Here is a 54,487-nt window from a genome sequence, read left to right on the forward strand (position 1 = left end):
ATCCGCCCGGAGCCAGGAATATGCCCTCGCCCTTGTCCGGCAGGTCTTCAACTTCGCCAAGGCGCACGACATTTATTCCGGCCCTTCCCCGGTGCAGAAGGTCAAGGCCCCCAAGGCGGACAACCGCCGCGTGCGCTTCCTGACCCATGAAGAGGCAGACGCCCTACTCGACGCCCTGAAAGCTCGCTCGCTTGATGTTTGGGGAACCGCCCTGCTCTCCCTCAACACCGGACTTCGGGCCGGGGAAGCCCTGGCCCTGACGTGGGCCGACGTGGATTTCGAACACGGCGTCCTGACCATCAAGGACACCAAGAGCGGACGCAACCGGCAAGTGCCCATGACCTCCGAAGTCCGGTCCATGCTGGAGGAGCGGCGAGGGGAAGCCAAGCCGGCCGAGCTCGTTTTCCCTGCGGAACGTGGCGAGCAGGCGGCCGCCATCTCGAAAACCTACGTCCGGACCGTGGCTGACCTGGGGCTCAACGCCGGGATCGAGGACGCCCGGCAAAAGGTGGTCTTCCACACCCTGCGCCACACGTGCGCGAGCTGGCTCGTGCAGAACGGCGTGCCCCTCATCACCGTGGGACGGCTCCTGGGGCACTCCACCATGGCCATGACCGAACGGTACAGCCACCTGGCCCCGGACCACTTCCGCCAGGCCGTGGACACCCTGGAGGCCGTCCGGCGCAAGAAGCCCGGCAAGGTGGTGAGCATCAACGGCGGCCCCGAATGAACCGCCCCCTTGACTATGCACTAAAAATTAGTACAGGTGTTCCATGGCGTGGACGGTGAAACTCTCCGGGAAGGCCGAAAAGGGCATCAAACGCCTGCCCCTCGCCGTCCAGAAAGCCCTTGTGCTCCTCTTGCAGGACATGGAGGACGGCGGCCCCGTGCGCGGGAACTGGCCCAACTATTCTAAGCTGGGCGCGGGGCGTCATCACTGCCACCTGAAGAAGGGACGGCCCACCTATGTGGCCGTCTGGGAGGAGCGCGCCGGGCACGTGCGCCTGATCGAGGTGACTTATGCTGGAACACACGAAAAAGCCCCCTACTGACAACGTGGTCCTGAGCTTCACCGGCCCGGCCGCCATGAAGGAAGAGGCGGTCAAGCGACTCGTGGCCCTTGGCTTCTCCGTGCGGGAGGATGCTGACTCCATCCCCTGGCGGGAGGCCTTCCCCTTCAAGGACCAGGAGTTGCCGGGCGTGTTCCTGTCCGGGGCGCGCTACCGCGAGGGCTTGACCCAGGAGGCCTTGTCCAAGGCAGCGGGCATTCCCCGTAGGCACATCTCCGAGATGGAGAACGGCAAGCGGCCCATTGGGAAGCAGAACGCCCGCAGGCTGGGGGAAGCCCTCAACGTGGACCCGAAACGGTTTTTGACGGCATAGGAGCTTTCCTCGGGGAGGCAACCCGTTGGTATCACAGGCTTGCCCGACAGGATTCAAACCTGTGACCTACCGATTATCAGGCCGGTGCTGACCTCAGCTGCCATCGACCGGAAGCCCAACACCGTGCGGCGCGTGCTAGCGGGCCAGTAGCCACGATTTCCCCGGCTAGAGGCGGCCTCATGAACCGCCCCGAAAAGGGTGGACCTCCCTCCATCCCTGCCGGGGGTTTCAAAAGGGAGAACCGGGAGGGGGCATGTTCAAGCCTAGATGGTTGTCTTCGAATTACGCGACACAGCTATACGACATTAGTATCAATGAGGCCGTTCTGCTGATCTACAAAGGTCTTCCTGTATATGACCTAGATGGTGTGCGGGTAGTCGAACACCCTCGGCTTCTCGACACCTATGAACAAGAACCGGAATATGCCTCAACAGTTCTTGGATCAGGAATGCTAAAGATCCTCGACACGGGCTACCTATCTGACACTTCTTCTCGATATTACAAATTTTGCGACGACAGATTTTACAGTGACCTGCGAAGAGGCTTATACAAATTTAAGACTAAAGAGATGGAATCATTTGCAGGCTTCAACACATCATCAAAAGACGCCACCACAATTCAATCTGAACAACGATCAACCGGCCAATCTTGCGAGGACACCCCTCAACACGAGCACAAGGCAAAGCGAAAACATACACGCGGAGCCGTCACACAAGCACAGGCTGCTGCTCTGTGCCAAGTGAGCGTGCGTCTATTCCAGGAATGGGAAGCGGGGCGGAACGCTCCAGAAGGATTTCCAGGGCGATCCGATGCCATGGTGTTGACCGCGTGGGCAAATACTTATCAAGGAAGACAAAAACTGAAGGAAGCTGCCATCAGCATGAGCCGGGCCACGTCCATGGACCCGAGGCACCTTGAAAACATGTCCGATGAGGATTCCCCCTGGGGATAGGCAACCCGCACGAAACACGCATGCGAAAATTTATTTTCGCCCTGTAATTTAAGAGGCTTGCATGTTTGCAGGCCTCTTTTATTACGCACGGAATACGCACTTTCAGCTTTTGGGCAAGAACTTCATACACGAAGGAGAATGCCCATGAATCCCATCATCGATCGTCTGCGCGCCGAACTCCCACCGACCTTCGCCCGAACTGCCGTTCCCAAGCTGACCGGTGAAATCATCTCTGCCGGGACCCTCGCCAATGAGGACAGCCGGGGTACTGGTCCTGCGGGCGTCTTCTACATGGGCCGCCGGGCCGTGTACGAACGCGAAGCCTTCCTCGCATGGCTCGAAGCCAAGCTGACCCGCGCCAAGGCCAAACCGGTCAACAGGGCCGCGTAGGGGGCCGCCATGCGCAAGCGCACCACGCCCCCTCGCTGTGACCAGGAGGTGAGCCTTCAGGCCCGCGTCTCTGCCGAAGCGCTGATCGTCCACCACCTTAACCCGCTGTTGCATGGCCGTCAGGAGCTTGCCGCTCGCATCGAGGCGTTGCGGACCGAGGGCGAGGCGTCCAACGCCGAAACAATGGCGCTCCTGTGCCTCGAATCCGCATACCGGGACGGCCTCAAGCTGCTTCGCTGGGTTCTGACCCCCTGCAAGGAGCCGATCCAGTGAGCGCCAAAGGAAAGGCCCCCTTCGCCGTGCCGGGCGTCGGGGACCTGAAGAAAAAGGCGCGTTGGCTCCACCTACACGTCCGCGCCTGGCTGGGCAAGCGTCTGCGCCGGTTCTACCTGCGCCAGTTGCACAGGCACTACGCCCGGTGCGTTCACCGCCCATTCGACCGGCAGGCATCGGCCAAGCTGGACGCGGCCCTGTTCCTCCTGGAAGCCGAAGCGTCGGAGGGGGCTGAAGGATGACCGCCCCCCGGATCGACTTCGAGCGCGTCAACGCCGCCGCGCTGTCCTGCCTGCCGGGGCTCTTGTGCCAGTGGCTGCCCGGCGGCCACATCAACGGCCCCGAGTTTGTGGCCGGGAGCCTCCAGGGTGAATCGGGCCGGTCCCTGAGCGTCAACCTGAACACGGGCATTTGGCGCGACTTCGCCGGGGACTTGGGCGGCTCCGATCCTGTTTCGCTCTTCGCGGCCCTGCACGGCCTCAAGATGGGCGAAGCGGCCCGGAGGCTGGCCGGGGAGCTTGGCGTTGATCCTGGAGGCAATGGGGCCTGTCCCCGGCCGCAGGCGCAGGCCAAGCCCAAGCCCGCCGATGACTGGCGGCCCATCCTGCCCGTGCCCGACGATGCCCCCGCGCCGGACTTTAACCACTTCCGCCACGGCCAGCCGGTGGCGCATTGGACCTATCGCGACGATCAAGGCCGGGTGCTGGGCTACGTGTGCCGGTTCGAGCCCGAGCAGGGGCGCAAGGAGGTCGTGCCGTTCACTTTCTGCCAAGGGCCGGAAGGACGGCGCTCCTGGCGCTTCAAGAGCTTTGCGGACCCGCGCCCGCTCTACGCGCTGGATCGGCTAGCCGGGGCCAAGCCTGACGCTCCGGTCCTCCTGGTGGAAGGAGAGAAAACGGCGGACGCCGCCGCGCGACTCCTGCCCGGGGCCGTGTGCATGACCTGGCCGGGAGGCTCCAAGGCCGTGGGCAAGGCGGACTTCACGCCCCTGAAGGGCCGTCGCGTGGCCATCTGGCCCGATGCGGACAAGCCGGGGCTGGACGCTGCGCAGGCGGTTGCCGCCAGGCTAAAGGAGGCCGGGGCCGGGGAGGTGTCGGTCATCACCCCGCCGGACGGCGTTGCCGAAGGCTGGGACTTGGCCGACGCGGAGGCCGAAGGCTGGCCCCCGGAGCGAGCCAAGGAGCACATCCGGGCGGGCAAGGCGCAAGCCCAAGGTCGGGCCTTCCGGTTCCTGCCCCTGGCTGACCTCCTGAGCGCCCCCAGGCCCACGAAGTGGCTCGTGCGCGGTCACCTGGAGGCCGGATGCCTCGCGGCGCTCATCGGTGAGCCTGGGAGCATGAAGAGCTTCCTGGCGATAGACCTAGGGCTTTGCATCGCGTCCGGCACGCCATGGCACGGCCACGCCATCCCGAACCCCGGCCCGGTGTTCTACCTGGCGGGCGAGGGCTTCCACGGCCTGGGCAAGCGGGTCAAGGCGTGGATCACGGCCCACGGGGCGGACCCGGCCGCCGTTCCGTTCTTCGTCTCAAGCGCCCCGGCGCAACTCCTGGACGCGGCCCACGCGCGCGAGGTGGCGGACGCCGTTGCCTCCCTTGCGGAGCAACACGGCCCGCCCCGGTTCGTGGTGGTGGACACGCTCAACCGCAACTTCGGGCCCGGAGACGAGAACAGCAGCGCGGACATGACCGCCTTCGTCGCGGCCCTGGACACGCTGAAGGCCCGCTTCGGCTGCGCGGTGTACGTGGTGCATCACAGCGGCCTCCAGGACAGGGGACGCGGGCGCGGATCGTCCGTGCTCCGGGCGGCCCTGGATTTCGAGTACATCCTGACGGCCAAGGATGGCGTCCGGGTTCTCTCCTGCTCCAAGAGCAAGGACCACGAACCGCCCCAGCCCCTGGCCTTCGAGCCGGAAGAAGTGGGCACGGGCTGGACCGATCCGGAAGACCTCCAGGAGATCACGTCTTGCGTCCTGCGCCTCACGGACATGCCCGAGGAGGACCGCCGGGCCGAGCTGTCCGGGGCCAAGCGGGTTGCCCTGGACGCCCTCCGAGAGGCCTGTGAAGCGGCGGGCGGGCCAGTTTGTTCGGACGACTGGAAGCGGGCGGCCTACGCGAACGAAATTTCCAGTTCCGAGAACGCCAACGCCAGACGCCAGGCATTTTTCAAAGCCCGAAAGACTCTTGAGGCGGCCCGTCTTGTCCAAGAAGTGGATGGGCTTTGGTCACCCGTTGAAAGCGTTACCAGCGTTACCAATCGTTACCAAGTAACGCCGGGTACAAAAGGGAAAGCGTTACCAACCGTTACCCCCCTCTTTAGAGGGGGTAACATGGTAACGCCTCCCCGTACCGTAACGCCTCGTGCCGATGGTCCTGAAGGGAAAGAACTTGAAAACCCCTTCGAGGAGGTCTCCCGTGGTTGACCTCTTCACCCCCTGGAAGACTCCGAAGGGTAATCGGTTCCTCCTGGCCCCGCCCCCCTGGACCCGTGACACGCTCCTCCTGTGGGACGCGGCCCGCGACGTGTGGGACTGGCCCGATGACCTGGCCGTGTTGCCCCCCATGGACGCGCGGGACTTCCTGGAGCGCGCGGAGAACGCTCACTTCCGCCACGGGTTCTACGTCCTGCCCGGATGGCGAGGGTTGCACCTCCCGAAGACATGCCCTGCCGGGGTGGCCCTGGATCTTCAGGCCTGTTTCCTCGCGTCCAGCTACGGGGGGGGCCGATGAACGCCGCGACCCTGTCCCTGGTGGTCGATACCCGCGAACAGGCCCCCTACGGGTTCGAGCGCTTCCCCGGAGTGGAGCTCGTCCGCGCCGGACTCCCCACTGGCGATTACAGCCTTGCCGGGCACGAATCCCGCGCCGCCATCGAGCGCAAGTCCCTGGATGACCTCATCGGCTGTCTGACGACGGGCCGCGAACGCTTCGAGCGCGAGTTGGAGCGCGCCCGCGCCCTGGACTGCTTTGCCGTGGTGGTCGAGGCGTCCATGGAGGACGTGGCCCGGGGGCGTTTCACGTCCCGGATGAATCCCCACGCGGCGCTCCAATCGGTGCTGGCCTTCCAGGTCCGCTACGGCTGCCCCTTCGTGTGGGCGGGCTCCAGGCGCGGCGGGGAGTACGTCACGTTCTGGATGCTCCAGAAGTTCCAGCGCGAGCACGAGGCCCGGCAGGATGAGGCTCAGGCCGTGGCGGAGCTTGAGGAAATCGGGCGATGCAGAGGCGGGAAAAAGCCCAAGCGACAGGAAGCGAAGCATGTCTGAAAAAGCAAAAGAGAAGCAGAGGAAGGCCCCTGCGACGGCGTTCAAGCCGGGCCAGTCGGGGAACCCCAGTGGCAAGCCCAAAGGGTGCCGGGCCAAAGCCACCATGGCCGTGCTGGCGCTTCTGGATGGCGAAGCCGAGGCCCTGACCCGCAAGGCAGTGGAGAAGGCCCTGGAAGGCGACATAACGGCGCTTCGCCTGTGCCTGGAACGCTTGGCCCCGCCCCGAAAGGACTCCCCCGTCACCTTGGCCGGGCTGCCCAAGATCGAGGGCGCGGCGGACCTTCCCAAAGCGACGGCTACGATCCTGGAGGCCGTGGCCCGAGGCGACATCACCCCCAGCGAGGGACAGGCCCTTGCCGGGCTCGTGGAAGGGCACCGCAAGGCCCTGGAGACAGCGGAACTCGAAGCGAGGGTTGCGGCCCTGGAGACGAACCTGAAAGACGGAGGATCACGATGAGCACGAACCTCAAGAACCGCGTCGGCAAGATCGTGGAGCGCATGGGCGACCTCTCCGACCCCGTGGAGGCGTTCAAGGCCAAGGCGCGGGCAATGACTCACGAGGAGCTTCGCGCCGCCCTCCGTGACGCCATGCTCGCCAACGGGTATGACCCGAGCCTTCCCCATGACGAGGCCCTTGCAGCGCACATCGCCAGGCTGGAGGCCGAAGCTGAAACGAAGACGCCCGAGGAACAGGAGGTTGCCAGGCAGCTTGTTGACGTGGTGCGCCGACAGGCGGACAGCATCGCGCGCCTCTTCCCGGAGTCGCCAAGAAGCGATGCGGTCGGGAACGACGCGGCATGAACCCGGCGCGCTGGATCATAAACGGCGAGCCCATGGGCGGCGGCTGCGGCGGCTGCCGTCCGGGTTGTGCTGAGGTCTGCGAGGCCTGCCCCTGTCGGGAGGCCAGAGAATTGCGCCAGGATGCCCCACAGTCAATCCTGGAGGTGAAAGACTCAGTGCGGCGTGCGAACGGCCAGGGCGCGGCCATGACGAAATGAGCGCAAACAATACGCGAATGGAGATGAGGAGGATGGCGAATGTCTGACAAAGCACTGAAACCAGCACGTAAACCGCCCGCCACGGCCTGGAAGCCGGGCCAGTCTGGGAATCCCAAGGGCAGGGCACAGGGGAGCAGGAACAGGGCCACGCTGGCGGCGCAAGCCCTGATCGACGGCCAAGCGGACGCCTTGATGGCGAAAGCCCTTGAGATGGCCCTGGCCGGTGACGCCCCGGTGCTCAAGGCCATGCTGGACCGGTTGTGCCCGCCCCGGAAGGATTCACCCGTCACCCTGGCGGGGCTTCCCAAGATCGAGGGCGCGGCGGACCTGCCCAAGGTCACATCCACGATCCTGGAGGCCGTGGCGCGCGGCGACATCACCCCTAGCGAGGGCCAGGCCCTGACCGGGCTCGTGGAGGGCCACCGCAAGGCCCTGGAGGCGGCGGACTTTGAGAAACGGCTTTCAACTTTGGAAGGTCAAATGGGAGGTACGAGATGAGCACCAAGAACAGATTCGGAGCGCGTATCAAAAAGCTGGAAGAGAACACTGCCAACCGCAAGCCCGTCCTGATCTGGATCGAGCCTGACGAGAACGCGGAGGCGGCCGCGAGGCGGTATTTGAGCGAGCACCCGGAGGACGCGGGCCGGGAAGTGCTGTGCCTCTCCTGGTGTGGATGAACCGGGGCCTTATCGTTTAGTCGCCCAGGTGAACCCGGCAGGGGTAATGGCCTGTCCGGGCCTACGCACCCCGAGCCTTCGCGTACTCGTCTCGGGGTGGGAGCTGGGCGTCCCGATGAACCCAAGAAACGCTTCCAACCGTCACGGCTATGCAACAGGGAGTCCAGCGAACCATGGAGGCGGCTCAGGCTCCTCGCTTGGGATTCGGCAACCTCTCACCAGCGGCGTCCCATTGCGTCAAGCAGCGGCAAGGCGTCCAGCGGGAGGGCTGGCCCGTGCGGGTTCGGTTGGGGCAATGTCATCGTGACCGCATCGAGGGCAGGCTGGGTACATGGCGCGAGGATGGCCGAGGTGTTGGCGTTCGTCAACGGGCGCAAAAAAGCCCAGCCACTCACGTGAGCAGCCGGGCCGGGAAGTCGCTGGGGGTGAGTCTAGTTGGCTTGCTTCATCTTACGCCGCCGCATGAAGGCCGCGCCAGCCGCACCGATGCCCATGAGGAGCATGGTGGATGGTTCTGGGGTGGCGGTAGGATTTGGGTCCTCAACGGGCGTTGCAAGGAAGGCATGCCACTCGCCGTTCATGGTTCTCCCTTGTCCGACAATCTGTCCACGTTCGTTGATGTCAAAGGCCCAGTTGAGTGACATAAATTCGCTTTTGCCAGTAACCAAAGATATTAAGCTGTACATCGTGTTGTCTTCATAGAGGTAAGCTGATGAGTCACCAGGAATAAAGCTTGTACCAACTACTGAATTTTTATTGTTAACCCCAAGTGCTACTCCGAGACCAAGATCTGTATATGACCCGTTGCCATATATGAATCCATGCTGCAGCCTGTCGTCAAATTTTTCACCAAATCTTCCAACTATAACGTTCGCATCATTTACACCAAGCGCACGACTATGACCTGGTAAGGCTAAATACTCTGAGGTCGTCCCGTCATAGACAAAGGCGCGAGTGCGTTGCCACCCATCGACTATTTCTTCTGTTGCGATCATGCCAACGGCAACGTCGTTATTGTTTATAGAGAATGCTTCTCCGCCAAATCCTGAAAGAGTGCTTAACATTTTGAAGCTAGACCCATCGCTGACAAATGGCATCTGGTATACAGGATTATTTTCAAAGTGCATTGCACCTGTGTAGTGTCCGCTGTCATTGACGGAATTAATCCGAGAGTCTGAATAAGTGTTGACACCGTTTAAATTTATATTGGTCAATATTCCTGTTGCTGAGTTGTACAAAAAGTTTCCATACCCAGAGACTGAGTTGTTTTCAATTACTCCATAGTTCCCGGAAACAATCCCGCTATTATTAATAGATGTTGCTTGGCCATAATAATCTCCTGCCCCAACACTTATGATTGAGTACACGCCGCCGCTGTATACAAATGGGAGGGGAGAATTACCTGGGCTTGTATTTAGACTCCCAACCACACGCCCCGAATCGTTAATGCTGACGGCATACCCTCGTCCGAGATCCTGTACGGTGTAGTTGGAGGTTGCAAAGGCGATCGACGGTAATGCGACCAGGATTATTAGGATCACGGCATCTAGGGAACGCCTAGGCATGGGGATCTCCTAAAACGAAATGTTATGTGGAGCGATCATGCAAAATGTGTTCACTCGGTCATAGTGAATGATATCATATGGTTGCGAACACGCGGGGCGCATTGACCGTTCCAGTCGTAAACTTAAGCGACAGCCAAGTGTAAGCCTTCGTTCCAAGGCTTACACGTTATCGTCGGGCGACGGCTTCCGGGAGGGGCCTTGGTTGGGTAAGCTTGATCCGTTCAGGTCAGATTGACGTTGGCAGCGAGGTCGTCATGTCCGTACGAGGGCAGACTGGGAACACGAATCTACTTCCACCATGACATGCGCCGGTTGAGTTTTTGCCAACGGGACTCCTGATCCAGGCACCTGTGCCGTAGTTCATCTTTAAGACCAGCCCGTTCCCAACAATCTTGCGTGGACAAACTGATAAATAGATCACCCCGCTCATGCGCGATTGAATTAAGAAACGAGTTAATCAGCACTAGCACACAGACGGCTGCCAGTATTGGACCGACATAGCGCATACCCGCCTCGCTTACGGCTTGTTGGGTTCTTGGGTTGCCAACTGCACTCCAATTCCATCAGCCACATCCGAAGCCACCTCGCGCCAAACTTCGACGGAATGATTCATGGCCGAGCGCATGGATTTCGCCAGAGGAGGACCACCCAGGGTGGCAGTTTGAAGCGTTGCTAACTTAGCGAAAACTGCACGGGCCTCCTGGGGAGATCTTGCAGCAAGATCTACTAAAACGAGCCGGGTGCGATCCTTTGTGGCGAAAATCCGTGAGAGGAATGGTTCGTCGCTTGGGCCGACGACACCAAAACGTCCATTCCCGTTGGAGAACTTTCCACCACCTAACTGCTTCTTGAGTTTTGCCCAGCTAATGAGAAACGTTCGACTCATGAAGCCGAGCGGCACAGTACCGGCCGTGTTGGCTACATGGGTTAAGGGTGACCATGGGTCATCACCCTTGAGGATGGAGTTTAAGGATCTGCGCCAAACCTTGGCCGGGGTCAGAAGATGACGTAGCTTTAGCCGATTGTGAACAGCCTTCAATCTGGCTGGACGCCGTTGCTGAACAGCATGGGCAAGCATTTTCTCCTCCAGAGTCTATCTCCATGCCAGCCAGATACGCAACGCCCAAGCGGTGGTCAACGGCCTTGGCCCGGTTCCTCAACCTGACGAATTTCGAGGACTTCGCCGCCAGCTACCTGAAAGACGCCAAGGAACAGCTTTGCCGCGTCGGGAAGGCAATCCGCGAGATGCCCGAAGGCCCGGCCCCGGACCAAGACTTCCCAGAGCATCTACGTGTGCAGAAGGCCAGGGCGTGACCGCGCCCAAACTGGCCGATCCAGGCACGGCGTAAAAACGACGCTGACCGAACGCTCGGACGGCCCGTCTCTCACCTGGAGGCGGGCCGTTGCTCGTTTCCCGCCCCGTTGGCGTGGCCGCGAAACGACACCAAGAGGTCACCACTACGCGCGAGGGGCGGCGGTAGGGGAAGGTAGGTCAAAACAAACTCGTGGACAGGAGACCAGGAGGAGGATTGGCGGAAAAAGTTTCACCCGATTTCACCCCGTATAATCTGAGATTGGGGGACAGGTGGGGGACAAAATGCGCCCAACGAAAAAGGGCTCCAAGGCATGAAACCCTGGAACCCTTATCATCTCTGGAGCCAGCGAGGGGACTCGAACCCCTGACCTGCTGATTACGAATCAGCTGCTCTACCAACTGAGCTACGCTGGCGTCGGGCAAAAAGGCATATTAGGCGCAATACGCCTCCAAGTCAACTGGATCGAACGTCTTCAGCGCATGATGGTTTCCAGGCGTTCCTCGAGCTGCTTTTCCAAGGGGAGGGGTGTCGCCTCTTCGCCCCGGCGGTCCACGGCCGAGGACAGGATCGCCGACGCTTCCGCGCGCTCCAGCCGGCCCTCCGGGCGGATCGAAACGTATCGTTCGAGCAGCCCCTGGGCGTTCAGCGGCGCGCCCGACAGCAACTGGCGCTCCGAGACACGCGCCCCCATGAAATAATTCCGGCCCGCAATGTAATGCAGCATGGGTTTGTCGAGCGTCTGCACCGGCCCGGTCAGTGCGGGGAGCGGGAATTCCCGGCCCAGAAGCGCCTCCAGGGAGCAGATCCCCGCCTCCGCCAGCGACGCGCGCACGCCGGGCGACGCCGCCCACAGCGCTCCCGCCGCTGTTACCCCGGGGGCCAGATCCTCCCGTGAAGCCAGGAGAAGCAGGTCGTTCGCCTGGGTCATGAACACCCGAACGCAGGGGAACCGCTCCCGCAGGGTGGAGATCACGGTCCCGAGCACCTGGGCCGAGGCATCGTGGACGTGGACCCACTGCGCGAACACTCCGCCCGGAGCCAGGCACTGGTCGGCCAGGCGGTAGAACTCCCTAGAAAAGAGAGCGTCCACGCCCAGAACCCAGGGATTGCTCGGCTCGGAGACGATCAGGTCCCACTGGTCCGCGGAGCGCGCCAGGATGCGGAAGGCGTCGCCGTGCAGCAGGCGATGCCTGGGCTCCCTATGAACGCCCCCGGTGAACGCTGCGAAAAGCGGAAGCGCCTTGATGACCGAGGAGGAGATTTCCGCCGTTTCGATGGAAGACGCGTCCGCATACCGCGCAAGCTCCCCGGAGGTCACGCCCGTGCCCAGGCCGATCACCAGCGACCGGCCGCGAGAGGGTGCGAGAAGCGCCGGAATGTGCGCCAGCAGGCGCAAAGTGGACATGTCCGCCACCGTGGAGGAGTCGGACTTGCCGTTGACGAACACCGCAAGGGGTTGTTCGGAATGCCAGATTTGCCGAGGAGCGCGCAGCACGGACGCCGTGCCTTCCGGACCGTCCTCCTGGAAGAGACGCTCCACGCCGTCGTGAAATTCATCAAAGAACGTCTTGGGCGAAACACAGGAGGACGCCAGGGGCATTTGCAAACGGAACGTGCCCATCATGAAGCGCTGGGCATCGTACCCCGGCGCGGCGGGGATCAGGGCGAGGGCGGCAAGTGCGGCCAGGCCCGTGGTCAGCCGCGTGCGCGGGCCCAGCTCCCTTGCGGCAAGCCAGGCCCCGGCCAGGGACAGCACGGCGCAAAGCAGATAGATCTGCCCGTTGTTCAACAGCGGATGCAGGAGGATTCCCGCCGCGAGACTCCCCGTGAGGTTGCCCACCGTGTTTGCGCAAAGGATGCGCCCCGAAAGGCTGCCCACCGTGGCCAGATCGCTGCGCAGGCGGTTGAACACCAGGGGCACGGCCGCCCCGATGAGCAGGGCGGGCCCCCCCGCCGCCAGCGAAAGGGCTGCGAATCCGGCGGCCTGGCAGGCCCAGAAACCGGCGAGGTCCGGCGCGAAGAGCAGGCGCAGGCGGTGCGCCCAGTAAGGCCAGGTGTCCAGCGATGGAAACAGCAGGAGCAGCAGGGCCGCGATGGCCATCTGGTTGAGCCAGACAGCGCGCGTCCCCAGCCGGGCGAATCGGCCAGCGAGGAGCGCGCCCGCCGCGATGGCCAGCACGAACATCCCCACCACCATGGTGAAGGCGTAGGCCGAGCCGCCCGACGAAAGGGCCACGAAGCGCACCAGCACGTTTTCCAGCCCCATGGACTGGAAGCCGTTGAGAAACGCCAGCCCCATCAGGGCGAACCCCAGGCCGCGCCCGGGAGAGGACGGCGACGGCGGCCCCGCTCCCGGGCCGCCCTCCTCGTCCAGCGAGCGCCCACCGGAGGAGGCAGAGGCGGCGACGCTCGCGGCGGTCCCGGCCTGAACGGGGTCGCGCGCCAGGGCGAACCACGCGGCGGCCAGCAGATTGAGCGACGCGGCCAAGACCAACGTGCCGGGCAGCCCCAGCTCGGGCACGGCCACATACCCCGCGGCCACCGCACCCAGGAAGGCTCCGGCGGTGTTCACGCCGTAGACCCTGGCATGCACCGCACCGGAGGTCGCCACGTCGCGGCTGAGGGCCTGGGTGAGCAAGGGTGCGGTGGCGCCCATGCACACCGTGGGCGGCCCCACCAGCACCGCCGCCAGGGCGAGCCCTTGCAGGGCCAGGCCCCAGGGAGGCGTGAGCGACAACCCGGCCGAGGCCTGCTCCACGGCGGCGAACAGGGCGGGAAAGGCCAGGCACCACAACCCGATGAAGCCCTCTGCTAGTGCGTAGGCTTTGTAGGGGTTCCGCACGCGCTGAGCCAGGCGGCCGAAGGCCCGGTAACCCAGGGAGAGCCCGCCCAGGAAGGCGGCCAGCACCACGGCCGTTGCCGAGGCGTCGCCGCCCAGGAGGCGGGCCAGGTAACGCTGCCAGACAATCTGGTCCATCATGGCGGCCGCGCCGGTGGCGAACACCAGCGCGCAGACCACGGGGGGCACCGCGACCGGACGCGGCGGAGCGCCAGGGAACGTCCGCCGGGGCCGCGCCACGCTCAGGCCCTGCCGTGGATGGTGGGGGCAAGATCTCCGATGAGGGCCGTCACGCCGTCAACCTCGCCGTGGGACTGCTTGTAGGCGTCGAGCAGCGGCACGAGAGTCGAGTAGTTGCGCTGGATGAAATAGTAGTCGTAGAGGCGCGCGTCCATGTAGGACTTGAGGAAGGAGATGGACAACTCGCCGGGACTGGCGACCTTGCGGCGCTTCCAGGTGCAGTAGTCGTGCAGCCAGCGCCGGGTCTCGTCGTCGATGTTGTCGATGAGGAACCGTTTTGTCGCGTCGTCGGCCATGGGTCCGCTTGCCGTTGGGGTTGAGGCGATGCGCGCTTCCCGCCTCTTGGACAGATAGCGCCCAACGCGCCGGGACGCAAGGAGCGAGGCGCGCGCCATGGGGCACGCCCCTCTCCCGGACAGGCTGGGCGCGCCCTCAACACCCCTTGTTTCGAGAAATTTCGCACGAACTCCGCACGGCGCCGAGCGCCCTGCCGGGAGACGCCCCTGCTTGCGCGCAACACACGTTGACGCCTGCAACATCCTTTGCACGTCCGGTCGCGCCAGAATCCAAGCCGATCCACGCTCCGCCCCTGGGGTCCGCGTCAACTTTCGTTGCTGCCCGGGCCAAACCCTCAGGCAGTTGACGATTTCATCAATACCTTAGAATAACTCAACAAGTTTGCCATCCGCTTCCTGGCACACCCCCTGCTTTATGGGCTTCGTGGATTGGGGACTCCCCCGGGACGCCTGGGGAATACGTCGAACCTAGGTTCAAACCAATTGAAGGAGCCGTTAGGTCATGAAAAAGCTTGTGATTCTTGGAGCCGGCGCCGGCGGTTGCATAATCGCCAACAAGATGCGCCAGAAGCTGGACGAGAAAGAGTGGAAGATCACCATCATCGACCGCAACACGGTCAACCACTACCAGCCCGGCTGGCTGTTCGTGCCCTTCGGCATCTATGACATCAAGGACTGCATCCGTCCCCTGTCCAGCTTCATCCCCAAGGGCGTGGACTTCGTCAACGAGGAGATCACCAACGTCGACCCCGTCGGCAAGGTGATCACCACCACCAACGGCAAGCACGACTACGACTGGATCGTGGTGGCCACCGGCTGCCGCATCATGCCCGACGAGATCGAAGGCATGATGGACGGCTGGAAGAAGAACATCCACGACTTCTACACCCCCAACGGCGCGGTGGACCTGGCCCACAAGCTGGCCCGGTTCGAGAAGGGCAAGATCTGCCTGAACATCGCCGAAATGCCCATCAAGTGCCCGGTGGCCCCCCTGGAGTGGCTGTTCCTGGCCGACTGGTTCTTCTCCTTGGAAGGCACCCGCCACAACATCGAGATCGAGCTGGTCACCCCGCTCACGGGCGCGTTCACCAAGCCCGTGGCCGCCTCCATCCTGGGCAAAATCTGTGAAGAAAAGAACATCAAGATCGTGCCCAACTTCGAAATCGCCGCCGTGGACGCCGAGCGCGGCGTCATGGAATCCATGAAGGGCGACGAGGTGGAGTTCGACCTGCTCGTGGCCATTCCGCCCAACTTCGGCTCCCAGGTGATCATCGACTCCGACATCGGCGACCCCATGGGCTACATGAAGACCGACCACCACACCCTGAAATCGCCCGACTACGAGAACATGTACATCCTGGGCGACGCCACCAACGTGCCGACCTCCAAGGCCGGCTCCGTGACCCACTTCGAGGCCGACGTGCTGGTGGAAAACCTGCACCGCGACATCGAAGGCCTGGCCCCCCGCCCCGAGTTCGACGGCCACTCCAACTGCTTCATCGTCACCGGTTACGAAAAGGCCGCCCTCATCGACTTCAACTACAAGGTCGAGCCGCTGCCGGGCAAGTATCCGTTCCCCGGCATCGGGCCCTTCGGCCTGCTGGAAGAGTCCTACATGAACTACTGGGGCAAGATGATGTTCAAGTGGGTCTACTTCAACCTCATGCTCAAGGGTAAGGACCTGCCCCTCGAACCCCAGATGTTCATGGCCGGCAAGAAGCGCCCCGGCAAGTTCTAGGAGCGGTCATCATGAGCAAAGAGGACCTCATACTCGAAAAACTCGGCAAGATCGAAGCCGAGCTGGCCGTGATGCGCGAGGCCAGGGAGCCCATGGACGACCTGATTCGGGACCTGAACCCGATCATGAAGCAGGCTCTCTATGTGATGGTCAACGAATTCAAGGACGTGGAGGACAGCTTCCAGCTGGAAGACGTGATGCCTCTCGTCAAGAAAGTCCTGGTCAACGTGAAGAACCTGACCTGGGCACTGGAAGCGCTCGAAACCATCATCGACATGTGGCACACCATGGAGCCCATGATGAAGAGCGCCCTGCACAACACCGTGCGCTACCTGGGCACCCTGGAGCAGCGGGGCGTGTTCAGAACCTACGAGGCCATGCTCGAGGTGCGCGCCAAGGTGGCCCAGCACTACGGGCCGGAAGACATCGAGGCCATGGGCGACAGCTTCGTCACCCTGCTGGGCCTGCTCAAGAAGATGTCCAACCCCGAGATGCTGGCGCTGCTCGAGAAGATCACCGACATGCCCGCCAACATCGACCTGGCCAACGCCAAGCCGGTGGGCATGTTCGGCGTCGTGGGCGCCCTGTCCGACTCCGAGGTCAAGAACGGCATCGGCGTGGCCATGGAGATGGTCAAGGCCCTGGGCAAGCTGAAGTAACAACCAAGCGGCGCGGCCGCGAAAACGCGAGGTAGCTATGGCCAAGAAGATACTCATCATTGACGACGACCCCGAGATCATCTCCTATCTCAAGGACGTCTTCGAGGAAGCCGGCTATGACACCGTGGGCGCCAAGAACGGCGTCGAGGGCCTGGAAATGGCCCAGGTGCACAAGCCCGACCTCATCACCCTGGACATGGACATGCCCGCGCGCGGCGGCACGCTCTTCTACGTGAAGCTGCGCCAGGAGCCCATGCTGGCCGAAATCCCGGTGATCGTGATCTCCGGCGTGGGCCCCCGCCCCCCGGTTCTCACCAAGAACGTTCCCGTGCTCACCAAGCCGGTGGACACGGAGAAGACCCTCAAGCTGGTCAAGGAAATGATCGGCGACTAACCCTCTAACCGACGGGCCGCAGCCCGGGACAACGATCCGCGAGACGCGGGCCTGACCCCACCCCAGGCCCGCGTCTTCGTTTGCGCGCCCGGCCGGGCAATCCCTCCCGCCGCGCTCCGCTATCCCAACGCACGGTTGCCGACGGCCTCCCCTCGGGGTATGGTTCCTCCCGGGGGGCGCGCATTCTCCGAATGCATGCCGCAAGAAGGAGCGACCATGTCCGAAAAAGTCATGCTCGTGGACGACGAGGACGCCATCCGCGAAATCCTCGGGCTCTCCATCGCCGACCTGGGCTACGAGGTGCACACCGCCGCCAACGGCCCCGAGGCCCTGGAGGCGCTGGACGTGTTCCGGCCCGCCATCGTGCTCACCGACATCAAGATGCCCGGCATGGACGGCATCGAACTCCTCGGGCGCATCAAGGCCCACAACCCGGACATCGAGGTGATCATGATCTCCGGCCACGGAGACATGGACCTCGTGGTCCAGAGCCTCCAGCGGGAGGCCCTGGACTTCATCACCAAGCCCATCCGGGACGAGCTGCTCATCAGCGCCCTCAAGCGCGCCGCCGAAAAGATCTCCATGCGCCGCCAGCTGCGCGAGCACACCCAGAACCTGGAGCGCATCGTCAAGGAGAAGTCCGCCAAGCTCGTGGAGCTGGAACGCCAGCTGGCCGTGGGCCAGGTGGTGGAGGGCCTCTCCTCGGCCATGCGCTGCCTTGCCGAGACCTGCGACGAGGGCATGGGCTACTTCAACGAGCTGCCCTGCTTCATCTCCATCCACAACCGCTACCTGGAGGTGGTGGCCGTCAACCAGCTCTACGGCGAACGTCTGGGCATGATGGTGGGCAAGAACTCCTGGGAGGTCTATTCGGGGCGCCACGGCAGCGGCAACGCCTGCCCCGTGGCCAAGACCATCGAGGAAGGCAAGGGCCAGCGCAGCCGCGAAACCCTGTTGGACGCCCAGGGCAACGACGTTCCCGTGATCGTGCACACCGCCCCCATCCTGAACAAGGACGGCATGGTGGAGCTGGTGATCGAAATGAGCGTGGACGTCACCGAGGTGGAGCGCCTCCAGGAGGAGCTTCGCCACGCCCGCGAGAAGTTCATGCGCCTCTTCGACGCCGTGCCCTGCACCATCGAGGTGGTGGACCGCGAGCACAACATCGTGGAAGCAAACCGCCGCTTCCGCCAGGACTTCGGCGAGACGCGCGGCGGCAAATGCTTCGAGCTCTTCAAGCACCGCGAGGACCCCTGCCAGGAGTGCCCCATCACCCTCACCTTCGAGGACGGCCAGTCCCACCAGTGGGAAACCGCCGTGACCACACGCGACGGCCAGCAGCGCATCGTGCTCATCCAGACGGCGCCCGTGCACGGCGAAACCGGCGAGATCGAGCAGGTGATGGAGATCTCCACCGACATCACCCAGATCCGCCAGCTCCAGGACCACCTCACCTCCCTGGGCCTGATGCTCGGGTCCATGTCCCACGGCGTGAAGGGCCTGCTCACCTCCCTGGACGGAGGCGTCTACAAGGTGGACGCCGGGCTGCGCAGGGACGACCCAGAGCGCCTGCGCCAGGGCTGGGCCATCGTCAAGGACAAGATCGGGCGCATCCGCAAGATGGTGCTGGACATCCTCTACTACGCCAAGTCCCGCGAGAGCGAGTTCCAGACCGTGGACCTGGCCGCCTTCGCCGGAGACCTGGCCGCCATCATCGAACCCAAGGCCTCCCAGAAGGGCGTGGGCTTTCTCCTGGAGGCCGCTCCCGGGCTGGGAGAGGCGGACCTGGACGAGACCGCCATGTCCGCCGCCCTGGTGAACTTCCTGGAAAACGCCGTGGACGCCTGCACCGAGGACGACGCCAAACCCCACCACGAGGTGGTACTGGCCGTGAGCGCCCAGGAAGGGAAGATCCGCTTCGAGATCCGCGACGACGGCATGGGCATGGACCAGGAAACCCGCGAGAAGATGTTCAGCCTGTTCTTCTCCTCCAAGGGCTCGCGCGGCACCGGCCTGGGGCTCTTCATCTCCAACCAGGTGGTGGAGCGCCACGGCGGGACCATCGCCGTGGACTCCGAATTCGGGCGCGGCACCTCCATCGTGGTGACCATTCCGCGCCGCCAGGACGGGTAGCCCGCAATGCCGCGCATGGCGAGCCTGCTGGACACCTTCCGCGGCAGGCTGATCTACAAGATCAGCATCCCCGTGGCGTTCATCCTGTTCGCCAGCATCTTCCTGTGGTCGTTCTACCACCTGAAGTACCAGCGCAACTCCACCATCGAAAGCCTGACCACCGGGGCCGAGCGCGTCTCCAACACCATCAAGCTCGGCCTGCACTACGCCATGATGCTCAACTCCCGGGACGACATCCAGGCCATCGTGAACAACCTCTCCAAGCTCCAGGAGATCCGGGGCGTACGCATCATCAACAAGCGCGGCGAGGTGATGTTCACGAGCAATCCCGGCCAGGCCCACACCGTGATCCCCCAGCGCGACATGCTCTGCCAGACCTGCCACGCCTACCGCCCCCCCCTGCTCGCGCCCTCCCAGGGGGACGCCATCTACAAGGATTCCGTGGAGAACGGCGAGCGCGTGCTGCGCCTCGTGAGCCCCATACAGAACGAACCCGGCTGCTCCAACAACGCCGCCTGCCACGACCACCGGCCCGAGGAGAAAATCCTGGGCGTGCTGGACCTGGGCTTCTCCCTTGCCGAGGCCGACACGCTCATGGGCGAAAGCCGCCAGCACACATTCTACCTGGCCTTCATCCAGTTCGTGGTCACCTTCATCACGCTCTCGCTGCTCTTTTTCGTGCTCATCAAGCGGCCCATCAACAGCATCATCCGCGACGCGCGCCAGCTCTCCACCGGCAAGAGCATCCGGCGGCGCGAGCACTCCCCCGACGAAATCGGCCAGCTGGCGCAGGCCATCTTCGGCATGGGCGAGGAACTCATCTCCAAGAACAACCAGATCTCGCTCCAGAAGAACCTCTACCAGGACCTCTTCGAAGGCGTGCCCTGCATCATCACCGTGCAGGACCGCGACTTCCGTCTCCTGCGCTTCAACAAGGCTTTCGAGGACCGCTTCCAGGCACGCATCGGCGAGTTCTGCTACAAGGCCTACAAGAACCGCGACTCCAAGTGCCCGGATTGCCCCGTGGAAAAAACCTTCATCACGGGGCTCTTCCACACCACCGAAGAGTCCGGCTGCTACCGGGACGGCTCCAAGGCCCACTGGATCGTCAACACCGCACCCATCTACGACTCCGAAGGCAACCTCGTGGCCGCCATGGAGATGTGCCTGGACATCACCGAACGCAAGGAACTCGAAAGCGAGGTGAAACGTTCGGAAAAGAAGTACGTGGACATCTTCAACAACATCCCCAGCGCCGTCTTCGTGCTGGACCAGGCCGACTTCTCCATCCGCGACTGCAACCGAAGCGCCGTGCACATCTACGGCTGGGAAAAGTCCGAACTGACCAGCATGAGCTTTCTGGACCTCTTCGCCGCCGTGGAGAAGCAGGCCCTCATCAAGGCCATGAAAAAGGGGCTGGACATCGACCAGGCCAAGCACATCACCAAGACCGGACGCGAATTCTTCGTCTCCGTGCGCACCACGCATTCGGAGTTCAACAAGCGCAAGGTCTACCTGGTGGCCGTTTCAGACATCTCCAAGCGCCTGGAGACCGAACAGCAGCTCATCCAGGCCAGCAAGATGGCAACCCTGGGCGAAATGGCCACGGGCGTGGCCCACGAGATCAACCAGCCCCTGGCCGTCATCCAGACCAGCGTGGACCTCATCAAGCGCAGCCTGAACCGGGGCAGCCTGCCCGACGAGGCCCTGCTCAGGCGCGTCACCGAACTGGTGGTGGCCCAGGTGGACCGGGCCACCAAGATCATCGGCCACATGCGTGAGTTCGGCCGCAAGTCCGAAGCGCACCTGGACGAGGTGGACCTGAACACAGTGCTCAGGCGCTCCTTCGACTTCTTCAGCCAGCAACTGGCGCTGCGCACCATCGACGTGGCCTGGGAACTCGACGAAAAGCTCCCCGCCGTGCGCTGCGAGCCCAACCGCATGGAGCAGGTGTTCATCAACTTCCTCATCAACGCCCGAGACGCCATCGAGGACCGCGCCGCCAGGGAGGGGCGCGAAAGCCCGCGCCGCATCACCCTCAAAACCATGCACAACCAGGACTACGTGACCGTGCGCATCTCCGACACGGGCACCGGCGTGCCCGAGACGCTCTACACGCGCATCTTCGAGCCCTTCTTCACCACCAAACAGGTGGGCAAAGGCACGGGCCTGGGGCTCTCCATCAGCTACGGCATCGTGAAGGAATACGGCGGCGCCATCAACGTGGTGAACAACGAGGACGGCGGCGCGAGCTTCTTCATCCGCCTTCCCGTGGCCGGCGACAGGGCCGGCGGCGGCGAATAGCCGGACCCGGCCCCGCCTGCCGTTCCACGGCCGGTTCGTTCGCGCCTGCGCCATCGCGCGCGTGCTTTCCCCGCATGCAAAACGGGCCGGGCTTGCCCCGCGCGCCCGTCGCCCGGCGGCCTGCCACATCCGGTGTACAGTGTCACTGCTGTTTTGACTGAATCAGAAAACTGTCAAGTATATGCTTATACATATCTTTTCGCTTGCTTCCATTCGGTACAAGCTATAGGTTGCACGCGATTGCCGATTTGCAGGAGGCTTTGATGATCACTCATCGGGATGTTACGTGCCTGAACAAACTGGCCCCCCTGGCCCAACTCCTGGAGATGCTCGGGGGTATCGAACAGCCCGCCGTGCGCACCCCGGAGGTCTTCCTGGCCATGTCGCGCGATGTCTGGCGCGTTTACTGGTTCCTGAGCGCACGCCTGGGCGACGAACTCCTGGCCCACTCCGGCGCGCCCTGCGACGACGCCTACTTCGCCGCCCTCGAACGCCGGGTGGAACAAGCCCTGGAGCGCGACCACGCCTGCCTCCCCGGCGAACACTGCCGCCGCTGTGAATGACCCTCGTCAATATTCCCCATTGCATACTACGAGCACCAGCTGTCCGCCCACGCGACGCCACGGCGCGCGTCCGGCCGTACCGGACGCCGCGCCGCATCACGGGCGCGCGTCTGCGTGGCTCTCGCGCCTTGCCTCTTGATCCCGATTGTTTTAGTCGGCAGAAAAAGCCGGAACCGAAACACCCCGGTCCGCGCCACATCATCCGATGACGCACCCCCTGCAGACCTTCCCGCTCCATCAAGGCCTGGACCCGCTCTACGGCTCGCTGCCCATGGCCGTGCTCGTGGCCGGGGCGGACCAGGGCGTGCTCTACGCCAACAGCGAGTTCTTCACCCTCACGGAATGCCGTCCCTCGGATCTGGCGCTCATGAATTTCCAGGACGTGCTCTCGGTGTTCTGCCTGGGCGTCTGCGAGGACCTGGGCCAGCTCCTGGGCCGCCCGGGCTTCTGGCACGACATGGACAAACCCATCGCCATGGCCGACGGCAGCCTGGCCTGGACGCGCGTGCGGGTGGACCCCCTGGTGGTCGAAGGGAGGGCCTGCCACCGCCTGCTGGTGGACAACGTGACCCGCTACAAGGTGGCCATCGAGGGGCTGCTCAACCGGAAAAACCTCTACCAGTCCATCGTGGAGACCCGGCCGGACCTCATCTGCTGCTTCCTGCCCGACTGGAGCCTCACCTACGCCAACCAGGCCGCCGCGCGACACTTCGGCCTGGACCGGCAGGAGGCCGTGGGCGCGGACTTCCTGGAGCTCATCGAGCCCGACGCCCGCGAACGCTTCAGCCGCGCCGTGGTCTCCATCACCAGCGACAACCCCATCGCCGAACTGGAGTACCAGTCGGCCCAGCCTCCCCAGGACGGACCGCCCCGCTTCCTGCGCTGGATCATCCAGGGTTTCTTCTACAAGACCGGCCACATCAAGGATTACCAGGCCACCGGCCTGGACGTGACGGGGCAGAAGGTCACGGAGTCGCAGTTCATGCACGCCGACCGCCTGGTCTCCCTGGGCACCCTGGTCTCCGAGGTGGCCCACGAGATCAGCAACCCCAACAACTTCATCATGCTCAACGCCCCCCTCGTGCTGGACCTCTGGCACGGCGTGGTCCCGGCCCTGGAGCGCCAGGCCCTCCAGGACCGGACGCCCGGCGGGCCGCCCCTGGAGGCTCTGACCCGGGACATGCCCCAGCTCCTCCAGGGCATCATCGAAGGCTCCGAGCGCATCCGGGACTTCGTGCGCCAGCTCAAGGACTACGCCCGCAAGGACATCGAGGGCGGCTACGAGATCCTCTCGGTCAACGACGTGGTGCAGTCGGCCGTGCTGCTCATGAGCAAGACCATCGGCATGCACACCAGCCGCCTGGCCGTGCGCTACGGCTCGGGCCTGCCCCTGGTGCGCGGGCGCAGGCAGCGCCTGGAGCAGATCGTGGTGAACCTCGTGCAGAACGCCTGCCACGCCCTCACCGGCCCGCACCAGGGCATCGAGATCGAGACCCTGCGCCAGGACGACACAGGCGACGTGCTCATCGAAGTGCGCGACGAGGGCGTGGGCATCCGCCCCGAGGACCTGCCCATGGTCACCGAGCCCTTCTTCTCCACCAAGCGCGACCAGGGCGGCACGGGCCTGGGCCTCTCCATCTCGCTCTCCATCGCCCGCGAGCACGGCGGACGCCTGGAGATCGCCTCGCAACCGGGCAAGGGCGCCACGGCCAGGGTGGCCCTGCCCCCCGCCGCCGGGGAGAGCTGATCCATGAGCGCCCTGCCCGTCCCGCCGCTGCCCATCCTTCTCGTGGACGACGAGGAGCAGGCCCTGCGCAGCTACGACCTCAACCTGCGCTATTCCGGGCTCACCAACACCATCCGCTGCGCCGACCCCCGCGAAGTGCGCTCCATCCTGGCCCGCCAGGAGGTCTCCCTGGTGATGCTCGACCTGGGCATGCCCCAGATGAAGGGCGAGGACGTGCTGGAGTTCATCAAGAAGGACTACCCGCACATTCCGGTGATCATCGTCACGGGCTACGACGAGGTGGAAACGGCCGTGCGCTGCATGCGCGCCGGCTCCGTGAACTATCTGGTGAAGCCCGTGGACCGCGCCCACCTGCTCTCGGCGGTGCGCCACGCCCTGGACTCCGGGCAGGAGGCCAGGGGCCGCGCCCCGCGCCAGGCCGAGAGCGCCCCCGGAGCCCCCGGCGGCGAGGACAGCCCCCTTGCGCGCATCGTCACGCGAAACGCCCGCATGAAGGAACTTCTGGCCTACCTGGAGGCCGTGGCCGGGTCCGACGAGCCGGTGCTGGTGACGGGCGAGACGGGCGTGGGCAAGGAGATGGTGGCCCGGGTGAGCCATGCGGCCAGCGGCCGCACGGGCAAGTTCGTGGGCGTGAACGTGGCCGGACTCGACGACGCCATGTTTTCCGACACCCTCTTCGGCCACAAGAAGGGGGCCTTCACCGGGGCCAGCGTGGGCCGCCGGGGCCTCATCGAGGAGGCGGCGGGAGGCACGCTCTTCCTGGACGAGATCGGCGACCTGGAGAAGGCCTCGCAACTCAAGCTCCTGCGACTGCTCCAGGAGCGCGAATACTACCAGCTGGGCTCGGACACGCTCAAGGCCATGGAGGCCAGGGTGGTGGTGGCCACCAACCAGCCGCTGGAGCGGCTCATCGACGAAGGCCGCTTCCGGGGCGACCTGTTCTTCCGCCTGCGCACCCACAGGGTGAGCGTGCCGCCCCTGCGCGAACGCCTGGACGACCTGGAGCCCCTGTGCGCCCATTTCCTCGCCAAAGCCGCCCAGCGCCTGGGCAAGCCCGCTCCCGCCGCGCCGGACGGGCTTACGGAGCTCCTGCGCGCCCACCCCTTCCCGGGCAACGTGCGCGAACTGGAGGCCATGGTCTTCAACGCCGTGGCCCTGTGCGAGGGCGAACTGGTCTCGCTGGAGCCCTTCAGGGCCTGGGTGAGGCAGGCCAGGCCCCTGGCCGGACAGGGGATTTTCCCAGGAGTCATCGGACAGGAGCCCGCCGGAACGCCGAGCGTCACGACGGCAAACGCCGAGCCGTTCGCCGTTGGCGGCGACGAGCCCGTGCCCACCCTCAAGCAGGCCGAGGAGCGCCTGATCCGCGACGCCCTGGAACGCGCGGGCGGCAGCCAGAGCCGCGCCGCCCGGATGCTCGGCATCACGCGCCAGGCCCTCAACCGCCGCCTGCTCCTCCAGAAGCGCAAGAGCCAGCTGTCCTAGCGACGCGCCCCGAGGAGAGGCGGGTACGCCCGGCTTTGCCCGAACGCAATCCGTCAGCGGGCCGTGGAGGCGGGACCTGCCGTGCCCTGCGGCGCCTTGGCCGCGCACGGTGCGGCCGTGGGGATGCCGGGCCGCTCGAACGCGTCGGCCCGGTTCAGCGGTTGCCGCCGGATGTGGGGTCGAAAGCGAAGTGGTTCGGGCCACTCACGACCGGACCCGAGAATTCGGGATTTCCCGGGCCGACGACGATCCCGTTGTTTCCCGGGCCGCCGCTGGAGGGCGCTTTTTGAATGTTCCACCGGAACGTGGGGTCGAAGGAGAAGAAGTTCCCCAGTCTCGCCGGGTCGGTCCACGTCGCGCCGTCTTGTTGCAGGGCGCCGGAGAGAAGTTCTGAGGCCAGGGCGTCCCCTCCGGCAGACTGGGCCAGACAGCCGACGCACCAGGAGAGATGCAGGACGGCCATCAATGCGAGCGAGGTCAAGCGGAGCATGAGTACCCTCCAGGAGGACGCCTGACCTCATCCATGACACAGGGGCCGCCCGGGGGCAAGGCAGCGGGCGGAGAAAGCAGCCGCCCCCCCTCGTGCTCCCGGCGGGCTCGGGCGCTGAACGCGGCGCGCCCGGCTCAGTCAAGCCCGAAGAAGCGCCGGGCGTTGTCCCCGGTCCGCCGCCAGAGGTCGGCGGTCTCCAGCCCTTTGATGCGGGCCACGGTCTGGGCCGTGAAGACGTTGTAGGCCGGTTCGTTGGGCCGTCCCCGATAGGGTTCGGGCGTCAGGAACGGCGCGTCGGACTCGATGACCAGCCGGTCCAACTCCAGGATGGACACGGCCCGGCGCAGGTCCTCGTTCTTGGAGTAGGTCACGGGGCCGGGGATGGAGACGGTGTAGCCCCGTTGGATCAGCTCCACGGCCAGGTCGGGCCCGCCGCCGAAGCAGTGCCAGAGCACCTGCTCGCCCGCGATGCCGGAATCGTCGAGCACGCGCAGGGTCTCGGCCGAGGCGTCGCGGCTGTGCACGGCCACGGGGCGGCCCAGCTCCCGGGCCATGGCCAGTTGTTCGCGGAAGAAGCGCTCCTGGACATCCGGCGGGGTGTCCTTCCAGTAGAAGTCCAGGCCGATCTCGCCCACGGCTCGCAGGCGGGGCTCTCCGGCAAAGAGGTCCCCCATGTCGGCCACGTGGCGGATGTCGGCCTCGCCCGCATCGTTGGGGTGCACACCCAGCAGGAAAAACACCTCAGGATAGGCGCTCAGGATCGGGGCGTTGGCGCAGTAGGCCTCAACGCCCAGAAACACGTTACCCAGGCGGGCGACGCCCGCGCTCCGGGCGCGCTCCAGCAGGCCCGGCAGGGCCTCGGGGTCCAGGCGTTTGTAGTCCAGGTGGGCGTGGGTCTCCACGCCGACGCACGGCAGGCCCAGGGATTCGGGCGCGGGTTTCTCTTTCTGCTTTGCCACGCCGGGCGGGTAGCGCACCGGCGGAGCGGGGGCAAGAAAAAACCGTTGCCTTGCGCGCCGGGGCCGCTACACTGCGCCCCATGACCACCCCCGTGCTCGACCTCCTGCATGCCATCGAACAGGCCAGTCCCTCCTCCCTGACCCTCGTCGGCGTTCTTTGCGGAGCCGCCCTCCTGCTCCACATCCTCCAACTGCGCTTCGCGGGCAAGGGGGCCGCCGGGGCGCTCAGCCTGTTCAAGTGGCTGTTGGTCCTGGCGGCCCTGCGCGTGCTGGAGGTGCAGGTGCTGCGCGACACCTGGGCCACCTTCATGATGGTGCTCCACGGGGTGGTGATCTGGCTGGCCTTCCGGGCGATCCTGCACGACCTCTACGCCGGGGTGTGGCTCGCGCGCATCCAGAAGCGGCCGCCCAACCGCATCCTCCTGAACCTGCTCTCCTTCGCCATGACGCTCTTCCTGGTGGCCTACGGCCTGCGCAGCGTCCTTGGCGTGGACGTAAGCTCCCTGCTCACCTCCTCGGCCATCCTCACGGCCGTGGTGGGCTTCTCCATGCAGGACACCATCGGCAGCCTCTTCTCGGGGCTGCTCATCCAGACGGAGAAGCCCTTCAAGATCGGCGACTGGATCAAGGTGGGCGAGTTGGAGGGCCAGGTGACCGAAGTCACCTGGCGCTACACCAAGCTGACCACCTTCGCCGGAAACCAGGTGCTCCTGCCCAACAACGCCGTGGCCAAGGAGCGTGTGGTCAACTTCACCGAGCCCTTCCCGGAGGTGAGCCTGGTCGTGCCCGTGCCCGCGCCCCTGGCCGCCCCGCCCGTGCGCGTGAAAAGCTCCCTGGAGGAGGTGCTGCGCAAGGCCCCGCTGGTCTCGAAAAACCGCGCCCCGCGCGTGCGCCTGGCCGAGATCACCCTGGACCACGCCCTCTACCGCCTGGTTTTCTACGTGGACGACTACGAGGATGTCTACGCCGCGCGCAGCGAGGTGCTCTCGGCCGTGTGGTACGAATTCCACAAGCAGGGCATCGAGTTCCCCATGGCCCGCCGTCGGCTCGTGACCGGGCCGCGCAAGGCCCCCCAGAAGCACGGCGACCTCACGGAACTCCTGAGCGGCGTGGGGCTCCTGGAGGGCATGCGCGAGGACGAACTGGAGCTCATCGTGCAGTGCGCCGCCGTGCGCACCTATCCGCCCGGGGCCTCCATCGTGGAGCAGGGACAGGGCGGGACCACCATGTTCCTCATCGCCGAGGGCGAGGTGGCCGTGGCGCGCGACGGACGCGAACTGACCCGCCTGGGACAGGGCGACCTGTTCGGCGAAATGGCCCTGCTCACCGGCGAGCCCCGCCAGGCCGACGTGACCGCCGTGACCCCCGTGCGCTGCCTGGAACTGGACCGCGAGGCTTTCCGGGGAGTGATGGACAAGAACCCCCAGTTGGTGGCCAACGTCACCCGCGTCTTCCAGGAGCGCGAGGCCCAGATGCGCCAGGCCCCCAGGCCCGACGGAGAGGCCTCGGCCCAGGGGCTCTTCGACCGCTTCCGGCGCATCTTCTGGTAGCCCGCGATCAGGCGCGGGAGAAAGGCCCGCCCGGCTGCCCCCTCCCGGAAAGGGATGCCATCGCGCCGTTCCCGCCCGGGTCCGGGCGGACCAAAGGCCCGGGGCGCGGACACCCGTCGCTGGGAACGTGAATCGAACAGCCCGGGCGGCTTGCGCCCCTGCCGCTTACAGCAGTTCCAGGAAGGCTTCGATCCTGGTCCGAAGCTGCTCGGTATCGGCCTCGGAATAGTCCGTTTCGATGTGCAGCGTCCGCAGGCCGTGTTTGCCCAGCATGTGCCCCTGCACCATGGGCGATTCCACGTTGTAGGTGTGGCAGCACTGCCAGGTGAGATCGACCACGCCTTCCGGCCTGTATTCTTCCGTCAACCGGTCGAGCAGGGAGAGCCTGCCCGCATTGGGCGTCATGACGGAGCAGGGGATGCACAGGGTGCGCCGCGCCAGCGCCACCAGGGGGTCGCCCGACTCGTCCGCCAGAAGGTCGAAGCTCTTCACGCCCGAACAATTCTCGGCGGCCACCACCACGGCCCCGCTTTCTTCGAGCAGCCGCACCACCTTCTCCGACCCACGCCCCACCGGGCAGCCGGTCAGGAGGATCCGCCTGGCCCCCGTCGCCACGCCGGACTGCCCGGCACGGGCCATGGCCTCCAGCTCCGCCGCCAGGTCGCGCAGCATGGCGGCGTAGGCGCGCGGGTCCGCGACGTAGCTCTTGGCCTCGCTGACGGCCATCATGTCCAGCCCGCTCAGGGGGGAGCATGCCCCCGAGGAGAGCTTGAGCACGCGCGCCAGCAGGCGGCGCACCTCGTTCTGGACCCTTATCTCCTCCCGCAGGCCGTCCTCCGTGATGCGGTTGCCGGTCGCGGACTCCAGAAACTCCTTGAACCGGCGCATCTCCTGCGTCCAGTACGCCTCCTGGGCCGCGCCCGTCGCAAAAGGAAGATGCATGATGTGCATGGGTTTCACCGCGCCCAGGAATTCATACATCTTCTTCTTTCCGTCGCAGGTGGTTTCACCCACCAGAAGGTCCGCGGCAGCGAAGTAGGGGCAGGTCCCGGTGATCGCGTAGCCGTAGCTGGACTTGATCAGGGGGCAGAGGTTGGCCGGGAGCGTCTTTTCCGCCGCCGGGATCGGGGCCTGCTTCTTGCCGCAGAGCCCCACGGGCAGCGCCCCCGCGGCGCTGACCAGCTCCCTGGGCGCATACGTGCAGTAGATGCCGACCACCAGCGCGCCGGCCTCTTTCAGCGGTTCGATGTCCGCCAGAAAACGGTCCGCCAATCCGTCGAAGCGCTCCAGGCTTGCTGCTCTCACACTGCCTCCAGGCTTGATTGCTTGCTCAAAAGGGCCTTCCCGTGCAGGGCCGCGCCGAGCGCCCCCACGAGGTCGGGGTCCCGGGGGATCAGGGGGGCCATGCCCAGGCCCTCCTCCAACAGCCGCACGATGCACGGATTGCGGGCCACGCCGCCCGAAAAGACCAGAGGCGGCTCGCATCCGATGCGCCCGATCATGGACTGGACCCTTCCGGCGATGGCCAGGTGCAAACCCATGGCGATGTTTTCGGCGCGCTCGCCCAGGGCCATGAGCGTGGTGGCCTCGGTTTCGGCGAACACCGTGCACATGGAGCTGATGGCGATCCGCTTGTCCGCCCCCAGGGCGAACCCGCCGAACCGGTCGAGCGGCGTCTGCAACGCCGTGGCCATGAACTCCAGGAACTTGCCCGTCCCGGCGGCGCAGCGGTCGTTCATCTCGAACCGGACCACCTTTCCGCCGGGGGTCATGGCGATGACCTTGGTGTCCTGGCCGCCGATGTCAAGCACCGTGCGCGCGGTGGGATACAGCGCCCGCGCGCCCAGGGCGTGCGCCTGGATCTCCGTGATGTCCAGCACCCGACCGAAGCGCCCCGGAACGCCGAACTCCTTCAGGAAAAGCTTGCGGCCGTACCCGGTGGCCACCGCGAGGCAGCCGCTCACGCCTTCAAGGACGGCGCGGCACTGCTTCAGCACATCGTACGTAGTGGGGACGCTCAGCGAATGCTCGACGCCTTCTTCGCCCAACACGACGAGCCCGATGGAGCGCGAACCGATGTCGATCCCGTAGACTCTTGAACTCATGGCCATGTTCCGTTTCGGGCTGGAGCGTCGCCGCTCGATTCATGGATGCGGGGCCGCAGCCGGCCCCGCATTGTGCCTCCCGGCCGCTCAGCGTGCCGGCAGGAAGGAATAGTCCACCACGTTGCCCACCGGGACCATCTCGTCGATGAGCTTGAAGTCCCGCATGAGACCCAACTGTTTCTCCAACTGGCTGTCCGGGACGCGGCCGTTCCCGGAGAAGTCGCGCAGGGCCGAGGCGAAGGCCACCTCGCGCTCCACCTTCACGTACTTGGGAATGAACTCGCGCGCCTGGGCCTCCTCGGCGCGCATGAACTCGAAGGACCGAACCAGCCCGCGCAGGAAGGCCCGCACCTGCTCGGGCTTCTCCGAAAGCGTTTTCTCGGGGAAGAAGACGCCGGAGAACACGAAACCGGGAATCACGTCGTTGAACGACGCCACGAGGCGGCTGACGCCATGCATCTCCAGCATGGCAGTGACAGGGTCTCAAGTGATGACGAAATCCACCGCCCCCGCCTTGAGGGCCGCCTCGAACTTCATGGGCTCGTCGAGCTTCATGCCCGCGACCTGCTCGATGTCGGCCGAGGTCAGGCCGAACTGGCGCAGCCCCTCGCCCAGCATGAGCTTCGTGGTGATGGACCCGGCCGAGGCCACGCGCCTGCCCTTGAGATCCCCCAGGTTCTTCACCGGCGAATCGACGGGCACGTGCAGGCCGCACTTGGTGCCCTTGTGGGCCTGGCCGAACCAGGAGACCACCCGGATGGGAAGCCCCTGCTTCACGGCGTGGAACGAGGCGGGCACGTCGATGTTGCCGCCGTCGATGTCCCCGCGCATGGCCGCGGCCATGATGTTGGTCTCGCCCTTGAGTTCCACCAGCTCCACCCGGACGCCTTCCGCCTCGAAGAACCCTTTCTCCACCCCCACATAGAAGGGCAGGTCATCGATGAACTTGCCGTAAGAGAGGCGCATCACCGGCAATTCCGCCGCCTGGACCACACCGGCCAGCAGCAGAACCAGCAGCACCGCCATTCCCGAAACCCTCCGCATGCGACATCACCTCCAGGTTTAGGAGCGCCCGCCCTCCAGCGAGGCGCGTTTGTGCCAGGACAGGGCGACGGCCTCCACGGACTTGGCCGCCCGGTCCAGGCTGTAGCCGATGACCGATATGATCACGATGCCCGCGAACATCTTGTCCGTGGCGAAAATCCGCTGCGAATCGATGACCAGGTACCCCAGGCCGGAATCGGACGAGAGCATCTCCACGCCGACGATGGAGAGCATGGCCATGCCGATGGAAATACGAAGCCCGGTGCAGATGGTGGGCATGGCGGCCGGGATGAGCACCTGCCGCCAGAGGAACCATCCCCTGGCCCCGAAGGAGCGCGCGGCCAGGATGAGCTTGCCGTCCACCCCCTTGATGCCCGCGATGGTGTTGAGCGCGATGGGGAAAAAGCAGGACTTGAAGATCAGCAGCACCTTGGAGGTCTCCCCGATGCCGAACCAGACGATGAGCACCGGCACCAGCGCGAACGTCGAGATGGGCCGGATGTACTCGATCAGGGGGTCCAGCAGGTCCTCCAGCACGCGGGAGGCCGCGATGGCCAGCCCCAGGGTCAGCCCGGCCACGGTGGCCAGGGCGAACCCCAGCGTGGCCCTTCCCAGGCTGATGCCGATCTGGCCCAGCAGGTTCTCGTGGGTGAACAGCTTGACGAGCGCCTGGAAGATTTTCAGGGGCGGCGGAAAGAAGAAGGGGTCCACGAGCTTCTGGGAGGCGACAATCTGCCAGAACACCAACAAGATCAGCGGCATGGCGAGACGTCGGAGAGTAGGATTCATGGGCGTGTCCCGTGTTTTTCAGGATTGGGCGTCGCCCTGGCGCAGCGCCGCGCGCAGCTGGCGCTCCAGGGCCTTGAACCGGTCGCTTGTGAGCATGTCCGGGGTGCGCGGCCTGGGCAGATCGATGACAAGCTCCGCGAGCACCCGGGCGGGGCGGGGGCTCATCACCAGCGCCCGGTCGCCCACCAGCACGGCCTCGGGGACCGAATGGGTGACGAAAAGCACGGTCAGCCCCGTGGCGTCGCGCAGGCGCAGGAGTTCGATCTGCATGGTCTCGCGGGTCATGGCGTCCAGCGCGCCGAAGGGCTCGTCCATGAGCAGGAGCGCGGGCTCCACGGCCAACGCCCGCGCGATGCCCACGCGCTGGCGCATGCCGCCGGAGAGCTCGAAGGGGTGTCGCTTGGCGGAATCCTCCAGGCCGACCAGCCGCAGCAGCTCCATGGCCCGCTCCCTGCCGCGCGCCCGCCCCATGCCGTGGACCTCCAGCCCGAAGGCCACGTTGTCCAACACCGTCCGCCAGGGAAACAGCAGGAAGTCCTGGAACACCATGGCCGTGGCCGAAGCCCCGGGAGGCACGCCCTCCACGGAAACGCTCCCCTCGTCCAGGGTTTCCAGCCCGGCGCAGGCCAGCAGCAAGGTCGACTTGCCGCACCCGCTGGGGCCGAGGATGGTGACGATCTCCCCCTTGAAGGCCGAGAGGCTCACTCCGTCCAGCACCGGTTCGCGCCGCCCGGAAGGGAGGACGAACGCTTTCCGGGCATTGACGGCGTTGAATACCGGCGCACTGTTCATCATGCTCTCTTTACCGCCGCAGGAACACGGTTGACCTGTCCGTTGCGTCCACAACCACACCTTGCCGTCGAAGACTGGGCATCCAGATACTCAGAAACCATCCACCAAACAAATCGATTATGATTCCAAACGGATATACACATCATCAGAAGCGCCAATACCATACCGCATCAGGACCCTTGCGCCCGGCACATCATCCGCGTCCCTTCCGCGCACCTGCCTGCCGGATGCGGCATGCGTCGGGTGCGGCCGAAGCGAGCCGAATAATATATGCCGAACAATATGCGCCAACAATAATCCTTTGGCATTGGCACTGCTGCCGCTTTCAAGTACACACCACAGCCCATGAGCACTCACCTCAAGCAGATCGCCAAGGACGCCTCCGTGGTGGGCGGGGCCACGCTCCTCTCGCGCGTGCTGGGCTTCTTCCGGGACGTGGTGGTGGCCTACGTGCTGGGCGCGGGACCCGCGGCTGACGCCTTCTACGTGGCCTACCGCCTGCCCAACACCTTGCGCCGCCTCTTCGCCGAAGGCTCCATGACCATGGCCTTCGTGCCCGTTTTCTCGGACCTGCGCGAGAAACAGGGCGACGAGGCCGCCTTCGCCATGACCCGCTCGGCACTGGTCTGGCTCCTGGCCGTGCTGGGCGTGGTCACGGCCCTGGCCATGGCCTTCGCCCGGCCCATCACCTACCTGGTGGCCCCGGGCTTCGCCGACGACCCGGCCCTGATGGAACTGACCACCGGGCTCGTGCGCATCGTCTTCCCCTACATCATCCAGATCTCCATCGTGGCCCTGTGCATGGGCGCGCTCAACGCCATGGGCCACTTCCTGGCCCCGGCCCTGGCCACCAGCGAATTGAACACCGTGATCATCCTGGGCTGCGGCGTGGCCTGGCTCTTCGGCCTGGACGTGCCCCAGGCCCTGGCCTGGTCCGTGCTGGCGGGCGGCATGGGCCAGATGCTCATGCAGCAGCCCGCCCTCAGGCGCTTCGGTTTCACCTGGATCGGCCCCTGGCGGCTCCTGGACCCGGGCGTGGTGCGCATGGGCAGGCTCATGCTGCCCACGGTGTTCGGGGCGGCCATCTACCAGCTCAACATCCTGGTGGGCACGCTGCTGGCCTCGTTCCTGGCGGCGGGGTCCATCTCGGCGTTGTACTACGCCGACAGGCTCGTGCAGTTTCCCCTGGGCGTCTTCGGTGTGGCCGTGGGCACCGTGGCCCTGCCCAGCCTGGCGCGGCTGGCCGCCGCTGGCGAGCACGTCGAATTCAAGCGAACGCTCATGGCCTCGCTGCGCCTCACGCTCTTCATCTGCCTGCCCGCCACGGCGGGGCTGGCGGCTCTGGCCTGGCCCATGGTGGACGTGCTCTTCGGCCGGGGGGCCTTCACCCCCGAGGCCGCCGACGCCACGGCCCGCGCCCTGGTGGCCTACGCCGCGGGACTGCCCGCCTTTGCCTGCGTGCGCCCCCTGGTCTCGGCCTTCTACGCCCTGCACGACACCAAAACCCCGGTGCGCGCGGGGTTCTGGTCCATGCTGGCCAACGTGGCTCTGGGCGCTTCGCTCATGCTCCCTATGGGACACGTGGGGCTGGCCCTGGCCACGTCGCTCTCCTCGTGGCTCAACGTATGGCTTCTGGGTCGCGCCCTCACGGCCAAGGCCGGGCCGTGGTTCGCCCCTGGCCGCACCACCGCCGTGAGCGCCCTGCTGAGCCTCGCCGTGGGCCTGGCCGCCTGGCTCACCCCAGTGGGGCCGTGGGCCGCCCTGGGGCTCATCGCGGTCTGGGCCACCGGCTACATGCTCCTGGCGTTCGTCTTCCGCGTGGAAGAGGCCCGCATGCTGGGGGATTTCGTCCTGCGCAGGCTCACGCGGCGCGCCCGCTCAGGATCGTGACGCCCTTCCCCCCATCCGGAGCGGTCCTGGCCGCGCGCCAGGGCTTCCCCACGGGGCTCGTCCAGCCCGATGGAGGCTACCGCTTTTCCCTGGACCCCCTGCTCCTGGCCGCCTTCGCCCGGCCCAAGCGCGACGCCCGCGTGGCGGACCTGGGCACGGGCTGCGGCGTGGCCGCCCTGGCGCTGCTCTTGCGCGAGGGCGTCCACACGCCGCGCGAGGCCCTGGGCCTGGATGTGGACCCGGCCATGGTCCGCGCCGCCGGGGAGAACGCCCGGCTCCTGGGTCTGGAACACGTCTTCCGGGCCGAAGAGCGCGACCTGCGGGACATCCGCCGCATCCACCCACCGGAGACCTTCACCCTGGCCCTGGCCAATCCACCCTACCGCGAGCCCGGCACGGGACAGGACTGCCTCTCGCCCGGCCGTCAGGATGCGCGGTTCGCCACCCGTGGAAACGCCGGGGACTTCGCCCGGGCGGCCTCCTGGCTCTTGGCCAACCGGGGGGCGTTCTGCGCGGTCTATCCGGCCGACAGGCTGGCGGACCTCATGGAGGCCTGCCGGGACGCGCGGCTTGCGCCCAAGCGCTTGCGGCTGGTGCATTCGCGCCTGGACGAACCGGCCCGGCTGGCTCTGCTGGAAGCAGTGAAGAACGCGGGATCGGGAATGGTGGTGGAACCCCCGCTGGAGCTCCACGAGGGACGCGGCGAGGCCACTCGTCTTTGCTCGGCGGCCCTTGCCTTCTGCCCCGCCCTGGCCACGCGGGGCGAAGCGGCGCGGCGCGAAGACGCCTGAGCCTCGTCCGTGGAGGACCGCCCAGGGAAGGGACCACTCAGGGGAAGCGCAGGGTCAGCGCGCCCGAGGCGAGCCCCTCCAGGCTGACCGTGCCTTCCTCCGAGGCCGCGCGGCCCACGCTTCGCCCGCCCAGGGCCGGACCCGACGCCCAGTACACGACGCCCGGCCTGAGTCCGCCCAGCGTCACCTTGCCGTTGCGGGTGAAGAATTGCGTGGTGAACGTCAGGACGCGCTCCGTGACGGTCCAGTCGCGCACGTAGCCGCTGGCCGCGCGCAGGAAGGGCGCGCCCGCAGGCGCATCGTCCTTGGCGGCCAGCGCCAGCACGGCGCGCTTTTGCCCCGGGGCCAGGTGCACGTAGAGCCCTTCGGGCTGCCTGTCGTAGCCCAGCACGTTCTCACAACGCGACATGTCTGGCGCGGGGCCGTCGGCGGGCAGGCGCAGGGTCAGACTCAGGCCGTAGTCCGCCACGGAGAACAGGTCGGGGCCGAGGCGCTCGAGATGCACGTCCATCCAGTCCTGCACGGACTGCACGTAGGCGCTGGTGAACAGCGGGGCCACCGGCTGCGCGGCCACCCAGGCGTAGACCTCCTTGAGGGCGTTGAGTCCCCCCAGCTTCTCGGTGGAAAAGACGTGGTAGTAGATGTCGATGGGCTTGAGTCGCCTGGGGCTGCCCGTGCGTTTGAAGGTCTCGATGATGTTGCGGTAGCCGTTGAAAGGTCCTCTCCAGAGGTTGGTGAGGATGTTGTCGTTGGCCTGGCCGATGTGGATCTGATGGAGTCCGCCGCCCAGGTGGCGGTGCAGGGGCTTGACGCCGAAGAGCGAATCGTGCGCGGCGTCCCAGAGCGTGTCGCCGCCGTTGATGGCCAGCAGGCCGTTGTCGCGCGCGATGGCCTGGTGTTCGGGCAGGGGGTCGCAGGCGCCGCTCCAGAAGAGGAGGCGGCAGCGCTTGCCCTCCGGGACGAGGTTGTTGTTGACGAAATCGACGGAGCCCGCGATCTCGCGCCAGGGGTCCAGGGCGTAGCCGGGGATGTCGAAGGCGAAGCGGTCGGTGTAGCGGACCTGGTCCTTGTTGCCGGGGTTCCAGAAAAAGGGGTGCGAGAAGGTGTGCGAGGCGGGCTCGACGTTGGGCAGGGCCAGGATGTCCCGGGCCGTGTCCATGAGCTTGGCGTTGCCGAAAAAGTCCGGCGATATCTCGGCTTCGATCACCGAGAAGGATACCGGGAAGTCGACCTTGGAAAGCACCTCGTCGGAGAGCACGGCCGCGCATGTCCTGGTGCGGTCGATGAGGCTCACGCCCGAGAAGCCGTCGGCGTCCACATGGGAGAAGGCCACGCGACGCCCGTTGAGGGTGGTGGGGTCCGGCACGGGGTACACGGGCAGATCCAGAGCCCTGGCCATGAAGACGAAGGGGTCGATGTACCACTTGGAGCGCGTGGAGAGGGGGTCCAGCCAGTAGGCGAACTCGTTGCCGAAGATGACCCCGCCGGTGTCCGAGGTGAAGACCATGGGGCTCTCGCCGTCCTCGGGCCTGTCGGTGCTCACGCCCACGTGGACCCTCACGTCGGGGCGCAGCGGGGTGATGTGCTCGTAATGGGACGGATGGGACGGATGCTTGCGCTCGTAGCCGGTCATGGCCGGGTCCAGGGTGGTGAAGCGCAATCGGGAGCGGTCCTTGACGGGTCCGGCCTTGTACCGCACGCCCAGGCGCTCGTAGAGTTCCAGGAAGCGGGCCGTGCCTTCGGGCGTCTCCAGGGCCTCGCCAGGCCCGAGCGAGTCGAGCACCACGAGCTTCCTGCCCGCGTCCAGCTGCCGGTGCAGCCACTCGTGGTATTCGCCTGCCCGGTAGACCTCGCTGGTGTTGAGCGAGACGATGACGGCGCGCACGTCCCTCATCTCTTCGGGACCGGGCAGGGGGCGCTCGGCCAGGTCGAAGGAGACGGCCACCAGCCCCAGGTAGTTCAGGACGGTCTGGAAGCCGTGATAGGCCAGGGTGTTGGTGAGCGGGTTCTGGGTGGCGGTGTTGCAGAGGATGAGCACCCGGCGTTCCACCGGTCCGGGCGCGTCGGGCCCGGAAGGCGCGGCCGGGGGGGCGTCGGCCGGAAAGAGGGCCAGCAGGAAGGTCAGCGCCGCGAGGACCGCAAGAGGACGCCAGCCGCGCCCGCTCCGGAGAAACCCTGCCGTCCCGGGCGACATACGATGGCCCATGAGCTCCCCCTGCAAATCCAGTTAGAGCATTCTAGTGAACAAGGAGAACGCTTGGCAAGTTCAAAGATGAACATGCCGGGAGGCGCATCCCTCGCTTCACGCCAGCCTTCCTGCGGAACCGGAGCATGGACGACGGACATTCCCGCCCCCCTGGTGCGGACAAGGAAGGCCTTGGGGCACTTTGACCGGCTCCGGACACTCCCTCGGAACACTTGCACTAGTGGCGCGCGGCCCGGTTCACCAGCCTGCCCGGCGCATGGGCCGCCCCTTCGCGCGCCAAAGCAAAACGCGACAGTCCGGACCGTTTCCGGCCGGACCGTCGCGTTTTCCTCCCTGTCGCGCGGGGCAGGCGCCGTCTGCCGACGCGCCCCCTGATGCCATCGCGCCCGTCAGGCGCTCACGGCTGGCGCGCCGCCGCGCCGGGCATCAATCCTGCGGCAAACCCATGACCTGGGCTTTGAATCCCGGAGCCTTCTCGATGAGGTCCAGGATGAGCAGCGCCGCGAACATGTTCCGACGGTTGGAGGCGTCCACGGCCTGCACGATGTAGTTGCGAAGATGCGCCACGGCCTCGTGCAGCTCCGTATGGTCCTCCGGCGTGGCCATGGCCGCTGCGTCCAGAAGGTTGAGGATGAGGTAGGCCCACACGTCCTCGTAGTAGAGGTAGTAGTTGAGCACCTCGCGGATTTTCAGCACGCCGAAGACGACGTTCTCCAGTTTGCTGTAATCCTTGGACCAAACCTGGCTGTCGTTGATGTAGGGTTCGCCGTCCGGGGGAATCTCCCGCGCGGCCGGGGGAGGGACGCCCCGCGAACGCGCGAATTCCCGCAATGAGATGATTTTGGCCATGCATGGCTCCTTGGGCTAGAGGACATCCGTGTCAACCACGCCACGCGGCGCGGCCCTTTCCCAAGGTCTCTGTTCGGCAGGCGGACGGGAAACTTAAGAGGGCGGGGCGTTGAAGAGGCTGCGAATCGCGCCCGTGGGCATGTAGCCCGGCAGGATCTGAGCCAGGGCGGCCCGGTCCAGGCCCAGGTGGCGCTGGGCGATCTCGGCCAGGGGCTCACGGAAATCCACGGTGACGGCCAGGTCCAGGCCGTCGGCCAGCTTGTCCGGGGCGAGCCCGGGCCATGGGCCGTGCAGCGCCCCCCCGGCCACGCCGCCCCCCAGGACCATGCACAGGGTGGCGTAGCCGTTGTCCGTGCCCGAGAACTCGTTCTCGCGCAGGCTGCGCCCGAACTCGCTCAGGAAGAGCACCGCCGTGCGCTCCAGGTCCGGCCCCAGGGCCTTGGCCATGGCCTCCATGCCCTTGCCCAGCGAGAGAAACGCCTCCGCCAGCCTGCCCGAGCCCGCGCCCTGCTGGAAATGAGCGTCGAAGCCCCCCAGCGCCGCGAAGACCAGACGCGCGTCCGGCGCCTTGGAGAGGTAGTCCGCCACCTGTCCGGCCAGCTGCGGCAGGGCGTGCACCGAAGGCGCACCCCCGGCGGACACGGAAATTTCACGGTCCAGTTCCACGAGTTTGTTGCGCAGCGTGATCTGCGACTGGCGGTACATGCGCCCCAGGGCGTCCATGCCTTTGTAGGCCGCGTCGAAGGCCGCGAAGGCCGCGGGGCGCTCCAGCCGCCAGATGGAAGGCGGATAGCCCGTGGGCTGCACGTTGCGCAGGCCCGGCTTGCCCTGCCCGATCAGGGGCGGCCTCACCGCCAGGGTGAGCCCCTTGGCGTTCTTCTCCAGGAGCGGCAGCAGCCGGGACATCCAGCCCTCGGCCGCGTGGCGGTCGCCGGGCAGGCCGCTCTCCATGTCGCGCTGGGCTTCGGGATGGGTGCGCACGGGCGAGGGCAGCCCGCAGGCGGGGATCACGGCCAGGAGTTTCTCGTCCCAGAGCCTGCGCAGGGGCTCCAGTGCAGGGTGCAGCCCGAAGCCCTTCGCCAGGGGCAGCGCGCCGCCCGGCTCCCCCGGGGGCGGGATGGCGATGGAAGGCCTGGCCTGCCAGTACCAGCGCTCCTCCAGGGGAACCAGGGCCGAAAGCCCGTCCAGGCCGCCGCGCAGGAAGAAGACCACCAGCCGCCGGGACGCCTGGGCGCGCGCCGGGGCCGGGATCAGCCCCCCCATTGCCCCCACGGCCATGGCCGACAGGAAATCCCTGCGTTTCACGGTCTCCTCCGAAGAACGCGCGCCGGATGCGCGCCGGGGTTCGTGACGTGCGCGGCCATGTGCTAGTGCCTCTGCGCCTCGGGCGAGCCCAGGAAAACGCCCGCCTTGAGGTCCGGGGCCGCGTCCCGCAGGGCCTGGGCCGTATCCGGCGACGGCGTGCGCCCCATGACGGCGGCCAGGGTCTGGGCGTCCAGGGGCTCCAGGGCGCGCCACGTCCCGGGCGACCAGCAGGGCAAGCCCCCCTGCCCCGCCTGCACCGCCAGGTTCAGCCGTTTGAGCAGCCCCTCGGCCGTGAGCCAGGCCTCCTGCGCGTCGCGGAAGCCCGACGTGCCCGGAGCGTCGTAGAGGGGCATGTCCAGCCATTCCAGGTGTTCGGCCAGGCTGCGCGTCTCGACCACGGGGCGCGAGGCGGCCCGCGCCACCGAGACCAGCCAGCGCTCGGGGTTCTTGAATTTGGTCCCCGCGAAACGCGCGTCCGCGAATTCCGGCGAGGCGAAGAGCGCCCCCAGCACGACGCGCAGGTCGCCTCCGCTGTCCAGCCAGGCCTTGGCAAGGCGCTCCTCCAGTTCCCGGGGAGGCGCGTCGGCCACGAAGAACCGCGCCAGCTTGCCCGCCAGGCTGCGGGCCGTCTCGGGTCGGGCGGCCAGAAGCTTCAAGGCCTCCACGCCCTCGGCCACGCCCTGCCCCTTGACGGTCTGGCCCAGGAAGGGCTTGTCGCGCATGTCGTGGCGGCGCTCGTCGAAGGTGAAGCCGCCGCCGTCCTGGGGGGTGCGCGGAGAGCCGACGGTCCATCCGGCCAGGATGAGCGCCAGGGATTGCACGTCCTGGGCCTTCGGCTTGGCGTCGGCCCCCATGGTGTGGCTCGAGAGCAGCTCCCTGGCGTGCAGTTCCGCCAGGGGACGCTGTAGGGCCTTGCCAGCCGGGCTCTCCGGCGAGGCCGAGAGCCAGTTCTCCAGGTGGATGAGCATGGCCGGGTGGCGCGTGGCCGCCAGGAGCATGTCTTCGAAGCGGCCCAGGACGTGGGGCCGTACGGCCTCGCGCTCGAAGCTGCCCACCCAGAGGTGGGCCAGCCCCTTGGAGGCGGGCACGTTGAAATGGTTGCACCAGAAGCCCACGAGCAGCTCCTCCAGCTGGCGCGGCGAGAGGATGGCCCGCCACAGCCTGGCCTCGGCGGCCTCGTTCTGGATCACGGCGGCCTTTTCCTTGGCCTGGTTGATCTCGTCCAGGGTGGGCGTCTTGCGCGGGCCTCCCGGAGGCTTGGGGCCGTAGGCGCGAAAGAGCGCCACGGTGTCCATGGACTGGGTGGGCAGGGCGGCCAGGCGATCGGTGAGCGCGCGCGGCAGGGCCATCTTCTCCGGGGCCAGCTGCTCCTCCACGTAGACCTGCCAGCCCATGGCGCGCACGCGCTCGATCTCGCCGGGATAGGGGCCGAAGGAGAGGCGGTCCAGCACATGCACTGCCATGGCCTCCTGGCTCAGGGGCTCGGCCCCGGCCGGAGCCGCTGGGCATAACGCCAGCGCGAGGACGAAGCACAGGACGGCGCGGCGTGGGAACATGAACCGATGATAGCGCCAGGCCTGGCAAATTTCAAACCGTTTCCCTGGTGCGGCGGACCGTATCCGTGTTATGCTCCGTGCCAGGAGGTCGCCATGAAGCCAACCATCCCGACGATCCTGTTTCTGGCCCTGGCCATGGCCGCGCCCGATGCGTCCATGGCCAAGAAGAAGGACGCGCCTCCCCAGGGCTACGACCAGTACGGCCCTCCTGGGCAGGGCAAGTCCGGCGGACCGCCCCCCTGGGCGCCGGCCCACGGCTACCGGGCCAAGCAGCGCTACCGCTACTACCCGGCCCAGAACCTCTACATGGACCCGGCCTCGGGCCTCTACTACTTCTTCCAGGGAGGCCACTGGCGGCAGGGGGGCCTGCCGCCTGGGCTGCCCCCCGGCGCCCTGGGCAAATACAGGGAGTTCGACGGCGAGCCCGGCCAGCCATGGAAGGACAACCCTTACGTCAAGGGGAACAAGAAGAAGAACAACTAGCCGGTCAGCCGGTTCCTCCGGAAAAGCGCCCCGGCGTCACAGGTCCGTAACGGCCTGGGCCTAGCGTCGACCAAGCGTCACACGCCGGAGGAACCATGCCGAACCAAAGCGCCGCGCTCCTGGGAGCCGCCGTGCGCCAGCATCCGACCCTAAGCCGCCAGGGCCTGCTGGAACGTCTTTTTTGCTGGTGGTTTTCGGGGATGGTCTACAACCAGATATGGGAAGACCCCCGCGTGGACCTGGAAGCCCTGGAGATCGGCCCGGAGCACGACGTGCTCTCCATCGCCTCCGGCGGCTGCAACGTCTGCCACTACCTGCTGGCCGGGGCGCGCTCCGTCACGGCCGTGGACCTCAACGCCCACCACGTGCACCTGAGCCGCCTCAAGCTGGAGGCCGCCCGGCGCCTCCCCGGCCACGAGGCTTTCTTCCGCTTCTTCGGCCTGGGCGGACACCCGGACAACCCGCGCGCCTACCGAGAGCACATCGAACCCGCCCTGCCTCCGGAAACGGCCCGCTACTGGTCCACGCGCCCGAACCCTCTGGCCGGACCGCGCATCGCCATGTTCCGCGACAACCTCTACGACCGCTCCCGCACCGGCCGCTTCCTGGGCCTCCTGCGCGCCCTGTGCCGTCTCGCGGGGCGCGACCCCGCGCGCATCCTGAAGGCCGCCACTCTGGAGGAACAGCGCGAGGCCTATCGCCGCGAACTGGAGCCCCTCTTCGAGAGCCTGCCCGTGCGGCTGCTCTCCCGCTGCTCCCCGGCGCTCTTCAGCCTGGGCGTGCCGCCCCAGCAGCTGCGCGCCCTGGACGGAGAGTGCCCCGGCGGCCTCCTGGACGAATACCGCCGCCGCGTGGAGCGCCTGGCCTGCGCCTTCCCGGTGGCCGACAACCCCTTCGCCTGGCAGGCCTTCTCCAGGCGCTACGACACCGCGCGCCGTAAGGCCCTGCCGGACTACCTGCGCCCCGAACGCTTCAGCGAACTCCAGGAGCAGGCCCCCCGCGCCCGCGTGTTCCACGACAGCCTCCAGGCCCGCCTGGAGCGCACCCCCGCCCGCTCCCTGGACCGCTACGCGCTCCTGGACGCCCAGGACTGGATGACCCCCGAGGCGCTGCGCCGCCTCTGGACGCAGATCGCACGCACGGCGCGGCCCGGCGCGAGGGTGGTCTTCCGCACCGGGGCCTGGGACTCGCCCCTGGAGGCGGCCCTTCCCCCCTCCCTGTCGCGGCGGTTCCGGCACGAACGGGAGCGCTCCAGGGAGCTGGGGGCCAAAGAACGCTGCGCCATCTACGGGGCGGTCCATCTCTACGTGATGGAGGGATGAGCCATGGAACAGACACGGCGCATGGACGCTCTCTACGGCTTCCAGCGGCATATTTACGACGCCACGCGCCGCTTTTACCTGCTGGGGCGCGACAGGCTCCTGGAGGACCTGCGCGTGCCCAGGGGCGGCAGCGTGCTGGAGATGGGCTGCGGCACGGGGCGCAACCTGGCGGCCCTGGCGCGCCTGCGCCCGGACCTGAAGCTCTGCGGACTGGACGTTTCGGGCAAGATGCTCGAAACCGCCGGGCGCACCCTGCGCGGCACCGGCGCGTCCCTGGCCCTGCGCCCGGCCGAATCGCCGGACTGCCTGTGCGCGTTCGGCAGGGAGCGCTTCGACGCGGTGTTCTACTCCTACTGCCTCTCCATGATCCCGGAGTGGGAACAGGCCCTGGACGCCGGCTGGGACGCCGTGGCCCCGGGCGGCACGCTGGCCGTGGTTGATTTCTGGGGCCAGGGCGGCCTGCCGGACTGGCTGGAGGCGCTCCACGCGCGCTGGCTGGCGCTCTTCGGGGTGCACCCCCGGGCCGGGCTCCTGCCCCGCCTGCGCGCCATGGAGCGCGCCTCCGGGGCGCGCCTCACCGTGGACCGCGTGCGCGGCGGCTACGCCTGCCTGGCCTGGCTGGAAAAACCCGCCTGACCCCCTCTAGGTCCGCACCATCTCGCCCGTGATCGGGCAGGCCGGAGACCCCTTCTTGCTCATGGGCGAGATGGCGAACTGCCCCGTTGATTCCAACACGGCCCGCCAGTAGTCCGAGGTGAGGTCCAATTTCTTGCGCCTGCGCGTCACCAAATCGAAGGGCAGGTGCACGAAGCGTCCGTAGACCTTGCTGACCACCATGCCCGTCTTTCCCGCCATGGCCGCGTGCACGGCGAACTGGCCCAGGAAGCCGCAGTAGACGCGGTCGTTGGCGTTGGCGGGCACGGAACGGATGATGTAGCTGGGGTCGATGTACTTGATGGTGTGGGGCATGCCGCGCTCGCCCAGGTAGGCCCCGATCTCGCTGGTGAGGAGCTTGGCCACGTCGCCCAGCACAAGGTTGCCCGAGGCGTCGGTCTGTCCGCTCTGGCGCAGCAGGTGCTGTCCCGCGCCCTCGGCCACCACGATGACGGCGTGGCGGCGGTCGGCCAGGCGGCGCTCCAGGGCCGGAAGCAGGCCGTGCTCGCCATGCAGCTCGAAGGGGTCCTCGGGCACGAGGACGTAGTTGACCTCCTTGAGGGCCAGGGTGGCCTGGGCCGCGATGAACCCGGACTCGCGCCCCATGAGCTTCACCAGGCCGATGCCGTTCTTGGCCCCGATGGCCTCGGTGTGGGCGCAGCGGATGGCCTCGGTGGCCTTCTCCACGGCCGTGTCGAAGCCGAAGGACTGGGTGACCAGGGAGATGTCGTTGTCGATGGTCTTGGGCACGCCGATGACGGAGATCCTGGTCCCGCGCCGCGTGACCTCCTCGTAGATCTTTCTGGCGGCCTTGAGGGTGCCGTCGCCTCCGATGACGAAGAGCACGCCGATGTTGGAGCGCTCCAGGGCGTCCACGATGTCCTCTGGCTTCTGGGGCCCGCGCGAGGAACCCAGGATGGTGCCGCCGAACTCGTGGATGTTTGAGACGTTGCGGTGGTCCAGCTCCATGATCTGGTGGCCGTACTCTGGGATGAAGCCCTGCAGTCCGTAGCGGATGCCCAGGGTGGCGGCCACGTTGTAGTTGTGGCGCGCCTCCATCACGATGGCCCGGATCACGTCGTTGATGCCCGGGCACAGGCCGCCGCAGGTGACGATGGCCGCCTTCACCTTGGAGGAATCGAAATAGATGGTGTCGCGCGGCCCGGCGGGCTCGAAGAGCACATCTGATTCCTGGGAGCCGTCGTCCAGGTCCTCGGGGGAGAGGCGGATGGGCACGCGCTGCTCGTCGGAGACGAAGTGGCAGTAGGTCAGGGGCGATTCCACCTTGGCCGGCCCCAGGACGGGGATGCGGGTGTCGAGGCCTTTGGGTTTGGCGCGGCTGGGCATGGGTCCTCCGGTGGTTGGTCCTGCTTGAGGGCTTCCTACCCCATCGCGGAGGAAAATGAAATGCCGCCCCGGCGGGACGGCTCTCGCGCGAGCCTTCCGCCGGGCACGGCGTCTACAAAATTGTCTGAATGCCGCTATTATTGTCAGTATGTTTCATTTTCGTCATAACCCAGGGACCTTTTCAGATGGCCCCGCACATGCGGCGGTAGTTGTCGCACTCGGCCTTGCTGGAGAACGGGCAGGGCTCCTTGGAGAACCACTTGCGCCCGGGACACCAGAAGGACCCCTTGAAGGGCTCGTTGCAGCCCCTGGCCGTGATCATCTCGCGCGACCGGGATCCGAAGCTGATCCGGCCCTTTGCGCTGGAAACGCTCCACACCGGCGACATGTTCATACCCTCCGTTTTCAGGAGGATTATTTGCATATTCCGGGCCACCCTTCCGGACTGGCGCGACGCGCCAAAAGACGATAGACCCTCCAGGCCGAGACGGGGCGATCCGCGCCCCCTCAAGCATCCTTTGGAGGTCCCCGTGGGCTTGCTTTCGACCAGCGGCAGCTTCACCCGCTACGCCGTGGTGGAGGAAATGACCGGCCAACTGGCGGCCCAGCTCCCCGAGCTGCTGGCCAGGTATTCCTTCCGCGACATCGACGACACCAGCGACGAGCGCAGCTACGGCTGGGTCTGCCTGGAAGACTGGCTGGACCCCTTCTGGCGCGCCGCGCCCCCGGAAAAGGCCCACTTCCTGGCCTTCTCCCTGCGGCTCGACACCCGCCGCGTGCCCCCGGCCGTGTTCAAGAAGCACTTCCAGCTGGCCCTCAAGGCCGAGAAGGAAGCCATGAAGGAAACGGGCAAGACCTTCATCACCAAGGACCGCAAGCAGGAGCTCAAGGACCAGGTGGCCTTGAAGCTGCGCGCCCGCTTCCTGCCCATCCCGGCCGTTTTCGACGCCGTGTGGAACCTGCGCTCCAACCGCGTCTACCTGGCCACCACCAACTCCAAGGTGAAGACCCTCTTCGAAGACTACTTCAAGTTAAGCTTCAACCTCACCCTGGAGCCCCTGGACCCCTATTTCCTTGCCCGGCGTCTCGCGGACGCGTCCCGCCACGCCATGATCGACGAACTCGAACAGAGCCCCTTCGCGGGCCGGTAGGAGCAGCGCCATGGATCTCATCAAGGCCGCACTCCAGGCCCCGGTGGTCGGGCAGGATTTCCTCACGTGGCTGTGGTTCCGCTCGGAAAAGAACGGCTGGAACTTCACGCTCAAGGACGGCGGGGAGTTGAACGTCTTCCTGGAGCAGCGCCTCTCGGTGCGCGGCGGCTCGGGGGAGAACGTGGAGAAGGCGGTGGTCACGGGGCCGCACGCGGAATTCACCGAGGCCAAGCTCGGCCTGCGCAACGGCAAGCTGGTGGACAAGTCCCTTCTGCGCTTCGAGCGCGACGGCAACACCTGGATGGTGCTCCTGGACGCGGACTCGTTCTCGCTCTCCGGGCTCAAGACCCCCAAGATCGAGACCCGCCTCGAAGACGGCGACGACCCCGACGCAGCCTTCCTGGAGAAGATGATGCTCGTGGAGCAGTGCATGGACTACGTGGACGAACTCTTCACGCAGTTCCTCAAGGTCCGCCTCTCCCCCGACTGGAACGACGAACTGCGCGCGTTCCGGGAGTGGCTGGAGGAGAAGTAGCACCTCCCTTCGCGCTCCCGGGGCCGCCCCCGCCCTACTCCTCGCGCAGGTACGGCGCGGCCTTCTGGGAGAGCACCCGCCACATCCCGGCCAGGGACATCGCCAGCGTCAGCGCCATGGCCGTTCCCAGCACGCCCAGCACGGGCCCCGCGAAGAAGCTCCACTCCACCTGCAGGTAGCTCGTGATGAAAAACCACGAGAGCCCGGACCCCAGAGCCAGCGCGGCCAGGCCCGCCGCCAGCCCAGCCAGGCCGTGCTCCACCAGCATGATGCCCATCACGTCGCGACGCCCGGCCCCGCACACCTTGAACACCACCGTCTCGTAGACGCGGCGCGCCATGGCCGCGCGTAGGCTCTGCGAGAGCACCAGGAGCCCCGCCAGGAGCGTCACCGCCGCCGAGGCCCGCACCGCCAGCGCGATCTGCCCCGCCAGCCGCCCCACGTCCGCCAGGGCCTCGTCCACGCGCTGGATGCTCACGTTGCCCATGCGCGAACTCACGCCCTGATAGACCTTCGAATACGCCTCGGGACGCGCCGGGTCCACGTAGGCCGTGGCCAGGTAGCTCAGCGGGGCCTGGTCGATCACCCCGGGCGAGAGCACGAACACGTGGTTGAGCGAAAGCGAGAGCCAGTTGATGCGCCGCAGGCTCGCCACCTTCAGCTCCACCTCGCGCCCCAGCACGCTCACGCTCACCGTGTCGCCCACGCGAAGCCCCAGCCCCTTGGCCACCTCCTCGTCCAGGGAGACCAGCGGTTCGCCCGCGTAGTCGGCGGGCCACCACGCCCCGGCCGTGAGCCGCGCATCCGGGGGCATCTCCCGGGAGTAGCTCAGGCTTCTGTCTCCGCGCACGGCCCAGGCCACGTTCTCGGCCACATCCAACTGTTCCACCGGCACGCCCTTCACCCGCACGATGCGCCCGCGCAGCGAGGGGGCCACGTCCACGCGGGTCACGCCCGGCACGCCGCGCACGATGCCCTCGAACTCCTCCAGTTGGTAGGGCTGCACGTCCAGAAAGAAAAAGGCCGGGGCCTGGGCGGGCAGCTCGCTTTTCATGGCGTGCTGGAAGTTGGCGTCTGACAGCGACACCGCGCACAGCGCCGTGAGCCCCAGGCCCAGGCAGGCCACCACCGCCCCCGTCGGATTGCCCGGGCGGTGCAACCCGCGCAGGGCCAGGGCCACGCGCGGGTCGCGCGGTTCGGGCAGGGCGCGCGCCAGGAGCGTCAGGAGCTTCGCCAGCAGCCAGAAGGCCACGGCGCAGGCCGCGCAGGCCCCCAGGAACCCCCAACCCAGACGCGGGTCCGGCGAACTGGCCAGCACCAGCCAGCTCAGTGCCGCGGCAAGGAGCCCCGAAGCCGCCACGGCCCCCCCCGTGGGACGGGCCTTCTCCGGGGCCACGTAGCCCCGGAAGAGCGTGAGCGGCGAGACACGCAACCGCGACGACAACGGCGGCAGCGCGAAGGCCACCGCCGTGATGAGCCCGAAGAGCCCAGCCAGGCCCAGGGCGCGCGGATAGAGCCCCGGCTTGGGCTCCACCGGCAGCACGCTCCCAAGGAGCGGAGCGGCCAGCCAGCCCACGGCTGCACCGACGGCCAGGCCAAGGCCGATCCCGGCCAGGGCCAGGGCCAGCACCTGGGGGAAGAACGTCCAGAACACCAGCCGCCGGGGCGAGCCCAGGGCCTTCAGGGTGGCGATGGTCCGGGTCTTGCCCTCCAGGTAGCCCGCCACGCCCTCCGAGACGCCCAGCCCCCCCAGGAGCAGGGCCGACAGGCCCACCAGGGCCATGAGCCCGCCCAGCCTGCCGAAACCGTCGCGGATGCTGGGCGCGGCCTCCGAGGCCGTGCGCACCCGAACGCCCGGGTCCGCGAAGGACTCCTTGAGCTCCCGGGCCGTCTCGGCCGCGTCCGCCCCGGAGGGCAGCAGCAGCCGGTACTCGTGGCGCACCATGGAGCCCGGCCGCGCCAGGCCCGTGCGCTCCATGCCCTCCACCGAGAGCAGAAGCCTCGGCCCGAAGGCCAGCAGGCGCATGGCCCGGTCCGGCTCGCTCCGAAGCACGGCGCGCACCTGGAAGCGGGCGTCGCCCACCTCGATGAAATCGCCAACGCGCACGCCCAGGCGCTCCAGCAGGTCCGGATGGACCACCGTGCCGTGCACGCCGTCACGCTCTGCCAGGGCCTCGTCCCGCTCCAGGGCCGGGTCGGTCTCCAGCGTCCCCAGAAGCGGCCAGGCCCCGTCCACGGCCTTGGCCGAGACGAGCGCCCGCCTGCCCTCCCCCTCGCCGTAGGCCATGGCCCGCATCTCCAGCACGCGCCCCACGCGGCCACGCGCCGCCAGGCGCGCCAGGTCCGCGTCGGCAAGGGGGGCGTTGGAGAGGCTCACCTCCACGTCGCCGCCCATCAACTGGGCCGCCTGCTCCGACACCGAGGCCCGAAACGCCTCCGACAGCGTGCCCACCAGGGCGATGGCCGCCACGCCCAGGCCCAGGCAGCCCAGAAACGTCCAAAGCCCGCGAACCCCGCCGCGCAGTTCGCGGCGGGCCAGGACGAGGGGGAGTGGAAGAGAAAAAGGCATAAAGAGCCTCCGGGGCCAGGGATGAAACATTCTATGCAAGTCTCCTCTCTGGCCTCTCCTTCAACAGCTTGTAACGAGCTTATCGTGGCGATTCGTGAACATCGCCGATGCTGACGCTAGAATCCAGACTTGCACTCGTAGAGTTCGTTGTTGCAGTTGGCCACGCAGGCTGCGCGGCGGTTCGGATCGCGGATGGTGTTGCAGTATGTGGCGCAACTGTTCCACTGGTTGTTGCACGCCACGCGCGCCCTGCGCGCGAACGATTCGTAGCTTTCGCCCGGACGCGGCGTGAGGGCTTGGCCGCCGAAATAGCGCTGGGTGCGGTAGCGCCACTGGTCGTCGTACCATTCCTGGTATTCTCGGGCGCGGCGGCGCTCCTCGCGCCGGATGTCGCGTTCGCGCTCGCGCTCGTGGTAGTATCCATGGGGCGGCGGGGGGGCATAGGGGCCGTACTGGGCCACCTGATCCCAGGCCAGAACACGGCCCGGCGCGGCGAACACGAGGCAAAGGCCTATCGCGGCGAATGCTGTTTTCAATTGCATGACGTCCTCCAGGATGCTCGGTAAACCGGCAAGCAGCCTCCCCCACCACGCTTCCCCGGAGATGTCAACGTCGCGCTTGACGCGCCGCCCACTCCCGGCACAAAAGAATCCCACGCCATCTCATCAAGGAGCCCCCAATGGCCCCCCGCCCCGACAAGCCGTCCGTGGTCCACTTCGCCAGCCTGCGCGCACGAGGCCCCAAGGAGAACAAGATCGCCCGCCTTGCCAGGCTCTTCGACCTCGCCGGGTTCAAAAAACTGGCCGCGCGCCAGGCCCTGGCCGCCGTGAAGGTCCATTTCGGGGAACTGGGCAACGACACCTTCGTGAGCCCCGTGCTCATCCGCCCCCTGGTGGAGAAGCTGCGCCAGTACGGCGCGAACCCCTTCCTCACCGACACCGCCACACTCTATTCCGGCTCGCGCCACAACGCCGTGGACCACCTGCGCACCGCGACGCTCCACGGCTTCACCCCCGAGACTGCGGGCGCGCCCGTGCTCATGGCCGACGGGCTGCGCGGCAACGACTGGCGCGAGGTGTCCATCCGCCGCAAGCATTTCCAGTCCGTGAAGATCGCCTCCGGCATCCTCGACGCCGATTCGCTTCTGGCCGTGAGCCATTTCAAGGGCCACGAAATGGCGGGTTTCGGCGGGGCCGTGAAGAACCTGGCCATGGGCTGCTCGCCCCCGGCCGGCAAGCGCGACCAGCACTCCCCCCGTTTCCAGGTGAACCGCGAAGCCTGCATCGGCTGCGGCCACTGCCTCAAGGTCTGCCCCGAGGGCGCGGTGACCCTCGCCGACCAAAAGGCCGCCATCGACAAGAAGGTCTGCGTGGGCTGCGGCGAGTGCCTCACCGTTTGCAAGCCCAAGGCCGTCTCCATGGACTGGGCCACCGAGATCGGCCCCTTCACCGAAAAGATGGTGGAATACGCCCTGGGCGCGGTGAAGAACAAGAAGGGCCGCTGCGGCTACGTCAACTTTCTGGTGAACGTCACCCCGGACTGCGACTGCGCTTCCTGGTCCGACGCGCCCATCGTGCCCGACATCGGCATCCTGGCCTCCAGCGACCCCGTGGCCATCGACAAGGCCTGCCTCGACCTGGTGAACGGCCAGGCCGGGCTGAAGGGCTCCAAGCTCACCTGCAACCTGGCCCCGGGCGAACACAAGTTCCAGGGCCTCTGGCGCCACACCAAGGGCGACCTCCAGCTGACCTACGCCGAGGAGATCGGCCTGGGCACGGCCAACTACGAACTCGTCGAAATCTGAGAACACGGCCTTCGGGCATTCCGAGATCACTCCGGGGCGCGGCGGCCCCGGTCCCCCGCGCGGCGAACGGTCGCCGTCGCGGGGTTCGCGCGCCGAAACACCCATTTCCTACCTCCCAGGGAGATTAAACGACCATGGATCAGCAGACAGCCAACCCCGCACCGGTGGGTCTTCTCGGTTTCGGGATGACCACCATCCTGCTCAACATCCACAACGCCGGATTCTTCCCCATCAGCGCCATGATTCTGGCCATGGGCATCTTCTACGGCGGCATCGCCCAGGTGATCGCGGGCATTCTGGAATACAAGAAGGGCAACACCTTCGCCTACACGGCCTTCACCAGCTACGGCATGTTCTGGCTGACGCTGGTGTTTTTGATCGTGGCCCCCAAGTGGGGCATCACCGGCCCCACGGAGCACGCCTACATGGGCTGGTACCTTTTCGTGTGGGGTCTGTTCACCTTCTTCATGTTCCTGGGCACCAAGGGCAAGAGCCCGGTGCTGCGCTTCATCTTCGGCTCGCTCGTGGTGCTGTTCATGCTGCTGGCCGTGCGCGACTGGTCCGGATCGGCGCTGATCGGCACCATCGCGGGCTGGGAGGGCATCGTCTGCGGGGCCTCGGCCTTCTACCTGGGCGTTGCCGAGGTGCTGGAGGCCGCGCAGGGCCGCAAGGTGCTGCCCTTCTAGGGATTCGGGCCGTGACGAGGGCCGCCCCGGCCCTTTCCGAGTCCCGGAGCACGTCTGTACCGGAAGAACCTCCGCGCTCCGGGGTTCGCGCAGGGCAGGGGCGGTCAATCCGCTCGGCCGGTTGGTTTGACAAGTGGCCTGCGCCTGCCCTCTTCCGGCTCCGGGCCATGGACATATTTGAAGAATATCCATGGCCCGGAGCCGGAAGAGGGCAGGCGCAGACGTGTTCGGTTGGTCGGAGCGCGTCCCGGGACGCCCCGCCGCACACCGACACCTTGCCCGGTGAAGCCCGCGAAGCAACTGCCGGGTCCAGGGGGGGGCTCCCCCCTGGCGGGTGCAGGGCAGCGCCCTGCCGGGGTCCGGGGCGGAGCCCCGGCTGCCGGGGCCTCAGCTTGAAGACAAACCCCGAAGCGGGGTTTGTGGGATACGCTTACGGGCGGCAAAGCCGCAAAGCCGACTTTATCAGCCGCCTAGGCCCCGGCTGCCGGGGCCTCTCGACTCCCGGGCGGGGGCGTGGTAGGGTTTGAAAAAAAGGGGAGTGCTTCAAGGTATTTCTCTTTTTCCGCCCGGTTGTCCTTTGGTGGTCAAAGGCCATTTCCCCCCGGGCGGTTTTTTCCGAACTCCATCCCGCGAGGATCGTGTGGACAAGATACAGGACAAGGCCCTTCAGGTGGCCAAGGAGATCGTGGTGAAGTTCGTGGAGACGGGGCGCATTTCGCCCTCCAACTTCACGGAACATTTCTCTCGCATCTATCTTGAAGTGTTGCGCACCATCACCACGCACGAGCCCTACCCGGGCAAGCCCGGAGAACCGGAATAGCCATGTCGGGCGACCACGGCCGCAAGGTGGCCTCCATGTTCGGGCGCATTGCCGCCTGGTACGATTTTCTCAACCATTTCTTGAGCCTGGGCCTGGACATCCTCTGGCGCGGCCGTCTCGTGGAGCGCATGAACCTGCCCGGAGCGAAGCCCTGCCGCGTGCTGGACCTGGCCGCCGGAACCCTGGACGTTTCGCTGGAGATCGCAGGGCGTCACCCCGGGGCCTTCGTGGCCGCCGCCGACTTCTGCCTGCCCATGCTCGCCAAGGGCCGCACCAAGCTGGAGCGCCCCGGACGCATCGCGCCCGTGCAGGCCGACGGGCGCGCCCTGCCCTTCCGGGACGAAAGCTTCGAAGCCGCGTCCATCGCCTTCGGCATCCGCAACATCATCCCGCGGGCCGAGGCCTACGCGGAGCTATTCCGCGTGCTCAAGCCGGGCGGCAGGCTGTGCATCCTGGAGTTCGGCTCTGGCCGCCAGCCTATCCTGGGCGGGCTCTACAGGCTCTACCTGAACCGGCTGCTGCCCCTGGTGGGCCGGGTTTTCTCGCGCGACGCGGGGGCCTACCGCTACCTGGCGGACACGATCATGGCCTTCCCCGACGCCGACGGACTGGCCGGGGAACTGGCGCGCGCGGGCTTTGCGCGCGTGGAGTGGGAGAAGATGGCGCTGGGGATCGTGGTGGTCCACGTGGCCGTCAAGGACTGACGGAGGGCGAGCCTCAGGGCAGGACGGCGTGGCGCGTCATGAACCAGACCAGAAACAGGCCGACGGCCATGGCCGTCATGCCCATGAAACGCAGGGAGCGAGGCTTCATGGCCGAGAGCTGGCGCAGGACGCCCGGCATCTTTTCCGCGAAGAGGAAATAGGGCATGCCCTCGAAGACCAGGGCAAGGCCCACGGCCAGGAGCAGGAGCTTCCAATCGATGTTCATCGGCACGTGATAGTGCGCGGAGCGGGCCATGTCCAGCCCGCTTGATGCCGGGGGCAAAGTCCGGTAGTGAGCCTGGGCTTCAACGAATCGTCATGGAGACTGCATTGGTAACGTTCGAGCAACTCAAGTCCGGCGAGTCCAGGATCGCCGTGGTGGGCCTGGGCTATGTGGGCCTTCCGCTGGCGGTGGCGCTTGCCGGGCATTTCAAGGTGACGGGCTTCGACATCAGCCCCCGGCGCGTGGAGCGCCTCAAAAGCGGCGTGGACGACACGGGCGAAGTGAGCGCCGCATCCCTGGCCTCGGCCGACGTGCTCTACAGCCACGACCCGGAATGCCTCAAAGGCTGCGGCGTGGTGATCGTCGCGGTGCCCACGCCCATCGACTCCCACCGCAGGCCCGACCTCGCCCCCGTGCGCGGCGCGTCGATCACGGTGGGCAGGCAGCTTTCCCCCGGCAGCGTGGTGGTGTTCGAGTCCACGGTCTATCCGGGGCTCACCGAGGAAATCTGCGTGCCCCTCCTGGAGGAGAACTCCGGCCTGGCCTGCGGACGCGACTTCTTCGTGGGCTACTCCCCCGAGCGCATCAACCCCGGCGACAAGGTGAACACCCTGGAGACCATCGTGAAGGTGGTGGCCGGGCAGACCGACGAGGT

The 54,487-nt window shown here is 66.5% G+C and carries 57 protein-coding genes and 1 tRNA gene (2 of these 58 only partly in view); 36 read left to right on the top strand and 22 right to left on the bottom strand.

Annotated elements, in window-relative coordinates; all coding sequences use genetic code 11:
* The 14 genes from NNJEOMEG_RS00775 to NNJEOMEG_RS00840 form a co-directional block, all read left to right on the top strand.
* A protein-coding gene (locus tag NNJEOMEG_RS00775; RefSeq protein ID WP_173080357.1) for a tyrosine-type recombinase/integrase crosses the window boundary here: on the top strand, positions 1–730 show its 3' portion. It extends 500 nt beyond the left edge of the window; the window shows 730 of its 1,230 coding nt (coding positions 501–1,230); the start codon falls outside the window, past its left edge; its stop codon occupies positions 728–730.
* A 43-nt stretch (positions 731–773) separates the two neighbouring features.
* Positions 774–1,052: a cytotoxic translational repressor of toxin-antitoxin stability system gene (locus NNJEOMEG_RS00780; protein WP_173080359.1), complete on the top strand. Its 279-nt coding sequence runs from the start codon at positions 774–776 to the stop codon at positions 1,050–1,052.
* Positions 1,021–1,383 carry a helix-turn-helix domain-containing protein gene (locus NNJEOMEG_RS00785; RefSeq protein WP_173080361.1) on the top strand — a complete coding sequence of 121 codons (363 nt, stop codon included), beginning with the start codon at positions 1,021–1,023 and terminating at the stop codon, positions 1,381–1,383. Before NNJEOMEG_RS00780 ends, NNJEOMEG_RS00785 begins: the two co-directional genes overlap by 32 nt.
* A gap of 253 nt (positions 1,384–1,636) precedes the next feature.
* Positions 1,637–2,335 (top strand): helix-turn-helix domain-containing protein, encoded by a 699-nt coding sequence (locus NNJEOMEG_RS00790; RefSeq protein ID WP_173080363.1) that lies wholly within the window; start codon positions 1,637–1,639, stop codon positions 2,333–2,335.
* 144 nt (positions 2,336–2,479) lie between these two features.
* Positions 2,480–2,725: a hypothetical protein gene (locus NNJEOMEG_RS00795; protein WP_173080365.1), complete on the top strand. Its 246-nt coding sequence runs from the start codon at positions 2,480–2,482 to the stop codon at positions 2,723–2,725.
* 9 nt (positions 2,726–2,734) lie between these two features.
* Positions 2,735–2,998 (top strand): hypothetical protein, encoded by a 264-nt coding sequence (locus NNJEOMEG_RS00800; protein ID WP_173080367.1) that lies wholly within the window; start codon positions 2,735–2,737, stop codon positions 2,996–2,998.
* The gene (locus NNJEOMEG_RS00805; RefSeq protein WP_173080369.1) at positions 2,995–3,240 is read left to right on the top strand and encodes a hypothetical protein; all 246 of its coding nucleotides are present in this window, start codon (positions 2,995–2,997) and stop codon (positions 3,238–3,240) included. The genes NNJEOMEG_RS00800 and NNJEOMEG_RS00805 overlap by 4 nt, the downstream gene beginning before the upstream one ends.
* Positions 3,237–5,417, top strand: a complete 2,181-nt coding sequence (locus NNJEOMEG_RS00810; protein ID WP_173080371.1) for an AAA family ATPase — start codon at positions 3,237–3,239, stop codon at positions 5,415–5,417. Before NNJEOMEG_RS00805 ends, NNJEOMEG_RS00810 begins: the two co-directional genes overlap by 4 nt.
* Positions 5,410–5,724 (top strand): hypothetical protein, encoded by a 315-nt coding sequence (locus tag NNJEOMEG_RS00815; protein ID WP_173080373.1) that lies wholly within the window; start codon positions 5,410–5,412, stop codon positions 5,722–5,724. The genes NNJEOMEG_RS00810 and NNJEOMEG_RS00815 overlap by 8 nt, the downstream gene beginning before the upstream one ends.
* Complete coding sequence (locus NNJEOMEG_RS00820) at positions 5,721–6,257, top strand: ERCC4 domain-containing protein (RefSeq protein ID WP_235956780.1); 537 nt, start codon at positions 5,721–5,723, stop codon at positions 6,255–6,257. The genes NNJEOMEG_RS00815 and NNJEOMEG_RS00820 overlap by 4 nt, the downstream gene beginning before the upstream one ends.
* Positions 6,250–6,714, top strand: a complete 465-nt coding sequence (locus NNJEOMEG_RS00825) for a DUF5681 domain-containing protein (protein WP_173080375.1) — start codon at positions 6,250–6,252, stop codon at positions 6,712–6,714. Before NNJEOMEG_RS00820 ends, NNJEOMEG_RS00825 begins: the two co-directional genes overlap by 8 nt.
* The gene (locus NNJEOMEG_RS00830) at positions 6,711–7,058 is read left to right on the top strand and encodes a hypothetical protein (RefSeq protein WP_173080377.1); all 348 of its coding nucleotides are present in this window, start codon (positions 6,711–6,713) and stop codon (positions 7,056–7,058) included. Before NNJEOMEG_RS00825 ends, NNJEOMEG_RS00830 begins: the two co-directional genes overlap by 4 nt.
* Positions 7,059–7,294: 236 nt before the next feature.
* On the top strand, positions 7,295–7,753 hold the full coding sequence (locus NNJEOMEG_RS00835) for a DUF5681 domain-containing protein (protein ID WP_173080379.1): 459 nt from the start codon (positions 7,295–7,297) through the stop codon (positions 7,751–7,753).
* Positions 7,750–7,932, top strand: a complete 183-nt coding sequence (locus NNJEOMEG_RS00840) for a hypothetical protein (protein ID WP_173080381.1) — start codon at positions 7,750–7,752, stop codon at positions 7,930–7,932. Before NNJEOMEG_RS00835 ends, NNJEOMEG_RS00840 begins: the two co-directional genes overlap by 4 nt.
* Positions 7,933–8,363: 431 nt before the next feature.
* Here NNJEOMEG_RS00840 and NNJEOMEG_RS00845 read toward each other — a convergent pair whose 3' ends face one another.
* Together NNJEOMEG_RS00845 and NNJEOMEG_RS00850 are read right to left on the bottom strand one after the other, a co-directional pair.
* A complete protein-coding gene (locus tag NNJEOMEG_RS00845; protein WP_173080383.1) occupies positions 8,364–9,497 on the bottom strand; it encodes a PEP-CTERM sorting domain-containing protein in 1,134 nt (377 codons plus the stop codon).
* 517 nt (positions 9,498–10,014) lie between these two features.
* Entirely contained in the window at positions 10,015–10,575 is a 561-nt protein-coding gene (locus NNJEOMEG_RS00850; RefSeq protein ID WP_173080384.1) for a hypothetical protein, read from the bottom strand.
* 23 nt (positions 10,576–10,598) lie between these two features.
* Between NNJEOMEG_RS00850 and NNJEOMEG_RS00855 the strand changes: the two genes are divergently transcribed.
* Positions 10,599–10,811, top strand: coding sequence for a hypothetical protein (locus NNJEOMEG_RS00855; protein WP_173080385.1), 213 nt, complete (start codon positions 10,599–10,601; stop codon positions 10,809–10,811).
* A gap of 339 nt (positions 10,812–11,150) precedes the next feature.
* Here the strand turns inward: NNJEOMEG_RS00855 and NNJEOMEG_RS00860 are convergent.
* The 3 genes from NNJEOMEG_RS00860 to NNJEOMEG_RS00870 all read right to left on the bottom strand — a co-directional run bounded on the left by NNJEOMEG_RS00860 (position 11,151) and on the right by NNJEOMEG_RS00870 (position 14,188).
* Positions 11,151–11,226, bottom strand: a tRNA-Thr gene (locus NNJEOMEG_RS00860).
* Positions 11,227–11,285: 59 nt separating this feature from the next.
* The gene (locus NNJEOMEG_RS00865) at positions 11,286–13,832 is read right to left on the bottom strand and encodes a fused MFS/spermidine synthase (protein ID WP_173080386.1); all 2,547 of its coding nucleotides are present in this window, start codon (positions 13,830–13,832) and stop codon (positions 11,286–11,288) included.
* A gap of 62 nt (positions 13,833–13,894) precedes the next feature.
* On the bottom strand, positions 13,895–14,188 hold the full coding sequence (locus tag NNJEOMEG_RS00870) for a hypothetical protein (RefSeq protein ID WP_173080387.1): 294 nt from the start codon (positions 14,186–14,188) through the stop codon (positions 13,895–13,897).
* Between the two features lie 502 nt (positions 14,189–14,690).
* On the opposite strand from NNJEOMEG_RS00870, the gene sqr reads away from it, so the two are divergent.
* The 8 genes from sqr to NNJEOMEG_RS00910 all read left to right on the top strand — a co-directional run bounded on the left by sqr (position 14,691) and on the right by NNJEOMEG_RS00910 (position 25,208).
* Positions 14,691–15,926: a type III sulfide quinone reductase, selenoprotein subtype gene (gene sqr, locus NNJEOMEG_RS00875; RefSeq protein WP_173080388.1), complete on the top strand. Its 1,236-nt coding sequence runs from the start codon at positions 14,691–14,693 to the stop codon at positions 15,924–15,926.
* Between the two features lie 11 nt (positions 15,927–15,937).
* Complete coding sequence (locus tag NNJEOMEG_RS00880) at positions 15,938–16,585, top strand: helical membrane plugin domain-containing protein (RefSeq protein ID WP_173080390.1); 648 nt, start codon at positions 15,938–15,940, stop codon at positions 16,583–16,585.
* A 37-nt stretch (positions 16,586–16,622) separates the two neighbouring features.
* Positions 16,623–16,979, top strand: coding sequence for a response regulator (locus NNJEOMEG_RS00885; protein ID WP_173080392.1), 357 nt, complete (start codon positions 16,623–16,625; stop codon positions 16,977–16,979).
* A 216-nt stretch (positions 16,980–17,195) separates the two neighbouring features.
* Positions 17,196–19,112 carry a hybrid sensor histidine kinase/response regulator gene (locus NNJEOMEG_RS00890; protein WP_173080394.1) on the top strand — a complete coding sequence of 639 codons (1,917 nt, stop codon included), beginning with the start codon at positions 17,196–17,198 and terminating at the stop codon, positions 19,110–19,112.
* 6 nt (positions 19,113–19,118) lie between these two features.
* A complete protein-coding gene (locus NNJEOMEG_RS00895) occupies positions 19,119–21,416 on the top strand; it encodes a PAS domain S-box protein (protein ID WP_235956781.1) in 2,298 nt (765 codons plus the stop codon).
* A gap of 263 nt (positions 21,417–21,679) precedes the next feature.
* Complete coding sequence (locus tag NNJEOMEG_RS00900; protein ID WP_173080396.1) at positions 21,680–21,979, top strand: hypothetical protein; 300 nt, start codon at positions 21,680–21,682, stop codon at positions 21,977–21,979.
* Between the two features lie 205 nt (positions 21,980–22,184).
* Positions 22,185–23,726, top strand: coding sequence for a PAS domain-containing sensor histidine kinase (locus tag NNJEOMEG_RS00905; protein WP_173080398.1), 1,542 nt, complete (start codon positions 22,185–22,187; stop codon positions 23,724–23,726).
* A 3-nt stretch (positions 23,727–23,729) separates the two neighbouring features.
* Positions 23,730–25,208 carry a sigma-54-dependent transcriptional regulator gene (locus NNJEOMEG_RS00910; RefSeq protein WP_173080400.1) on the top strand — a complete coding sequence of 493 codons (1,479 nt, stop codon included), beginning with the start codon at positions 23,730–23,732 and terminating at the stop codon, positions 25,206–25,208.
* A gap of 154 nt (positions 25,209–25,362) precedes the next feature.
* Here NNJEOMEG_RS00910 and NNJEOMEG_RS00915 read toward each other — a convergent pair whose 3' ends face one another.
* On the bottom strand, positions 25,363–25,698 hold the full coding sequence (locus NNJEOMEG_RS00915) for a hypothetical protein (RefSeq protein WP_173080402.1): 336 nt from the start codon (positions 25,696–25,698) through the stop codon (positions 25,363–25,365).
* A gap of 134 nt (positions 25,699–25,832) precedes the next feature.
* Entirely contained in the window at positions 25,833–26,657 is an 825-nt protein-coding gene (locus NNJEOMEG_RS00920) for a TatD family hydrolase (protein WP_173080404.1), read from the bottom strand.
* 80 nt (positions 26,658–26,737) lie between these two features.
* Here NNJEOMEG_RS00920 and NNJEOMEG_RS00925 point away from each other — a divergent pair, with 80 nt between their 5' ends.
* The gene (locus NNJEOMEG_RS00925) at positions 26,738–28,207 is read left to right on the top strand and encodes a mechanosensitive ion channel family protein (protein ID WP_173080406.1); all 1,470 of its coding nucleotides are present in this window, start codon (positions 26,738–26,740) and stop codon (positions 28,205–28,207) included.
* A 165-nt stretch (positions 28,208–28,372) separates the two neighbouring features.
* Here the strand turns inward: NNJEOMEG_RS00925 and NNJEOMEG_RS00930 are convergent, their stop codons facing one another.
* The 6 genes from NNJEOMEG_RS00930 to NNJEOMEG_RS00955 form a co-directional block, all read right to left on the bottom strand.
* Positions 28,373–29,512 carry a double-cubane-cluster-containing anaerobic reductase gene (locus tag NNJEOMEG_RS00930; protein WP_173080408.1) on the bottom strand — a complete coding sequence of 380 codons (1,140 nt, stop codon included), beginning with the start codon at positions 29,510–29,512 and terminating at the stop codon, positions 28,373–28,375.
* Positions 29,509–30,312 (bottom strand): acyl-CoA dehydratase activase, encoded by an 804-nt coding sequence (locus tag NNJEOMEG_RS00935; RefSeq protein ID WP_217270458.1) that lies wholly within the window; start codon positions 30,310–30,312, stop codon positions 29,509–29,511. The genes NNJEOMEG_RS00930 and NNJEOMEG_RS00935 overlap by 4 nt, the downstream gene beginning before the upstream one ends.
* Before the next feature lie 87 nt (positions 30,313–30,399).
* Entirely contained in the window at positions 30,400–30,780 is a 381-nt protein-coding gene (locus NNJEOMEG_RS00940) for an ABC transporter substrate-binding protein (RefSeq protein WP_173080412.1), read from the bottom strand.
* 15 nt (positions 30,781–30,795) lie between these two features.
* On the bottom strand, positions 30,796–31,338 hold the full coding sequence (locus tag NNJEOMEG_RS00945) for an ABC transporter substrate-binding protein (protein WP_173080414.1): 543 nt from the start codon (positions 31,336–31,338) through the stop codon (positions 30,796–30,798).
* A 36-nt stretch (positions 31,339–31,374) separates the two neighbouring features.
* On the bottom strand, positions 31,375–32,145 hold the full coding sequence (locus NNJEOMEG_RS00950) for an ABC transporter permease (RefSeq protein ID WP_173080416.1): 771 nt from the start codon (positions 32,143–32,145) through the stop codon (positions 31,375–31,377).
* An 18-nt stretch (positions 32,146–32,163) separates the two neighbouring features.
* Complete coding sequence (locus NNJEOMEG_RS00955) at positions 32,164–32,940, bottom strand: ABC transporter ATP-binding protein (protein WP_217270459.1); 777 nt, start codon at positions 32,938–32,940, stop codon at positions 32,164–32,166.
* Between the two features lie 342 nt (positions 32,941–33,282).
* Between NNJEOMEG_RS00955 and murJ the strand changes: the two genes are divergently transcribed.
* Positions 33,283–34,827 (top strand): murein biosynthesis integral membrane protein MurJ, encoded by a 1,545-nt coding sequence (gene murJ, locus NNJEOMEG_RS00960; RefSeq protein ID WP_173080418.1) that lies wholly within the window; start codon positions 33,283–33,285, stop codon positions 34,825–34,827.
* Positions 34,824–35,618: a tRNA1(Val) (adenine(37)-N6)-methyltransferase gene (locus NNJEOMEG_RS00965; RefSeq protein ID WP_235956782.1), complete on the top strand. Its 795-nt coding sequence runs from the start codon at positions 34,824–34,826 to the stop codon at positions 35,616–35,618. Before murJ ends, NNJEOMEG_RS00965 begins: the two co-directional genes overlap by 4 nt.
* 37 nt (positions 35,619–35,655) lie before the next feature.
* Here NNJEOMEG_RS00965 and NNJEOMEG_RS00970 read toward each other — a convergent pair whose 3' ends face one another.
* From NNJEOMEG_RS00970 to NNJEOMEG_RS00985, 4 genes are all read right to left on the bottom strand, one after another.
* Complete coding sequence (locus NNJEOMEG_RS00970; protein WP_173080420.1) at positions 35,656–37,824, bottom strand: polysaccharide deacetylase family protein; 2,169 nt, start codon at positions 37,822–37,824, stop codon at positions 35,656–35,658.
* Positions 37,825–38,250: 426 nt separating this feature from the next.
* Positions 38,251–38,673, bottom strand: coding sequence for a hypothetical protein (locus NNJEOMEG_RS00975; protein WP_173080422.1), 423 nt, complete (start codon positions 38,671–38,673; stop codon positions 38,251–38,253).
* Positions 38,674–38,766: 93 nt separating this feature from the next.
* Entirely contained in the window at positions 38,767–39,978 is a 1,212-nt protein-coding gene (locus tag NNJEOMEG_RS00980) for a DUF1501 domain-containing protein (RefSeq protein WP_173080424.1), read from the bottom strand.
* A 62-nt stretch (positions 39,979–40,040) separates the two neighbouring features.
* Positions 40,041–41,441, bottom strand: coding sequence for a DUF1800 domain-containing protein (locus NNJEOMEG_RS00985; protein WP_173080426.1), 1,401 nt, complete (start codon positions 41,439–41,441; stop codon positions 40,041–40,043).
* Between the two features lie 186 nt (positions 41,442–41,627).
* Between NNJEOMEG_RS00985 and NNJEOMEG_RS00990 the strand changes: the two genes are divergently transcribed.
* The 3 genes from NNJEOMEG_RS00990 to NNJEOMEG_RS01000 all read left to right on the top strand — a co-directional run bounded on the left by NNJEOMEG_RS00990 (position 41,628) and on the right by NNJEOMEG_RS01000 (position 43,975).
* On the top strand, positions 41,628–42,017 hold the full coding sequence (locus tag NNJEOMEG_RS00990) for a hypothetical protein (protein ID WP_173080428.1): 390 nt from the start codon (positions 41,628–41,630) through the stop codon (positions 42,015–42,017).
* 95 nt (positions 42,018–42,112) lie between these two features.
* Positions 42,113–43,339 (top strand): BtaA family protein, encoded by a 1,227-nt coding sequence (locus NNJEOMEG_RS00995; protein WP_173080430.1) that lies wholly within the window; start codon positions 42,113–42,115, stop codon positions 43,337–43,339.
* A gap of 3 nt (positions 43,340–43,342) precedes the next feature.
* Positions 43,343–43,975 carry a class I SAM-dependent methyltransferase gene (locus tag NNJEOMEG_RS01000; protein ID WP_173080432.1) on the top strand — a complete coding sequence of 211 codons (633 nt, stop codon included), beginning with the start codon at positions 43,343–43,345 and terminating at the stop codon, positions 43,973–43,975.
* 6 nt (positions 43,976–43,981) lie between these two features.
* Here NNJEOMEG_RS01000 and NNJEOMEG_RS01005 read toward each other — a convergent pair whose 3' ends face one another.
* The gene (locus tag NNJEOMEG_RS01005; protein WP_173080434.1) at positions 43,982–45,340 is read right to left on the bottom strand and encodes an ATP-dependent 6-phosphofructokinase; all 1,359 of its coding nucleotides are present in this window, start codon (positions 45,338–45,340) and stop codon (positions 43,982–43,984) included.
* 181 nt (positions 45,341–45,521) lie between these two features.
* Positions 45,522–45,728: a hypothetical protein gene (locus NNJEOMEG_RS01010; RefSeq protein WP_173080436.1), complete on the bottom strand. Its 207-nt coding sequence runs from the start codon at positions 45,726–45,728 to the stop codon at positions 45,522–45,524.
* 142 nt (positions 45,729–45,870) lie between these two features.
* On the opposite strand from NNJEOMEG_RS01010, the gene NNJEOMEG_RS01015 reads away from it, so the two are divergent.
* Together NNJEOMEG_RS01015 and NNJEOMEG_RS01020 are read left to right on the top strand one after the other, a co-directional pair.
* On the top strand, positions 45,871–46,491 hold the full coding sequence (locus NNJEOMEG_RS01015; RefSeq protein WP_173080438.1) for a recombination-associated protein RdgC: 621 nt from the start codon (positions 45,871–45,873) through the stop codon (positions 46,489–46,491).
* Positions 46,492–46,501: 10 nt separating this feature from the next.
* A complete protein-coding gene (locus NNJEOMEG_RS01020; protein ID WP_173080440.1) occupies positions 46,502–47,026 on the top strand; it encodes a hypothetical protein in 525 nt (174 codons plus the stop codon).
* A gap of 34 nt (positions 47,027–47,060) precedes the next feature.
* Here NNJEOMEG_RS01020 and NNJEOMEG_RS01025 read toward each other — a convergent pair whose 3' ends face one another.
* Positions 47,061–49,595, bottom strand: coding sequence for an ABC transporter permease (locus tag NNJEOMEG_RS01025; protein ID WP_173080442.1), 2,535 nt, complete (start codon positions 49,593–49,595; stop codon positions 47,061–47,063).
* Between the two features lie 116 nt (positions 49,596–49,711).
* Positions 49,712–50,137 carry a hypothetical protein gene (locus tag NNJEOMEG_RS01030; RefSeq protein WP_173080444.1) on the bottom strand — a complete coding sequence of 142 codons (426 nt, stop codon included), beginning with the start codon at positions 50,135–50,137 and terminating at the stop codon, positions 49,712–49,714.
* Between the two features lie 137 nt (positions 50,138–50,274).
* Here NNJEOMEG_RS01030 and NNJEOMEG_RS01035 point away from each other — a divergent pair, with 137 nt between their 5' ends.
* The 4 genes from NNJEOMEG_RS01035 to NNJEOMEG_RS01050 all read left to right on the top strand — a co-directional run bounded on the left by NNJEOMEG_RS01035 (position 50,275) and on the right by NNJEOMEG_RS01050 (position 53,609).
* Positions 50,275–51,399 (top strand): DUF362 domain-containing protein, encoded by a 1,125-nt coding sequence (locus NNJEOMEG_RS01035; protein ID WP_173080446.1) that lies wholly within the window; start codon positions 50,275–50,277, stop codon positions 51,397–51,399.
* 134 nt (positions 51,400–51,533) lie between these two features.
* Positions 51,534–52,085: an acetate uptake transporter gene (locus NNJEOMEG_RS01040; protein ID WP_173080448.1), complete on the top strand. Its 552-nt coding sequence runs from the start codon at positions 51,534–51,536 to the stop codon at positions 52,083–52,085.
* 640 nt (positions 52,086–52,725) lie between these two features.
* Positions 52,726–52,905: a hypothetical protein gene (locus tag NNJEOMEG_RS01045; protein ID WP_173080451.1), complete on the top strand. Its 180-nt coding sequence runs from the start codon at positions 52,726–52,728 to the stop codon at positions 52,903–52,905.
* A gap of 2 nt (positions 52,906–52,907) precedes the next feature.
* Positions 52,908–53,609: a ubiquinone/menaquinone biosynthesis methyltransferase gene (locus tag NNJEOMEG_RS01050; protein WP_173080453.1), complete on the top strand. Its 702-nt coding sequence runs from the start codon at positions 52,908–52,910 to the stop codon at positions 53,607–53,609.
* A 13-nt stretch (positions 53,610–53,622) separates the two neighbouring features.
* Here NNJEOMEG_RS01050 and NNJEOMEG_RS01055 read toward each other — a convergent pair whose 3' ends face one another.
* Positions 53,623–53,835, bottom strand: a complete 213-nt coding sequence (locus NNJEOMEG_RS01055) for a DUF2065 domain-containing protein (protein WP_173080456.1) — start codon at positions 53,833–53,835, stop codon at positions 53,623–53,625.
* Positions 53,836–53,927: 92 nt separating this feature from the next.
* Here NNJEOMEG_RS01055 and NNJEOMEG_RS01060 point away from each other — a divergent pair, with 92 nt between their 5' ends.
* On the top strand, positions 53,928–54,487 hold the 5' end (the start) of the coding sequence (locus NNJEOMEG_RS01060; protein WP_173080458.1) for a nucleotide sugar dehydrogenase. 766 nt of this gene lie beyond the right edge of the window; only the first 560 of its 1,326 coding nucleotides appear in the window; its start codon is at positions 53,928–53,930; the stop codon falls past the right edge of the window.

This window comes from Fundidesulfovibrio magnetotacticus (assembly GCF_013019105.1).
GTDB lineage: Bacteria > Desulfobacterota > Desulfovibrionia > Desulfovibrionales > Desulfovibrionaceae > Fundidesulfovibrio > Fundidesulfovibrio magnetotacticus.

Excerpts from the sequence above, each read along its gene's own strand:
- NNJEOMEG_RS00795 (WP_173080365.1), top strand. The coding sequence starts at position 2,480 with ATGAATCCCATCATCGATCGTCTGCGCGCCGAACTCCCACCGACCTTC.
- NNJEOMEG_RS00790 (WP_173080363.1), top strand. The coding sequence starts at position 1,637 with ATGTTCAAGCCTAGATGGTTGTCTTCGAATTACGCGACACAGCTATAC.
- NNJEOMEG_RS00910 (WP_173080400.1), top strand. The coding sequence starts at position 23,730 with ATGAGCGCCCTGCCCGTCCCGCCGCTGCCCATCCTTCTCGTGGACGAC.
- NNJEOMEG_RS00820 (WP_235956780.1), top strand. The coding sequence starts at position 5,721 with ATGAACGCCGCGACCCTGTCCCTGGTGGTCGATACCCGCGAACAGGCC.
- NNJEOMEG_RS01000 (WP_173080432.1), top strand. The coding sequence starts at position 43,343 with ATGGAACAGACACGGCGCATGGACGCTCTCTACGGCTTCCAGCGGCAT.
- murJ (WP_173080418.1), top strand. The coding sequence starts at position 33,283 with ATGAGCACTCACCTCAAGCAGATCGCCAAGGACGCCTCCGTGGTGGGC.
- NNJEOMEG_RS00870 (WP_173080387.1), bottom strand. The coding sequence starts at position 14,188 with ATGGCCGACGACGCGACAAAACGGTTCCTCATCGACAACATCGACGAC.
- NNJEOMEG_RS00810 (WP_173080371.1), top strand. The coding sequence starts at position 3,237 with ATGACCGCCCCCCGGATCGACTTCGAGCGCGTCAACGCCGCCGCGCTG.
- NNJEOMEG_RS00970 (WP_173080420.1), bottom strand. The coding sequence starts at position 37,824 with ATGGGCCATCGTATGTCGCCCGGGACGGCAGGGTTTCTCCGGAGCGGG.
- NNJEOMEG_RS00840 (WP_173080381.1), top strand. The coding sequence starts at position 7,750 with ATGAGCACCAAGAACAGATTCGGAGCGCGTATCAAAAAGCTGGAAGAG.
- NNJEOMEG_RS00880 (WP_173080390.1), top strand. The coding sequence starts at position 15,938 with ATGAGCAAAGAGGACCTCATACTCGAAAAACTCGGCAAGATCGAAGCC.
- NNJEOMEG_RS00985 (WP_173080426.1), bottom strand. The coding sequence starts at position 41,441 with ATGGCAGTGCATGTGCTGGACCGCCTCTCCTTCGGCCCCTATCCCGGC.
- NNJEOMEG_RS01040 (WP_173080448.1), top strand. The coding sequence starts at position 51,534 with ATGGATCAGCAGACAGCCAACCCCGCACCGGTGGGTCTTCTCGGTTTC.
- NNJEOMEG_RS01055 (WP_173080456.1), bottom strand. The coding sequence starts at position 53,835 with ATGAACATCGATTGGAAGCTCCTGCTCCTGGCCGTGGGCCTTGCCCTG.
- NNJEOMEG_RS00895 (WP_235956781.1), top strand. The coding sequence starts at position 19,119 with ATGCCGCGCATGGCGAGCCTGCTGGACACCTTCCGCGGCAGGCTGATC.
- NNJEOMEG_RS00780 (WP_173080359.1), top strand. The coding sequence starts at position 774 with ATGGCGTGGACGGTGAAACTCTCCGGGAAGGCCGAAAAGGGCATCAAA.
- NNJEOMEG_RS00995 (WP_173080430.1), top strand. The coding sequence starts at position 42,113 with ATGCCGAACCAAAGCGCCGCGCTCCTGGGAGCCGCCGTGCGCCAGCAT.
- NNJEOMEG_RS01005 (WP_173080434.1), bottom strand. The coding sequence starts at position 45,340 with ATGCCCAGCCGCGCCAAACCCAAAGGCCTCGACACCCGCATCCCCGTC.
- NNJEOMEG_RS01010 (WP_173080436.1), bottom strand. The coding sequence starts at position 45,728 with ATGTCGCCGGTGTGGAGCGTTTCCAGCGCAAAGGGCCGGATCAGCTTC.
- NNJEOMEG_RS00950 (WP_173080416.1), bottom strand. The coding sequence starts at position 32,145 with ATGAATCCTACTCTCCGACGTCTCGCCATGCCGCTGATCTTGTTGGTG.
- NNJEOMEG_RS00845 (WP_173080383.1), bottom strand. The coding sequence starts at position 9,497 with ATGCCTAGGCGTTCCCTAGATGCCGTGATCCTAATAATCCTGGTCGCA.
- NNJEOMEG_RS00800 (WP_173080367.1), top strand. The coding sequence starts at position 2,735 with ATGCGCAAGCGCACCACGCCCCCTCGCTGTGACCAGGAGGTGAGCCTT.
- NNJEOMEG_RS00900 (WP_173080396.1), top strand. The coding sequence starts at position 21,680 with ATGATCACTCATCGGGATGTTACGTGCCTGAACAAACTGGCCCCCCTG.
- NNJEOMEG_RS00890 (WP_173080394.1), top strand. The coding sequence starts at position 17,196 with ATGTCCGAAAAAGTCATGCTCGTGGACGACGAGGACGCCATCCGCGAA.
- NNJEOMEG_RS00830 (WP_173080377.1), top strand. The coding sequence starts at position 6,711 with ATGAGCACGAACCTCAAGAACCGCGTCGGCAAGATCGTGGAGCGCATG.
- NNJEOMEG_RS00990 (WP_173080428.1), top strand. The coding sequence starts at position 41,628 with ATGAAGCCAACCATCCCGACGATCCTGTTTCTGGCCCTGGCCATGGCC.
- NNJEOMEG_RS01020 (WP_173080440.1), top strand. The coding sequence starts at position 46,502 with ATGGATCTCATCAAGGCCGCACTCCAGGCCCCGGTGGTCGGGCAGGAT.
- sqr (WP_173080388.1), top strand. The coding sequence starts at position 14,691 with ATGAAAAAGCTTGTGATTCTTGGAGCCGGCGCCGGCGGTTGCATAATC.
- NNJEOMEG_RS01030 (WP_173080444.1), bottom strand. The coding sequence starts at position 50,137 with ATGCAATTGAAAACAGCATTCGCCGCGATAGGCCTTTGCCTCGTGTTC.
- NNJEOMEG_RS00915 (WP_173080402.1), bottom strand. The coding sequence starts at position 25,698 with ATGCTCCGCTTGACCTCGCTCGCATTGATGGCCGTCCTGCATCTCTCC.
- NNJEOMEG_RS01050 (WP_173080453.1), top strand. The coding sequence starts at position 52,908 with ATGTCGGGCGACCACGGCCGCAAGGTGGCCTCCATGTTCGGGCGCATT.
- NNJEOMEG_RS00935 (WP_217270458.1), bottom strand. The coding sequence starts at position 30,312 with ATGAGTTCAAGAGTCTACGGGATCGACATCGGTTCGCGCTCCATCGGG.
- NNJEOMEG_RS01025 (WP_173080442.1), bottom strand. The coding sequence starts at position 49,595 with ATGCCTTTTTCTCTTCCACTCCCCCTCGTCCTGGCCCGCCGCGAACTG.
- NNJEOMEG_RS00850 (WP_173080384.1), bottom strand. The coding sequence starts at position 10,575 with ATGCTTGCCCATGCTGTTCAGCAACGGCGTCCAGCCAGATTGAAGGCT.
- NNJEOMEG_RS01035 (WP_173080446.1), top strand. The coding sequence starts at position 50,275 with ATGGCCCCCCGCCCCGACAAGCCGTCCGTGGTCCACTTCGCCAGCCTG.
- NNJEOMEG_RS00925 (WP_173080406.1), top strand. The coding sequence starts at position 26,738 with ATGACCACCCCCGTGCTCGACCTCCTGCATGCCATCGAACAGGCCAGT.
- NNJEOMEG_RS00785 (WP_173080361.1), top strand. The coding sequence starts at position 1,021 with ATGCTGGAACACACGAAAAAGCCCCCTACTGACAACGTGGTCCTGAGC.
- NNJEOMEG_RS00855 (WP_173080385.1), top strand. The coding sequence starts at position 10,599 with ATGCCAGCCAGATACGCAACGCCCAAGCGGTGGTCAACGGCCTTGGCC.
- NNJEOMEG_RS00975 (WP_173080422.1), bottom strand. The coding sequence starts at position 38,673 with ATGGCCAAAATCATCTCATTGCGGGAATTCGCGCGTTCGCGGGGCGTC.
- NNJEOMEG_RS00835 (WP_173080379.1), top strand. The coding sequence starts at position 7,295 with ATGTCTGACAAAGCACTGAAACCAGCACGTAAACCGCCCGCCACGGCC.
- NNJEOMEG_RS00825 (WP_173080375.1), top strand. The coding sequence starts at position 6,250 with ATGTCTGAAAAAGCAAAAGAGAAGCAGAGGAAGGCCCCTGCGACGGCG.
- NNJEOMEG_RS00945 (WP_173080414.1), bottom strand. The coding sequence starts at position 31,338 with ATGGCGGTGCTGCTGGTTCTGCTGCTGGCCGGTGTGGTCCAGGCGGCG.
- NNJEOMEG_RS00885 (WP_173080392.1), top strand. The coding sequence starts at position 16,623 with ATGGCCAAGAAGATACTCATCATTGACGACGACCCCGAGATCATCTCC.
- NNJEOMEG_RS00955 (WP_217270459.1), bottom strand. The coding sequence starts at position 32,940 with ATGATGAACAGTGCGCCGGTATTCAACGCCGTCAATGCCCGGAAAGCG.
- NNJEOMEG_RS00940 (WP_173080412.1), bottom strand. The coding sequence starts at position 30,780 with ATGCTGGAGATGCATGGCGTCAGCCGCCTCGTGGCGTCGTTCAACGAC.
- NNJEOMEG_RS00905 (WP_173080398.1), top strand. The coding sequence starts at position 22,185 with ATGACGCACCCCCTGCAGACCTTCCCGCTCCATCAAGGCCTGGACCCG.